This is a genomic window from Xylanibacillus composti, assembly GCF_018403685.1.
Lineage (GTDB): Bacteria > Bacillota > Bacilli > Paenibacillales > K13 > Xylanibacillus > Xylanibacillus composti.
In genome coordinates, this window is sequence record NZ_BOVK01000029.1 from 1 (window position 1) to 57,671 (window position 57,671).

Annotated in this window: 56 protein-coding genes; 40 read left to right on the forward strand and 16 right to left on the reverse strand. The window is 52.4% G+C overall.

What is annotated here, in order from left to right; genetic code table 11:
- The first annotated feature begins 38 nt into the window (after positions 1-38).
- The 13 genes from XYCOK13_RS11555 (at position 39) to mobA (ending at position 18,065) form a co-directional block, all read left to right on the forward strand.
- Positions 39-275: a hypothetical protein gene (locus XYCOK13_RS11555; protein WP_213412311.1), complete on the forward strand. Its 237-nt coding sequence runs from the start codon at positions 39-41 to the stop codon at positions 273-275.
- A gap of 81 nt (positions 276-356) precedes the next feature.
- The gene (locus XYCOK13_RS11560; RefSeq protein ID WP_213412312.1) at positions 357-1,451 is read left to right on the forward strand and encodes a MupA/Atu3671 family FMN-dependent luciferase-like monooxygenase; all 1,095 of its coding nucleotides are present in this window, start codon (positions 357-359) and stop codon (positions 1,449-1,451) included.
- The gene (gene fabD, locus XYCOK13_RS11565; protein WP_213412313.1) at positions 1,448-2,860 is read left to right on the forward strand and encodes an ACP S-malonyltransferase; all 1,413 of its coding nucleotides are present in this window, start codon (positions 1,448-1,450) and stop codon (positions 2,858-2,860) included. The genes XYCOK13_RS11560 and fabD overlap by 4 nt, the downstream gene beginning before the upstream one ends.
- Entirely contained in the window at positions 2,811-6,815 is a 4,005-nt protein-coding gene (locus XYCOK13_RS11570; protein WP_213412314.1) for an SDR family NAD(P)-dependent oxidoreductase, read from the forward strand. The genes fabD and XYCOK13_RS11570 overlap by 50 nt, the downstream gene beginning before the upstream one ends.
- Positions 6,812-10,219: a beta-ketoacyl synthase N-terminal-like domain-containing protein gene (locus tag XYCOK13_RS11575; RefSeq protein ID WP_213412315.1), complete on the forward strand. Its 3,408-nt coding sequence runs from the start codon at positions 6,812-6,814 to the stop codon at positions 10,217-10,219. Before XYCOK13_RS11570 ends, XYCOK13_RS11575 begins: the two co-directional genes overlap by 4 nt.
- A gap of 12 nt (positions 10,220-10,231) precedes the next feature.
- Entirely contained in the window at positions 10,232-10,492 is a 261-nt protein-coding gene (locus XYCOK13_RS11580) for an acyl carrier protein (RefSeq protein ID WP_213412316.1), read from the forward strand.
- Between the two features lie 25 nt (positions 10,493-10,517).
- On the forward strand, positions 10,518-11,660 hold the full coding sequence (locus XYCOK13_RS11585; protein ID WP_213412317.1) for a radical SAM/SPASM domain-containing protein: 1,143 nt from the start codon (positions 10,518-10,520) through the stop codon (positions 11,658-11,660).
- A gap of 18 nt (positions 11,661-11,678) precedes the next feature.
- Entirely contained in the window at positions 11,679-12,527 is an 849-nt protein-coding gene (locus XYCOK13_RS11590) for a sugar phosphate isomerase/epimerase family protein (RefSeq protein ID WP_213412318.1), read from the forward strand.
- Positions 12,528-12,620: 93 nt separating this feature from the next.
- Entirely contained in the window at positions 12,621-14,087 is a 1,467-nt protein-coding gene (locus tag XYCOK13_RS11595) for a BtrH N-terminal domain-containing protein (protein ID WP_213412319.1), read from the forward strand.
- A 124-nt stretch (positions 14,088-14,211) separates the two neighbouring features.
- Positions 14,212-15,564, forward strand: coding sequence for a hypothetical protein (locus XYCOK13_RS11600; protein WP_213412320.1), 1,353 nt, complete (start codon positions 14,212-14,214; stop codon positions 15,562-15,564).
- Between the two features lie 93 nt (positions 15,565-15,657).
- On the forward strand, positions 15,658-15,954 hold the full coding sequence (locus tag XYCOK13_RS11605; RefSeq protein ID WP_213412321.1) for a hypothetical protein: 297 nt from the start codon (positions 15,658-15,660) through the stop codon (positions 15,952-15,954).
- 172 nt (positions 15,955-16,126) lie between these two features.
- Positions 16,127-17,017, forward strand: coding sequence for a TIGR01777 family oxidoreductase (locus tag XYCOK13_RS11610; protein WP_213412322.1), 891 nt, complete (start codon positions 16,127-16,129; stop codon positions 17,015-17,017).
- A gap of 412 nt (positions 17,018-17,429) precedes the next feature.
- The gene (gene mobA / locus XYCOK13_RS11615) at positions 17,430-18,065 is read left to right on the forward strand and encodes a molybdenum cofactor guanylyltransferase (protein ID WP_213412323.1); all 636 of its coding nucleotides are present in this window, start codon (positions 17,430-17,432) and stop codon (positions 18,063-18,065) included.
- Between the two features lie 180 nt (positions 18,066-18,245).
- On the opposite strand, the gene XYCOK13_RS11620 is transcribed toward mobA, so the two are convergent.
- The 3 genes from XYCOK13_RS11620 to XYCOK13_RS11630 all read right to left on the reverse strand — a co-directional run bounded on the left by XYCOK13_RS11620 (position 18,246) and on the right by XYCOK13_RS11630 (position 20,581).
- Complete coding sequence (locus tag XYCOK13_RS11620; protein ID WP_213412324.1) at positions 18,246-19,349, reverse strand: PAS domain-containing sensor histidine kinase; 1,104 nt, start codon at positions 19,347-19,349, stop codon at positions 18,246-18,248.
- Positions 19,339-19,995, reverse strand: coding sequence for a response regulator transcription factor (locus XYCOK13_RS11625; RefSeq protein ID WP_280520895.1), 657 nt, complete (start codon positions 19,993-19,995; stop codon positions 19,339-19,341). Before XYCOK13_RS11625 ends, XYCOK13_RS11620 begins: the two co-directional genes overlap by 11 nt.
- Positions 19,996-20,146: 151 nt before the next feature.
- Positions 20,147-20,581, reverse strand: coding sequence for a GAF domain-containing protein (locus XYCOK13_RS11630; RefSeq protein WP_213412325.1), 435 nt, complete (start codon positions 20,579-20,581; stop codon positions 20,147-20,149).
- A gap of 265 nt (positions 20,582-20,846) precedes the next feature.
- Between XYCOK13_RS11630 and XYCOK13_RS11635 the strand changes: the two genes are divergently transcribed.
- The 5 genes from XYCOK13_RS11635 (at position 20,847) to XYCOK13_RS11655 (ending at position 26,721) form a co-directional block, all read left to right on the forward strand.
- Positions 20,847-21,557 carry a Crp/Fnr family transcriptional regulator gene (locus XYCOK13_RS11635; protein WP_213412326.1) on the forward strand — a complete coding sequence of 237 codons (711 nt, stop codon included), beginning with the start codon at positions 20,847-20,849 and terminating at the stop codon, positions 21,555-21,557.
- Positions 21,558-21,812: 255 nt separating this feature from the next.
- Entirely contained in the window at positions 21,813-23,282 is a 1,470-nt protein-coding gene (locus tag XYCOK13_RS11640; RefSeq protein ID WP_244865126.1) for a spore germination protein, read from the forward strand.
- A 10-nt stretch (positions 23,283-23,292) separates the two neighbouring features.
- Entirely contained in the window at positions 23,293-24,384 is a 1,092-nt protein-coding gene (locus XYCOK13_RS11645) for a GerAB/ArcD/ProY family transporter (RefSeq protein WP_213412328.1), read from the forward strand.
- Positions 24,374-25,495, forward strand: a complete 1,122-nt coding sequence (locus XYCOK13_RS11650) for a Ger(x)C family spore germination protein (RefSeq protein ID WP_213412329.1) — start codon at positions 24,374-24,376, stop codon at positions 25,493-25,495. The genes XYCOK13_RS11645 and XYCOK13_RS11650 overlap by 11 nt, the downstream gene beginning before the upstream one ends.
- 176 nt (positions 25,496-25,671) lie before the next feature.
- A complete protein-coding gene (locus tag XYCOK13_RS11655; RefSeq protein WP_213412330.1) occupies positions 25,672-26,721 on the forward strand; it encodes a glycoside hydrolase family 5 protein in 1,050 nt (349 codons plus the stop codon).
- 75 nt (positions 26,722-26,796) lie between these two features.
- On the opposite strand, the gene XYCOK13_RS11660 is transcribed toward XYCOK13_RS11655, so the two are convergent.
- A complete protein-coding gene (locus tag XYCOK13_RS11660) occupies positions 26,797-27,375 on the reverse strand; it encodes a cupin domain-containing protein (RefSeq protein WP_213412331.1) in 579 nt (192 codons plus the stop codon).
- Between the two features lie 337 nt (positions 27,376-27,712).
- Here XYCOK13_RS11660 and XYCOK13_RS11665 point away from each other — a divergent pair, with 337 nt between their 5' ends.
- From XYCOK13_RS11665 to XYCOK13_RS11720, 13 genes are all read left to right on the forward strand, one after another.
- Positions 27,713-28,537: an alpha/beta hydrolase family protein gene (locus tag XYCOK13_RS11665; protein WP_213412332.1), complete on the forward strand. Its 825-nt coding sequence runs from the start codon at positions 27,713-27,715 to the stop codon at positions 28,535-28,537.
- A gap of 54 nt (positions 28,538-28,591) precedes the next feature.
- A complete protein-coding gene (locus XYCOK13_RS11670) occupies positions 28,592-28,744 on the forward strand; it encodes a YezD family protein (protein ID WP_213412333.1) in 153 nt (50 codons plus the stop codon).
- A 13-nt stretch (positions 28,745-28,757) separates the two neighbouring features.
- Positions 28,758-29,564 carry a sulfate ABC transporter permease subunit CysT gene (cysT, locus tag XYCOK13_RS11675; RefSeq protein ID WP_213412334.1) on the forward strand — a complete coding sequence of 269 codons (807 nt, stop codon included), beginning with the start codon at positions 28,758-28,760 and terminating at the stop codon, positions 29,562-29,564.
- Entirely contained in the window at positions 29,561-30,376 is an 816-nt protein-coding gene (locus XYCOK13_RS11680) for a sulfate ABC transporter permease (RefSeq protein WP_213412335.1), read from the forward strand. Before cysT ends, XYCOK13_RS11680 begins: the two co-directional genes overlap by 4 nt.
- Positions 30,360-31,445, forward strand: coding sequence for a sulfate/molybdate ABC transporter ATP-binding protein (locus XYCOK13_RS11685; RefSeq protein WP_213412336.1), 1,086 nt, complete (start codon positions 30,360-30,362; stop codon positions 31,443-31,445). The genes XYCOK13_RS11680 and XYCOK13_RS11685 overlap by 17 nt, the downstream gene beginning before the upstream one ends.
- Before the next feature lie 26 nt (positions 31,446-31,471).
- On the forward strand, positions 31,472-32,569 hold the full coding sequence (locus XYCOK13_RS11690; protein WP_213412337.1) for a sulfate ABC transporter substrate-binding protein: 1,098 nt from the start codon (positions 31,472-31,474) through the stop codon (positions 32,567-32,569).
- A gap of 140 nt (positions 32,570-32,709) precedes the next feature.
- Positions 32,710-32,979, forward strand: coding sequence for a hypothetical protein (locus XYCOK13_RS22240; RefSeq protein WP_308443023.1), 270 nt, complete (start codon positions 32,710-32,712; stop codon positions 32,977-32,979).
- On the forward strand, positions 32,964-33,692 hold the full coding sequence (locus XYCOK13_RS11695; protein WP_308443024.1) for an aliphatic sulfonate ABC transporter substrate-binding protein: 729 nt from the start codon (positions 32,964-32,966) through the stop codon (positions 33,690-33,692). Before XYCOK13_RS22240 ends, XYCOK13_RS11695 begins: the two co-directional genes overlap by 16 nt.
- A gap of 38 nt (positions 33,693-33,730) precedes the next feature.
- Entirely contained in the window at positions 33,731-34,897 is a 1,167-nt protein-coding gene (gene ssuD / locus XYCOK13_RS11700) for an FMNH2-dependent alkanesulfonate monooxygenase (protein WP_213412338.1), read from the forward strand.
- Positions 34,887-35,669 carry an aliphatic sulfonate ABC transporter permease SsuC gene (gene ssuC, locus XYCOK13_RS11705; protein WP_213412339.1) on the forward strand — a complete coding sequence of 261 codons (783 nt, stop codon included), beginning with the start codon at positions 34,887-34,889 and terminating at the stop codon, positions 35,667-35,669. The genes ssuD and ssuC overlap by 11 nt, the downstream gene beginning before the upstream one ends.
- Positions 35,670-35,688: 19 nt before the next feature.
- The gene (locus tag XYCOK13_RS11710; protein ID WP_213412340.1) at positions 35,689-36,447 is read left to right on the forward strand and encodes an ATP-binding cassette domain-containing protein; all 759 of its coding nucleotides are present in this window, start codon (positions 35,689-35,691) and stop codon (positions 36,445-36,447) included.
- Between the two features lie 81 nt (positions 36,448-36,528).
- Positions 36,529-36,846, forward strand: a complete 318-nt coding sequence (locus XYCOK13_RS11715) for a hypothetical protein (protein WP_213412341.1) — start codon at positions 36,529-36,531, stop codon at positions 36,844-36,846.
- Complete coding sequence (locus XYCOK13_RS11720; RefSeq protein ID WP_213412342.1) at positions 36,833-37,039, forward strand: YezD family protein; 207 nt, start codon at positions 36,833-36,835, stop codon at positions 37,037-37,039. The genes XYCOK13_RS11715 and XYCOK13_RS11720 overlap by 14 nt, the downstream gene beginning before the upstream one ends.
- Positions 37,040-37,148: 109 nt before the next feature.
- Here XYCOK13_RS11720 and XYCOK13_RS11725 read toward each other — a convergent pair whose 3' ends face one another.
- The 3 genes from XYCOK13_RS11725 to XYCOK13_RS11735 form a co-directional block, all read right to left on the reverse strand.
- The gene (locus XYCOK13_RS11725; RefSeq protein ID WP_213412343.1) at positions 37,149-38,195 is read right to left on the reverse strand and encodes an aliphatic sulfonate ABC transporter substrate-binding protein; all 1,047 of its coding nucleotides are present in this window, start codon (positions 38,193-38,195) and stop codon (positions 37,149-37,151) included.
- A 77-nt stretch (positions 38,196-38,272) separates the two neighbouring features.
- Positions 38,273-39,652 (reverse strand): LLM class flavin-dependent oxidoreductase, encoded by a 1,380-nt coding sequence (locus XYCOK13_RS11730; RefSeq protein WP_213412344.1) that lies wholly within the window; start codon positions 39,650-39,652, stop codon positions 38,273-38,275.
- 33 nt (positions 39,653-39,685) lie between these two features.
- A complete protein-coding gene (locus tag XYCOK13_RS11735; RefSeq protein WP_213412345.1) occupies positions 39,686-41,035 on the reverse strand; it encodes an LLM class flavin-dependent oxidoreductase in 1,350 nt (449 codons plus the stop codon).
- Positions 41,036-41,367: 332 nt separating this feature from the next.
- Here XYCOK13_RS11735 and ssuE point away from each other — a divergent pair, with 332 nt between their 5' ends.
- The 3 genes from ssuE to XYCOK13_RS11750 all read left to right on the forward strand — a co-directional run bounded on the left by ssuE (position 41,368) and on the right by XYCOK13_RS11750 (position 43,755).
- Entirely contained in the window at positions 41,368-41,958 is a 591-nt protein-coding gene (gene ssuE / locus XYCOK13_RS11740) for an NADPH-dependent FMN reductase (protein WP_213412346.1), read from the forward strand.
- A 130-nt stretch (positions 41,959-42,088) separates the two neighbouring features.
- Positions 42,089-42,865 (forward strand): ABC transporter ATP-binding protein, encoded by a 777-nt coding sequence (locus tag XYCOK13_RS11745; RefSeq protein ID WP_213412347.1) that lies wholly within the window; start codon positions 42,089-42,091, stop codon positions 42,863-42,865.
- 35 nt (positions 42,866-42,900) lie between these two features.
- Entirely contained in the window at positions 42,901-43,755 is an 855-nt protein-coding gene (locus XYCOK13_RS11750; RefSeq protein WP_213412348.1) for an ABC transporter permease, read from the forward strand.
- Positions 43,756-43,784: 29 nt separating this feature from the next.
- Here XYCOK13_RS11750 and XYCOK13_RS11755 read toward each other — a convergent pair whose 3' ends face one another.
- Positions 43,785-44,333: a GrpB family protein gene (locus XYCOK13_RS11755; RefSeq protein ID WP_213412349.1), complete on the reverse strand. Its 549-nt coding sequence runs from the start codon at positions 44,331-44,333 to the stop codon at positions 43,785-43,787.
- Positions 44,334-44,576: 243 nt separating this feature from the next.
- Between XYCOK13_RS11755 and XYCOK13_RS11760 the strand changes: the two genes are divergently transcribed.
- From XYCOK13_RS11760 to XYCOK13_RS22350, 4 genes are all read left to right on the forward strand, one after another.
- Positions 44,577-45,416, forward strand: a complete 840-nt coding sequence (locus XYCOK13_RS11760) for a S1C family serine protease (RefSeq protein ID WP_213412350.1) — start codon at positions 44,577-44,579, stop codon at positions 45,414-45,416.
- Positions 45,417-45,794: 378 nt separating this feature from the next.
- Positions 45,795-46,838: a hypothetical protein gene (locus XYCOK13_RS11765; protein WP_213412351.1), complete on the forward strand. Its 1,044-nt coding sequence runs from the start codon at positions 45,795-45,797 to the stop codon at positions 46,836-46,838.
- Positions 46,839-47,652: 814 nt separating this feature from the next.
- Positions 47,653-48,042, forward strand: coding sequence for a site-specific integrase (locus XYCOK13_RS22345; RefSeq protein ID WP_373314390.1), 390 nt, complete (start codon positions 47,653-47,655; stop codon positions 48,040-48,042).
- Entirely contained in the window at positions 48,039-48,737 is a 699-nt protein-coding gene (locus XYCOK13_RS22350) for a tyrosine-type recombinase/integrase (protein WP_373314391.1), read from the forward strand. The genes XYCOK13_RS22345 and XYCOK13_RS22350 overlap by 4 nt, the downstream gene beginning before the upstream one ends.
- 40 nt (positions 48,738-48,777) lie before the next feature.
- On the opposite strand, the gene XYCOK13_RS11775 is transcribed toward XYCOK13_RS22350, so the two are convergent.
- From XYCOK13_RS11775 to XYCOK13_RS11790, 4 genes are read right to left on the reverse strand one after another with little or no spacing between them, the layout of a single operon-like run.
- Positions 48,778-49,320: a hypothetical protein gene (locus tag XYCOK13_RS11775; RefSeq protein WP_213412352.1), complete on the reverse strand. Its 543-nt coding sequence runs from the start codon at positions 49,318-49,320 to the stop codon at positions 48,778-48,780.
- Entirely contained in the window at positions 49,307-50,101 is a 795-nt protein-coding gene (locus XYCOK13_RS11780) for a hypothetical protein (RefSeq protein WP_213412353.1), read from the reverse strand. The genes XYCOK13_RS11775 and XYCOK13_RS11780 overlap by 14 nt, the downstream gene beginning before the upstream one ends.
- Before the next feature lie 36 nt (positions 50,102-50,137).
- Positions 50,138-50,800, reverse strand: a complete 663-nt coding sequence (locus tag XYCOK13_RS11785; protein ID WP_213412354.1) for a response regulator — start codon at positions 50,798-50,800, stop codon at positions 50,138-50,140.
- Positions 50,797-51,636: a sensor histidine kinase gene (locus XYCOK13_RS11790; RefSeq protein ID WP_213412363.1), complete on the reverse strand. Its 840-nt coding sequence runs from the start codon at positions 51,634-51,636 to the stop codon at positions 50,797-50,799. Before XYCOK13_RS11790 ends, XYCOK13_RS11785 begins: the two co-directional genes overlap by 4 nt.
- Before the next feature lie 171 nt (positions 51,637-51,807).
- Here XYCOK13_RS11790 and XYCOK13_RS11795 point away from each other — a divergent pair, with 171 nt between their 5' ends.
- Positions 51,808-53,229 carry a PepSY-associated TM helix domain-containing protein gene (locus XYCOK13_RS11795; protein WP_308443026.1) on the forward strand — a complete coding sequence of 474 codons (1,422 nt, stop codon included), beginning with the start codon at positions 51,808-51,810 and terminating at the stop codon, positions 53,227-53,229.
- Between the two features lie 15 nt (positions 53,230-53,244).
- Positions 53,245-53,751 (forward strand): FixH family protein, encoded by a 507-nt coding sequence (locus XYCOK13_RS11800; protein WP_213412355.1) that lies wholly within the window; start codon positions 53,245-53,247, stop codon positions 53,749-53,751.
- 40 nt (positions 53,752-53,791) lie between these two features.
- Here the strand turns inward: XYCOK13_RS11800 and XYCOK13_RS11805 are convergent, their stop codons facing one another.
- Genes XYCOK13_RS11805 through XYCOK13_RS11820 form a run of 4 tightly spaced genes read right to left on the reverse strand, consistent with a single transcriptional unit; the run spans position 53,792 to position 57,264 of the window.
- Positions 53,792-54,535: an ABC transporter ATP-binding protein gene (locus XYCOK13_RS11805; protein WP_213412356.1), complete on the reverse strand. Its 744-nt coding sequence runs from the start codon at positions 54,533-54,535 to the stop codon at positions 53,792-53,794.
- Positions 54,528-55,349 carry an ABC transporter permease gene (locus tag XYCOK13_RS11810; RefSeq protein WP_213412357.1) on the reverse strand — a complete coding sequence of 274 codons (822 nt, stop codon included), beginning with the start codon at positions 55,347-55,349 and terminating at the stop codon, positions 54,528-54,530. The genes XYCOK13_RS11805 and XYCOK13_RS11810 overlap by 8 nt, the downstream gene beginning before the upstream one ends.
- Positions 55,346-55,909 (reverse strand): nitrous oxide reductase accessory protein NosL, encoded by a 564-nt coding sequence (locus tag XYCOK13_RS11815; protein WP_213412358.1) that lies wholly within the window; start codon positions 55,907-55,909, stop codon positions 55,346-55,348. The genes XYCOK13_RS11810 and XYCOK13_RS11815 overlap by 4 nt, the downstream gene beginning before the upstream one ends.
- Complete coding sequence (locus XYCOK13_RS11820) at positions 55,906-57,264, reverse strand: right-handed parallel beta-helix repeat-containing protein (protein WP_213412359.1); 1,359 nt, start codon at positions 57,262-57,264, stop codon at positions 55,906-55,908. The genes XYCOK13_RS11815 and XYCOK13_RS11820 overlap by 4 nt, the downstream gene beginning before the upstream one ends.
- Between the last annotated feature and the right edge of the window lie 407 nt (positions 57,265-57,671).

Here is a 57,671-nt window from a genome sequence, read left to right on the forward strand (position 1 = left end):
AGTTCCGTTAGGCGAGGAGGGGGGAGGTCGGGGGTTCCGTGCGGCAGATGAAAGTCAGCGAAAGGGAGACGCCGCTTCGTCAATTGGAGCGGACTGCGACAGCTAATGGAAGTGAGAGGCCGCTTCGTCAATTGGATCGGGTTGCGACGGCTAACGGAAGTGAGAGGCCGCTTCGTCAATTGAGGCGGGTTGCAACAACTAACGGGAGGGAGACGCCGCTTCGTCAATTGGAGCGGACTGCGACAGCTAACGGAAGGGAAATGCCGCTTCCCTGATTGGAGCGGACTGTGACAGCAAATGGAAGTTGACGCTTGCTTCGCCGAAAAAAGCTGGATTTCATTCAAGAGGAGGTGTGGATGATGGAGTTCCGACAGGCGCCCATGGCATTTAGTTTGTTTTTCTTTTCCTCTGACAGCGAGGCAGCTGGTGGCGGGAGGTATGACCATTTGCTGGAGATTGCGAGGCTGGCTGATGAGGCAGGCTTTCAGGCGATCTGGACGCCGGAACGGCATTTTCACCGATTTGGCGGCATCTTTCCGAATCCGGCGGTAATAAGCGCAGCTATCGCTGCCCAGACCAAGCGTATCCGCATTCGCGCAGGAAGCGTGCTGCTGCCCTTCCATCATCCGATTCGTGCGGCCGAGGATTGGTCGATCGTGGACAATTTATCGGGGGGACGGGTCGACCTGGCGGTCACTTACGGGTGGCACCCGAGAGATTATGTGTTCGCTCCGGACGTATTCGAAACGCGCAAGCAGGTGCTCTTCGATCGTCTGGAGACGATGCAGCGCCTGTGGCGCGGGGAATCGCTGAATTTCCCTTCGGCTACAGGCGAGGATACGCCTGCGCGGATTTATCCGCAGCCGGTTCAAGCAAGGCTTCCCATCTGGATTACGACGTCGCGTACAGTGGAAACGTGGCGGAAAGCGGGGGAGATCGGCGCCAACATTCTCACCGCTCTCTATGCGATTGATCAGCGGACACTGAGCGAGAACATTGCCGTGTACCGGGCAGCCCGGGCTGCAGCCGGTCATGAGGGCGAGGGCACGGTCACTGCGATGCTGCATACATTCATTGGCGAATGCATGGAGGAGGTACGAGAGGTTGTCCGCAAGCCGTTCATCGAATACATCCTCAGGCATACGGAGCTGTACGACGAGGCGGCTGTTGCCAAAGCGCTCGATATTGACCCGAGTCTGATTACGGACAAGCATCGCCGCACGCTGGCCTCTATGTCCTTTGAACGCTATATCAAAAACAGCTCGCTGATTGGCACCCTGGAAACAGCCTCGACGATGGTGGCTTCCATGTCTGCAATAGGCGTAAACGAGATCGCCTGCCTGATCGACTTTGGCGTTCCGCATGAGCAGGTGAAGCAAAGCTTGATTTGGCTTGATCGTCTGCGCATGGCGCACGGAAATCCGGATCAAGGAAAGGAGATAAGAGCATGAACCGATTGGCATGGTTGTTTCCGGGACAGGGCTCGCAATATCCGGGAATGGGCAAGGAGTTGTGCGAGCAGTTTTCATCTGCTCGCGAAGTGTTCGAGGAAGCCGACGATGTGCTCGGCTATGCGCTTGGCAAGCTGTGCTTCGACGGAACTGCCGAGCAGCTGCGACAGACTGCGGTGACACAGCCCGCCATTCTGACTGCAAGCATCGCTGCGCTCCGCGTCTACAGGGAAGAGGTGGGAACGGAGCCGGCATTCGCCGCAGGTCACAGCTTGGGCGAATACAGCGCGCTTGTCAGCGCGGGAGTGCTTTCGTTCGCTGATGCGCTGCGTGTAGTTGAACGGCGAGGCGCCTTAATGCAACAGACGGCTGCTGCCGGAGTTGGCGCCATGTGCGCGGTGATCCACTCCACCCCCGAAGCGATAGAGCAGGTGTGCATGGAGATTTCAAGTCCTGATTGCTGCGTTGTGATATCCAATTACAATGCGCCGGACCAAACGGTCATTTCCGGTCATCGCGCGGCAGTGGAGCAAGCGGCTGAGCGTTTGAGAGAATTGGGCGCGCGGACTGCAGCGTTGCCGGTCAGCGCGCCGTTTCACAGTCCGTTGATGGCTGCCGCGGCCGAGGAGCTGCTGGAAGTGCTGCAAGCCTGCACGGTGCACGACCCGAACTGGCCTGTGCTGGCAAATGTTCACGGCAAGCCTTACGGCTCCAAAGAGGAGATCGTCCCGCTGCTTGCCAAGCAGATGACAGCCCCTGTCCGGTGGGATTTGACAATGGCCTACTTGGCCGATCAAAGCGTGGCGGCAGCGATTGAGTTCGGTCCGCGCACCGTGTTGACCAATCTCATGAAGGCCAATTGTGCGCACATTGTGTGCATGCCGCTGGAACGGGGAGATCAGCTGTCCCCGCTGCGGGAAGCACTGGGGCAGGCTGGCGTGAGCATGACGAACGCAGCGAGCCATACTGCGGCATCTCGGCAAGAGGCGGCATCTGCCCCCGCGAGCTGTGACAATTCTTTGGCGAGTGCAAACGGAGGCACCTCGCTTGTCATACGCTGCCTTGCTGCAGCCGTGACGACCAGAAACCGCAATTGGGATGAGCAGCAATACCGGATCGGTGTCTTGGACCCGTATCGGCGGTTGGAAGAGCTTCAGAATCGACTGGATGAAACGGGCGATCCGCCTGCGCTTGAACAGATGAAGGAAGCGCTCTGTCTGCTGGCGCTCATTATGTTTACAAAACAGGTGCCTGTGTCAGAACAGCAGGAACGCTTGACAGAAATCCTGTCGGCAGCTGGCGAGCATGCGGAATCGCTAAGAGTTGTTTATCGGGAAGCGATCGAACGGAAGGCCGGGGGTGAGGCGATTGACACTGTCATCGATCAAGGTCAATCTCTCGAAATTTGAGGGGCAGGACGGCAAGGCGCGCCCGGGCGCGGTCGATGGGAACAGCATTGCGATCATCGGCATTGGCCTGAAGCTGCCGCAGGCGGACACGCCGCAGCAGCTCGCAAGGCTGCTGCTTGAGGGAAGGGATGCTGTGCGGCCGATTCCGGTCAAGCGCAAGCGAGACATCGACAGCTATTTGCGCAGCATCGGCAAAGATCCCTCCGGGATTCGTTATGAGGAAGCCGCTTATTTGGATGCGATCGACAAGTTTGACTATGCCTTCTTCAAGCTTTCGCCGAAGGAAGCAAGCCTGCTTGATCCGAATCAGCGCTTGTTTCTGCAAGCTGCTTGGCATGCGCTGGAGGATGCCGGTTACGCAGGGGACAGACTTCGCGGCAGCCGCACAGGCGTCTATCTCGGTTACGGCTCGGACGCGGATTACAAGCGCATGATCAGTGAAGTCGATCCAGACTCTGCGCCGCTTTCCATGCCTGGCAACGTCCGGCCGATTATTGCCAGCCGCCTGTCTTACTTGCTCGATTTGAAGGGGCCCAGCTTGGCGGTAGACACGACTTGCTCGTCCTCGCTGGTTGCCGTGCATTTGGCATGCCAGGCGCTTCGCAGCGGCGAGTGCGATACAGCGCTAGCGGGCGGCATTCAGCTTCATCTTGTACCCGTCCGGGAATTTGAGGTAGGGGTGGAGTCGTCTACTTCGCGCACCCGCACGTTCGATTATGACGCGGACGGAACGGGTACTGGCGAAGGGGCTTTGGTCGTCGTGCTGAAGCCGCTGCATAAGGCATTGGAGGAACGCGACGCAATCTATGCGGTCATTAAGGGCAGCGCGATCAACCAAGATGGCAGCTCTGCAGGAATTACCGCACCGAATGCGGCCGCACAAGCGGCTGTTCTGGAGGAAGCGTGGCGAAGGTCCGGCGTTGCGCCGGATACCATTCAATACGTGGAAGCGCATGGAACAGGGACGAAGCTGGGCGACCCGATTGAAATAGAGGGGCTGCAGCTGGCTTTCAGCCGCTATACGGCAAAAAGGCAGTTTTGCGCGGTTGGCTCCATAAAGAGCAACTTCGGCCATTTGGACAACGCCGCCGGCATCGCCGGTCTGGTCAAGGCGGCATTGTCCTTGCAGCACCAAGTGCTGTTCCCGACCCTGCACTTCATTCGTCCGAATCCGAACATTGATTTCGTGGATTCGCCGATTTATGTGAACGACCGGCTAAGCCGCTGGGAGGCGGTCGAAGGACCGCGGCGATGCGGCGTGAGCTCATTCGGCATAAGCGGCACCAATTGCCATGTCGTGCTGGAGGAGGCGCCCGAGACTGCCTCCCAGGCGGCAAGGGAAGCGATTGGCATGCCGGATGCAATATCCGGCATGCCACTGTACTCGCGGCAAGCATCGGCGACTGAACCGGCAAGCAAAGGGGAAGCCGGGGGATTGCCTGATTCAGAGCCGAGAGCCGAACTGATTGCGCTGTCCGCGCAGACGGAGGAAGCGCTGCGCAAGCTGGCGGCTGGCTGCTTGGGCTGGATCAAGCGAAATCGAACGTTCAGTCTGGCAGATCTAGCTTTTACTCTTGGTACAGGTAGAGGACATTATGCCCACCGTTTGGCGTTCGTTGCCGAAGATCGGAACCAGCTGCTCGAGCAGCTGGATAGATGCTTGAAATCGTCTGAACAGCGGATTGTATCTGCATCAACAGCATCAACGGCATCAACAGCATCTTCGTCAGTTCGCTATACGACCTATTCGGAGACTGGCATTCGCGCCGCGGAAGAAGCGAGAGCCAAGGGGGAAGCAGACAAGCAATCTGCGAAGCAGGTTCATCCGTCGGATATTACCAGTGAGGCCATGCGGTTGATGGATGAATTTCTGGCCAGCGGCAAACGCGATGCAAGCGTGCTGCACAGGCTGGCCCGACTTTATGCCGCCGGGGCTTCGCTGCCTTGGGAAAGGCTGTATCATCGCGAGAAGCGCAGCAGGCTGCACCTGCCAGTGTATCCGTTCGCCGAGAACCGCTGTTGGCTGAAGTTCCCGGATGCAGCCGAGAAGGAGCCGTCGATGTTTCACCGTCCGATCTGGATAGAAGCTCCTCTGCCGGAGCAAAAAGGAGATGCGCGTAAGGATCGCTTGCTGCTAATCAAAGGCAAACAAGGCATTGGCGCAGATCTGCTCCATAAGCTTGCGGGCAGCGGGCATGCCGTTCTTGAATGCGAATGGGATGAACTGCTGAATGGCGGCGAAGCGGCACTAGGTCGGTTATGGCGAACGATACGCGAGGAGCGTATAAGCAGGGTCATACATCTCGCCTGTTGGGGGAACGACCTGCAAGGAGAGCCGTCCTGGACGATACAGCTGGAACGCGGGCTGTACGGGCTGCAGCGCTGGTTCAGCGCTATGCCGGAGGAGGAAATTGCTGATTCCGGCAATCGACAGCTGGATTTGTGTCTGGTAGCGGATTGCGCGCAGGCTGTAGGGGAAGGCGGAGCCCAGGTGAATCCGGCGCATGCGGCCATGTTCGGCTTCGCCAAGTCCATCCATTGGGAGCATCCATCGATTCGGGTCAGGACGGTCGACGCAGATTGCGCGACTGATGCGGAGCAGCTCGTTCGCGAGCTTATTGCCGGCAGCGCCGTTTACCATGCGGCGTATCGTGAAGGAGTCCGGTATGAAGCCCGTATCCAATCGTTCGATCCCGATTCGTTCAAGAGCGAGGAATTTACCTGGCGCACGGACGGTGTTTATCTCATTACAGGGGGGCTTGGCGGCATAGGCCTTGCATTGGCCAGGCATATGGCCGGCCAGGCTCCAGTGAAGCTGGCCTTGCTCAACCGGAGCCCGAAAAGCCGGGAGAAGCTGGCGCAAATCGAGGCACTCGAAGCATTAGGCGCACAAATCGTCTGCTGTCAGGCAGATGTAGCGGATTGCGAGCAGATGCAAGCGGTTGTGGCGAAGCTGCGAGAGGAACATGGGCCGATCCGCGGCGTCATTCATGCCGCAGGGATTGCCGCAGGCAATTATCTCAGGAAGCTGGGCAGCGGAGAACTGGAGGCTGTCATGCGCGCCAAAGAACAGGGAACGCTCGTGCTGGAACGGGTGCTGCAGGAGGACAATCCGGACTTCATCGTCCTCTGCTCATCGGCGATTACACTAGTGGGCGGTGTTGGCTCCGGCCCTTATACGGCGGCCAATGCCTTCCTTGATGCATATGCCGCCCGTCGCAGTGCGTCAGGCAAGCGGACAATCGCAATCAATTGGCCTGCTTGGGATCATACGGGCTTATCGGAAGGCGCTGTCATTGAAGAAGAGAAGGAGCTGTTTCGCCTCCTTCCTCCGGATGAGGCGGCCCGATGCTTCGAGGTTGCGCTGCGCAGCGGACTGCCGCAAGTATATGTCGGGGAATGGAACCGCACCAGCGCGCTGTTTCGTCTGGGAGACTTGCTGCCATTCCGGCTGTCCGCCGACTTGCAGCGCTGGATCGAGGACGCCGTCCGCTTGCCATCCCCCCGTGCAGTCAAACGATCGAAGCCACGCGGGATAAACCAGGTTCAGCTTAAGGGGAGCACGAACGCGGACTATAGCGAGATCGAGCTGCAGGTTGCGCAAGCGTGGCGCACTGTGCTTGGCTATGAGGAATTGGATATTCATGCGAACTTTTTTGAGATTGGGGGCGACTCGATCCTTATTACGAATGTACACGCGCAATTGGATAACTTGTACCCAGGCGTACTTAGGGTGCCTGATCTGTTCTCACAACCGACTATCGCCAAGCTCGCAGCTTACTTGCGGGAACAACTTCATGCAGGAGAGCCGGTCCCGTCGGATGAAGACGGGCAGAAGGAACCGCTCGACACGCGCAGGCTGAAGCTTCGCAGCTTGCTGCAGTCTCTGTCGCAGCGGGAGCTGTCGGTGGATGAGGCTGTCGCGCGATATCGGGATATGGAGGTGGGGCTATGACACAATGGGCGCGCTTGATTTTTGAAAAGGTAGCGGCAGGCGACTTGCATGAAGAGACTGCGCTTGCGCTTCTGGAATCATTCGAATCCATGCAAGCCGACTCGCTGCCCGGAAAACGAAAGGATATTGCGATTATCGGCTTGTCCATGCGGATGCCCGGCGCCCATACGCTGGAGCAATTCTGGCACAATTTGAGCCGCAAGCGGGAGTGCATCGGCGAATATCCCATTCATCGCCGCCGGGACAGCGAACCGTTCATTCGGACCCATACAACATTGAAAACCGATGAGATCACGTATAGTATTGGCGGTTATCTGGACGAAGTAGACAAGTTTGACTACGACTTTTTTCAGCTTTCGCCGATGGAAGCAGCCCTTATGGACCCCAATCACCGGATGTTCCTGGAAAGCTGCTGGTCCGCGATTGAAGATGCGGGATACGGCGGCGGCAGGCTTCAGGGCAGCAGGACCGGCGTATATATCGGTCACGCCGATTGGCCGCTGTACGGACAATATATCACGAAGACGCAGCCATCCCGAATCCAGATGGCCGGGGTCGGCAATACGCCATCCATACTGGCCAGCCGGATCTCCTACTTGCTTGATTTGCGCGGGCCTTCCCTGCTGATCGATACGGCGTGCTCCTCCTCGCTCGTTGCGGTCCATACGGCGTGCAAAGCGATTCAGAACGGGGATTGTGACATGGCGCTTACCGGCGGAGTGAAGCTGTGCCTGATGCCGGTTGCGGGCGTATTCGATATCGGGATTGAGTCATCGCGCGCACAGACGAGCGCCTTCGACGAAGGCTCAGACGGCACCGTATGGGGAGAAGGTGCGGCTGCACTTCTCTTGAAACCGCTGGACCAAGCGTTGGCCGACCGGGATCACATTTATGCCGTAATTAAAGGAAGCGGCATGAATCAGGATGGCGCATCTGTAGGCATCACTGCGCCTAATGCGGCTGCGCAGGAGGAGGTGCTTTGCCGAGCGTGGGAGGATGCAGGCGTGCATCCCGAAAGCATTGCGCTGTTTGAGGCGCATGGCACAGGGACACGACTCGGCGATCCGATCGAAGTCGACGGCATCCGGCGTGCCTTCCAACGGTATACAAGAAGAAAGCAGTTTTGCGCCATAGGCTCGGTCAAGACGAACATCGGCCATCTGGACGGCCTGTCCGGAATTGCCGGTTTGCTGAAAGGGATCGCTGCTCTGCGGTTCAAGCAGCTGCCGCCCACCCTGCATTTTACCCGTCCGAATCGCAGCATCCCGTTCGCCGATACTCCGGTCTACGTCCAGGATCGGCTCGCCGATTGGGAATCGCCGGACTATCCGCGGCGCTGCGGCGTCAGCTCCTTTGGATTCAGCGGGACTAACTGCCACGTTGTGCTTGAGGAGGCACCCGATCCGGATGGAGATGCACAGGCGGCGGATTTGCGGGCTGACGACGCTGACAGTCTGCCCTATATGTTTCCGGTATCGGCCAAGTGCGAAGAATCGCTGCAGGCATGGGCAGATGCTTACGCCAATCGCATTCGGGAAGCAGAAGAGCCTCTTGCGGACATTTGTTTCACAGCCAGCACAGGCAGAGGGCATTATGCTTATCGGCTCGTTGTCACGGGAAAAGACAAGCGGGAATTAGCAGACAAGCTCGCGGCTTATGCTCGCAATGTCCACATACCAGATGGCAGCTATATCGGCGCGCACAAGGAAGTTGCCCAAGCGAGAGAAATGCGGGCGCCAGGGGAAGTTACGCCTTCTGAGCGAAGGGAATACAGCCGCAAGGCCAACGAAATCCTTCATCTGCTGCTTGATGCCGAGGACGGGCAGGAACGCATTGCGCTCAGCCGACAGTTGTGCGAGCACTATGTCCGGGGAGCTGATGTCGACTGGGGCTTGCTTTATGGGGAGAGGGCTGGCCGCAAAGTGAGGCTGCCCGCTTATCCGTTCCGGCGCTTGCGATGCTGGATGGACGATGCAAGGGAGCAGACAGGAAGCGCAGCGAAACAGCCCGTGCGGCTTACAGGCAGACCAAGCGGGCAGTATTCTGCAGAGGAACGACTGCTCGGCCAGATATGGGGAGAACTGTTGGGCTTGGAGACGCTGGATATTTACGATGATTTCTTTGAAATAGGCGGCAATTCCATCCAGGCGATCAGGCTGGAAGCGGATTTGGCCAAGCTGGGCGTAAAGCTGAGCGCAGAACAGATTGAAGCCGAACGCTGCATTCAGCGGCTGGCCGCGTACATTTCTGCAGAATGTGCCGCTAACGTGGCGGGAGGCGCCGAGGCAGCTGTCGCATCAGCAAGCGCACCTGCAGCGTCAGCGGCACAACCGTCATCCACTGTGCGAACGACAGATTATGCCCGCGTTGTTGCTATAGAACATACGACCGTTGCCATTTCCGGGATTGAGCCGTTCAATGACGTGTTCTTCAAAAATTGCTTTTACAATTCGCTCTTTCCGGTCGTGCGTCACTACGGCGCATCGATCCTGCCGATCCTGCTGAATGATCTGATCGTGTTCGCGAAGAACGGCACCCGGTACGAAGTGGAGTATGTTTCGCATCGCCCGGACCAGGCTGTGTTCGAGCAGGTCGGATTGCAGCTGGCCGCAAGGCGCGGCAACGAGCAATTCGTTGAAGAAGCGAAGCGCGAGATCGCGGCCGGCCGGCCGGTCATCGTCTGGGTGGACGCCTTTGAATTGTCGATACGCAAGGACGCTTACCGGAAGGAGCATATGGACCACACGCTGCTCATTTACGGGTACGATCCGCCGTCCCGACAATTTCTCGTGATCGAGCACGACCGCCGGGAAAATTTATCGTATCGCCGCCAGCTTGTTTCCTACGAAGATATGGAGCGAGGCTGCCGTGCTTTTGATGAACGGTATTTCCGCAGCGGGGAGCATGCAGCTACGCATTACTTGATTAGTCCAATCGGCACTCGTGAAGGCCGGATGGCGGAACCAGAAGAGCTTCGGGCTAGCTGCGCCCGTTCATTCGCCGTTATGCTGTCTGAAAGCCAGGCGCTACAGGAACAAAGCGAGTCGGTGCTTGCGCAATTTGTGTCCGATTTCCAAGCAGCGGTTGCCGATGAAGCGCATTTGCGTGCATGCGTGGAGGAGTGGGCCGATTTCCTGAATCAGGTGATGAACAGCAAGCAGGTTGAGGTGTATCGGCTGAGACAATTGCTCGGAGAGGATCACGAGCTTGTCCAGTCTGCGGACCGGCTGAGAAAAAGCTGGGACACAGTTCGCAAAGGCGTTGTTCGGTACTTGTACTTGCCGGTCTTCGATGCCGCTGCGCTTCAGAAACTGGCGGACAGATTGCAGGAACTTCCCCGGCAGGAGCAGCAATTCAGGCTGCAGCTGCAGGCAGCCATGAACTCTTATTTACTAACGACCTAAGGAGGAATGGGAATGTCGAATGAGTTGAAGGAACGGGTGTTGATGATTTTGCGGGACAATGTGGATGATCCGGGTGCGCTGGATGCAATCGGCATGGACGATGATTTGTCTGTGCTCGGCATCAATTCGATGACGTTTATCAAGCTTGTGCTGTCTATGGAGATGGAATTTGGCGTATCGTGGGATGACGAGGAACTGGACTTTCAGCATTTTTCCACGATCAACAATATTATTCGATACTTGTCGCAGTCGACGGTGGGGGAAGGCGCATAAATTAACAAGAAAGCAGGGATGGATCATGTGGACGAATGCCGGGGCATTGCGGGATGACGCGCTGGTGGATTACGTGCAGAAGCTGGCTCCTCAGCTGAAGCAAATGACCATTTTTCCTTCGGAGATTTGCAATTATCGCTGCAACTTTTGCCACATCTGGGGCGACACAGGCTGGGCGCTCAAGGAGCCGCAGCGGGTCATTCGGGAGCAGCTCGACATTGCGGTGCTGAAGAGATTTATTGATCAGGTGGCAGCTGTCAATCGCAATGTCGGTGTCATTCTTACAGGCGGCGAAATTATGCTGTATCAGCACTTTGAGGAGCTCGTATCGCATCTGCGCAGCAAGCGCATGAATGTCTACTTGCTGACGAACGGCTCGCTGATCAAGAAGCGGATCAACTTTTTGATAGAGAATGTCGTCATTTGCAATATTTCCATTGACGGGCCGCGGGAATACCACGATGAGATTCGCGGCAAGGGCAGCTTTGATACCATTTGTGATAATATAGAAGCATTGCTGCAAGAGAAGAAGAGGCGGAAGAAAATGTTTCCTTATATCAGCATCAACATGGTGCTTTCGCCTACCAACTACAAGGCGGCCAAGGACTTGATTCCTTCCTTGCGCGAACGCTTCAAGGATTCTACGATTATCCTGCACGACACGAAGAATCCTTGGATGAAAAAACGCGATATTGCGGTCAATTTCTCACCGCTTCTGTACACGACGCCGGAGCGAGGACAAGCCTACGCGAAGCAGATGAAGGAGCATCTGAATGTGGATGTATCTCCGGCCTGGCAGGGCTTCGTGGAAGAAGCGATTGACATCGATACCCAGTACTTGAAAAAAGACTTGCAGGACATTTGGGCGGCAGAAGGCGTTGATTACAGCGATTATGTAGATATCCATGATTATTATACCGATATTCATAATGTATTCGGCCGTTCCAAATGCGTAGCGCCCTGGCATGAGCTGATTATTCGCCGGACAGGCGATGTGTATCCTTGCGTCGATCTGCCGGATTATAAGCTGGGCAACATTTACGAGAATTCCTATGAAGAGATTTGGGAAGGGGAGCGTGCTGCAACGTTCCGCGACTATTTGAAAACCGATAACTTGATGATGTGCAACCGCTGTACGCGCTTGTTCGCTGACGCGGAAACTTTCTAGACGAATGGGAGTGCTTCTATGTTGGACAATCGATTGGCTTTGAGCTCGTGGAGCTTGCACAGGCTGCTTGGACCGCTGCGCTGGACCGTGTGGGATGAGGCAAGCCGCAGCCAGACAACCGCCGTACAGCTGCAGCCGCAGGAGATCGAGCTGCTTGAGCTGCCGAAGGTCGTCAAAGCGAGAGGGTTCCAGTATTTGGAGCTCTGCCACTTTCATTTTCCATCCACAGAGGAGGAGTACTTGTCACAGCTGAAGCAGGCGTTCGCAGATGCAGAGGTGCGCTTCCACACACTGCTCGTCGATTACGGCGATATTTCTTCTCCCGAAGAGGAGCGCAGACGGTCGGATATGGCGTATTTGCGCCAATGGCTGGATATAGCCGCGAAGGCAGGTGCAGATGCGGTGCGCATTGTAGCGGGGGAGCAGGAAGCCGGTGATCTGGAAGCGATGGAGCGGAGCCGCGAGGCGCTGACGGACCTGCGGGCATATGGACAGGCGCGGGGCGTCATGGTGGTGACAGAGAATTTTCGCGAGTTGACGGCAACCGTCGGGAGCTGGCGTGAGCTGCTTGAAAGCATCGAGCCGCGCGTGAGCACAATCGTAGACTTCGGCAATCTTCTGCCCTCGGAGCGGGAAGCCGGGATCGCTTACGGCACGCCGCACGCCCACAGCATTCATGCCAAGCCGCTGTATCGGGAAGACGGATCGATAGACAAGGAAGATTTCGAACGCATGCTGGCGGTAGTAACCGAACTTAACGATTCCGTTCCGATCACGGTCATCTTCGATCAAGAAGGAGATATGTGGGAGGGCATAACCGAAATTCAGGCTTGCATGCAGGCGTTCGGAAAGGGGGATCGCGGATGACGGCATTGGCGCTTCAGCCGATCAAGAGCGGGGGGGGACTGCTTTGATGATGTGGTCGCCACGCTCAATGCCTGGTTTCAGCAAGGCTACGAAATGATGTACGCAGATGCGTTGCTTTTCGATTTTCAGCAGGCCGAAGCAGATCGGACTACGATTGCCTCGCGCATGAAGCTGCTGAATCAGCCGCTGCATATGCTTGAAATTTTTCATGGCTATGCCGTCAATATTCACCAGACGGCTCCGGCAGAAGGGTGGCGGATTATTAAGGATGAGCTGGACAAAGGGTTTCCAGTCGGCTTGAATGTGGACTCCTACTATGTGCCTTGGGATGATAAATACCGCAAGGAGCATTACTATACACACATGATCGTAGTTGTCGGCGTCGATGCGGACGATCAGCTGATTTGCCTGGACCCGTATTTTGAGATGACGGACCAGCTGCTGCCGCGTCAAGAGCTGGAACTGGGGTTCAGGGCTTGCATGACGTTGCGCGAAGGGAAGGGGCGCATCCCGAACAGGGAGAGGCTTGTTGCAACATTTCGTCCGCTGATCGCTCGCCAGCAGGAGCAATTAGTCTCCGCATTTGAGCCGCTGGTTCATGCGCTGGACGGCATCGACTTCGCCGAGGAAACGAAGGGGTGCGAGGATTTCGGCGGGAGTCCGTTATATCACCAGCTGAGCAGTCTGATCTTCTCGCGCTTCAACTTCGCCAAATCGCTGGATTATATGGCGGAACAGTACGGACTCGAGCCGCTTCGCGACTTTGCGGATCAATGCAGACATTACTCCAACAAGTGGTCGACCGTTCGAGCGCTGCTGGCGAAGATGAACTATGCGTCGCAGCTGCCGGGCGCGCCGGATCTGACCGACAATCTCAAGCAGCGCGTGAGACAACTTGTTGCCTCGGAAGCTGATATGCTTGCGCAATTGTTGGCCTGTCTGGATGGCGGGGGAGCAGCTCAGCTTGCAGGAAGCAGGGAAGTCAGCCCGGAACGGCGGCAAGCAGAGCAAACTGGCAAGCCAGCTGAAACAGTTATTCCTGTTGACCTTGCATCCTATTGCAACAATTACGGGATTGCTGGTCCGCGCGCCAATTTCGATGCAGTCGGTTTCTATTATGCGCGCGTGAACATGCCGGATGGGGGGCTGCTGCGCATTGAGGACATGTCGTTTCGCTTTCCTGCATGCGAAGCCGGCGCGCCGGACAACATTGCCTGCGAGGGACAGACAGTAACCTTGCCCACGGAAGAAGTGCGGGGCATGATGCTGCTGGGCAGCGGCGAGCAAGGCAATCATGCGGAAATCGCCAAACTGGTGTTTGCAGACGGGTCTTCGGAGGAAGTGGCGATGGATTTCCCGGATTGGTGGAGCCGTATGGGGCATAGCAGACATGTAATCGCTTGGCAGTCGTGGCCGGAGCATGATGAGAAAGGACGAGCCTCCCATTCTGTCCACTTGTTCGCCAAGAAAATCACGTTTTCAGAGGCTAAGCGGGTACGCGAAATTGTGCTGCCGCTGCTTCCGAATCTGCACCTCTTCGCGTTGTCGCTTTGGAAGTGAGCGCTCTTCCGGAATTGAACACTTCGGGGATGGGCCGATACATGCAGGGTATCGCCAGATTTTACTTCACGTCATGAGTTCTCTACAATAAGACCGTGTAGATTAGAACATAAAGGTGGTACTTATGAACGTGTCGGTCCAAACTCGCGGCGGATTGTTTACGCTATTTCTTGTTATGTACATGACGAGCATCTTCATCCAGCATCGCATCCTTGACGGGCTGCTGGCCGCGACTGCCGTGCTTTCCCTCATTGTCTCCTTCAAGGGAGGCGGTAGGGTATACCAAACCATCAGTATCGTCTTTCTGCTGCTGGGCGGGATATTGGCGCTGCTTGCGGGCGGCGGCATCAGGCAGTTTCTGCATGCCTTCACTACGAATGCGCTGCTTGTCTCGCTCTTGTATGTGCTCCCGTTTATGAATCACATCATGATTGCCGGACGATATGACCGGCAAATCTTAAGCATGCTGAAAGCGAATGTGCGGAATGCGAGGCAGTTGTACGTGCGCACCTCGATTCTCACCTATGCGCTCAGTCTGTTTATATTCCTGTCTGCAATTCCGACAGCATTCCGGACAGTGAAGGATTTACATATTCAACAATCGGCGCAATTTGTGCACCGCTTCGCCAGCCGTGTCATTCTGCGCACATTTTCGGCGGCAACCGTCTGGAGCCCGGTCGAAGTGTTTATTGCGGTAGCGGTCGCCGCGACCAAAGTTTCCTATATCACGTTGTTCCCGTGGCTGATCGGCTTCTCTGTCTTTATGCTGCTGCTGGACTGGATATGGAATCTGCGCCTTGGCAAGACGCCGATATCGTTCGCGCGCAAGCCGACCCGGCAGCTGCAGCTTCGGCCGCTGGCTATTCTGTTTGCCGTGTTGTTTTTGTTTATTTTTTCCGGGTACAGCTTGTCCCGCGTCCTTCACACCGATTTCTTCGATGCGGTCATCCTGCTGATTATCCCGTTTACCTTGATATGGTCGCTGCTGATCGGCCGTTTCAAGCGTTTCGTAGCGTACAACCGCCTGGCCTGGTCGCGCCACTTGGGCTCCATGCAAAATTTCGTTCTGCTCTTTGTCTCGCTCGGTGTATTCAGCGCCATGGTGCAGCAGACAGACTGGATTGTAACGGCGCAGGAAGCGCTGCTCGGAAAGCTGGCAGCGATGCCGCTTGTTTTATTTTTGCTCATGCAAATGGTTTCGCTGACTGCGGCGCTGCTCGGCTTGCATCCGCTCGTTACGCTCAGTTTAATGGGGGTTTTCATCCAGCCGCTGTTGACGGTGCTTAATCCGGTCAGTTTGGCCATTGTGCTGTTAACTGCGAATCTGGCGAACGATTCATCCGGCACCTTCAATACGACCGTGACGCTTATGAGCGAGCAGACGGGAGAGAATCCGTATCGAATTACCGCACGGAATATAGGGTATGCGCTCGTCTATGGTTGGGCCGGAGTGGCGCTGGGATATTTGCTGCTGTAATTGCGCCAAGACATCTTGCGTGGGGTCTATTCCGTCATTGATCGGCATATAGGTATGGAGTAAGTCGAAGGAACTTCATAAGGAGGATACCGTATGCCGGCGATTGTTGATGTGAATTTGGATGTCGATCACATGCGATTAACCATGGACAGCGGTGCAAAAACCCATGATGTGAAGTATAGCAAAATCGATCGGCTCCGATTCGGTCAAACGGCAGTGAAGAAGCTGTTCCGCACAAGCACTGTCAAAATGGTGGAGGTTCATATACGCGGTGTGCCCGAACCCTATACAATTACGAGCGACAAGCTGAAATCGTTCGAGCAAACGGCTGAATACCTGGAGAAATTTGCTGAAAAAAACAATGTCACGATTGAGAAGCAAGGGGTATAGCATGAGTGTCGACAGCCTTCGCGGGTCCTGACCCGGAGGCTGTTGTCTTTTTTTCAGCCCCTAGCCGCATCGCCAGAGGCTCCCCCTGGCTAGTCAGGCAGGTTGCAATCCGATACAATTAGGCTAATGAAACAAGTTTGGGTGAACAGCAGGCAGTCTAGGGAGGGGTAGCATGACGAACAAAGTTGTCATTGCCGGAGGAACAGGATTCATCGGCGATTATTTCCGAGAACAATTTCAGTTGGACGGATATGAGGTTGTCATCATCTCACGACAGTCGCCCCATCTTGCATGGACCGATCAGGCCGCGATTGTAGAAGCGTTGGAGGATGCGGCAGCGCTGATCAACCTTGCCGGAAAATCTGTAAATTGCCGCTATCATGAACGGAATAAAGCGGCAATCATGGCGTCACGCACCGAAACGACAAGGCTGCTGGGCGAAGCGGTATCTGCATGCGCCAATCCGCCGAAGCTGTGGCTCAACTCCAGCACTGCCACCATCTACCGACATGCGGAGGACCGGCCAATGACAGAGATGGACGGTGAAATCGGTTCCGGCTTCTCGGTGGAGGTAGCCAAGGCATGGGAGCGGCAGTTTTTCTCCTTCGGCATGCCTAACACTAGGCAAATTGCGCTGCGAATTGCTATTGTGCTGGGACAGTCAGGCGGGGTTGTCGGTCCGTATCGGCAGTTGGTCAAGTTTGGCCTTGGCGGGGTACAGGGCAAGGGCACGCAAATGTTCAGCTGGATTCATGTAAAGGATCTGTATCGCATTGTCCGATTTGCCATGGAGCACACGGAGCTGGAAGGACCGCTAAACTGTTCGTCGCCCAATCCGGTGCCGAACCATGAACTGATGCGCCAGCTGCGCAGGGCTTTGGGCAGGGGCTTCGGACTGCCAGCCCCCAGGTGGCTGCTGGAATGCGGCGCGGCGCTCATACGCACGGAAACGGAGCTGGTGCTGAAAAGTCGCTGGGTACTTCCGGAAAGACTGCTTCAGGCAGGTTTTACCTTCGCGTATCCAACACTGGAAACCGCTTTGGAAGAGATATTTGCGACATAGGTACGGTATTTCCGATTATTCGCGCGGCTGAGCAAACCGGGTCTGAGGCAGATCGGGCCAAAGCTGCTGCGAAGGTTCACGAGTTCGAAGCCGATCACAGTGCAGTAGGTGAATTACTGCGCGGGAAATGTGGGCGATTACGCGCGATTGCCTGCTGCCGGAAGAAGCCTGCTTCAACCAGCAAGAAAAGCGGATCATCAGCGCACAGTTGTGACTTTTCTCACAGTAAGCCGTTTGTGTGCAGTGATACAGTGAGAGCAAGCCACACAGTAAGCGCACTAAACCGCCAATCAGGGTGAGAAAGGAAGTATATGAAAAGATTGTGAGGGAAGTCATAGCCTGGATTGAACGGGGAGTGTAGCATAGAAACAAAAACTAGCGCAATTCCTAATTAGATCTGGAGGTGTTGACGATGCTGGATACTGCATGCCTGTTGCAAGACGAGGTTGGCAGGCTCACCGGCGTTATCCTGGCCGGAGGCAAGCAAGAGAAGCCGGGTGGCGTGCACAAGGCATTATGGACGTATCAGGGGGAGAGGCTCGTACAGCGTCAAATCCAACTTATGCAGCCGATTTGCTCTGAAATCATCTTGGTGACCAATGAGCCCCGGTTGTTCCTCCCCTTGGTCGACAGCCGCGTTCGGATTATAACGGATTTCTACGATGGCAAGGGGCCGCTAGGCGGCATGCACGCTGCCATGACGCTGGCCAAGCATCCCCATCTCTGGGTAGTCGGCTGCGATATGCCCTTTTTGTCATCCGATGCGGCGTTGCTTTCGTGGAAGCTGATCCGCAAGCTGGATGTGGATGCGGTCTTGCCATTGCTTGATGGGAAACTGCACCCATGGCATGGCGTTTACAATAAACGGTGCGCATCAGTGTTGTCGTTCTTGCTGGACAGGGATAAGGAATCGATCTGGAGCTTTCTTGAGAGAGTGCGCTTTGAGCCTTTGACAGAAGCGAATCTGGAGACGCATGGATTGAACGGGCATTTCATCCGGCAAATTTGCACGGAGGATGAATACACGCACGCCAAGGCGATCGAGTGAGGAAGGGGGCGAAGGTCGGGTCGATACACGATCACGTCGGAACGCATTCACGAACACCAATCGCTGCGGGCTCGGTTGCAAAATTTTGCCGAAGGCAACGCAAAGCGGACACGCCAGCTTATGGATGCTGGATGAGCTGAAAAGCCTGCAATAGCGTGTCCGGAGGCTGCCGGAGAGAGACTACTTGGGTACAAGCAAGGTTACAATTGTGCCGCGATCGGGCTCGGAGTCGATGGTGAGTCGGCCGCCGACGCTGCGGGCCCGTTCCTCCATGCTGAACAATCCGACTCCTTTCGCATCGGCGGCGCGCCTAAAGCCTTTGCCGCGATCTTCAATACAAGCCTTGATACAGGCTTCATCTTCTTGCAGCGTGACTTTGGCTTCTTCCACATCCGCATATCTTCCGATGTTCGTCAACGCTTCTTGAATGACCCGGTAGATGGTCGTCTCTTTGTTGGCATCCAGCCGTTTGCGCATGTTGCAGGTGAAGTCTACCTGAATGCCGTAATGCTCGGTGTAGTTTTCGATATACGAGCGAATGGCCGGCACAACGCCCAGGTCATCCAGCACCGAAGGCCGCAGCTCCCAAGCGAGCCCCCGCACTTCTTCAATAATAGAAGCGACATAGCCGCGAATGCTTTCAAGCTCCTTCAGCTTCGTATCGCCAATCAGGCGGTCCATCTGGATGAGCAGCGAGAAGAGACTTTGCCCGATGCCGTCATGCAGCTCCCGCGAGAAGCGGCGGCGCTCTTCCTCCTGAATATTCATCACATGGGACATCATCTGCTTCAGTTCTTCCTCAACCTTTTTCAATTGGGTTACTTCATTGCGGATCGCAAGATATTGATAAGGGCGGCCTTGTTCATCCAGGAAGGGGACAATCGTCGTATTTACCCAGTAATAACTGCCAGTCTTTGCCTTGTTTTTGATTTCGCCGCGCCACACGTCTCCTGAGGAGATCGTCTGCCACAGGCTCCGCATGAACGCCTTGCTGTGATAACCGGAATTGATAATGCGGTGGTCTTGCCCGATTAACTCGTCGCGGGAATACTGAGAGATTTCGCAAAACTTGTCATTCACATATTGAATCATGCCCCGGTGGTCTGTAATCGCTACAATCGATGAGGTGTCAAGCGCAAACTTGACGTCTGCGAGCTGCTTCAGGGAATGTTTGAGATTGTCGCGAAACGATGGGTCGAGTATGTGGAAATCAATCTGCTCCTGCAACTGGTCCAGGTTGTGGCCGATGACTTCCGGATGCAGCTTGTCACGATCATTCGTCAAAGTGCAGCAGCCCTTTCTTCAATGCGTATTTTACCAAATCCGGCCTGGTCTTCAGTCCAAGTTTGTCCATGACGTTGCTTTTGTGGGATTCTACGGTTTTGACGCTGATGATCAGCTGCTCGGCAATTTCCTTGTTGCTGTAGCCCTTCGCTATCAGCGCCAGTATTTCCTTTTCCCGTTCTGACAATGTCTCATAGGCTGTAGGGGCGTCACCGCGCTTCAGCTTGTCCACGTATTCAGCCATCAGCTTCTTGGTTGCCGTCGGATACAAATAGGCATTGCCTTCGGCAACAGTTTGGATAGCGGTCACCAACTCATCATGCGGCGCGCTTTTCAACACATAGCCGGATGCGCCTGCATGGATGGCCCGAAACAAATACTCGTCATCGTCATGCATCGTCAAGATCAAGACGGCAACATCCGGCAGCAGCTTCTTTAATTCCGCCGTTGCTGTAAGCCCATCCTTGCCCTGCGGCATATTCAAATCCATCAGCACTACATCGGGACGCAAGGCCGCTGCCGCCTCTATCGCTTCATCGCCGTCCGCCGCTTCTCCGACCACTTCCATTTGTTCTTTCCCGTCCAACAACATTTTCAGCCCGGTGCGGACGACCGCGTGATCATCCACCAGCAATATCTTCACCATCTCCGGTTCTCCTTCCTGCGATATAAGGCCGTTTTACCTAACGGAGGAACGCTTCGACGCTTATTCCTGCTGCTTTCGGCGGGACCTCTAAAACAATCCTGCACGTTCTATTATACAAAACAATCCCGGCAATAGAAAAAATTCGGGATGATCACGGTTCTATGAACAAGAGCAGTTGTTTGGATACGTTCTCTATGATTTCGACTTCCTGCACGGTGTAGGGGTGCGGGCTTCGTCTTGCCGCCAGCAGAACAGCCTTGATTCCATGCCCTGTACTAATCGGGACAGCTACTGCGCTGTGAAGCTGCTCGGCTGTAATCAGCGGGCAGTCAGCCCGCAAGCCTGAAAGGGAGGGAGCGCGATCGTCCCATAAGACGGGCTTGCCGATGCGGAATGCGACGCCTGCGGGACCGGAGCCGGGCTTTAGCAGCATTTGCTTGTAACGCTCGCTCCGATTGCCTGCAGCGTAGCGCCAGCGCGCCTTCTGATGAGATTCCAGCAAGGCAAGCCCGGTGAAATCGCTGGCGGCCAATGTACGCAAACGCTCCAATGCTTGCGATATGGGGTGGTTGACGAGCTGCATCATTCGCTTCCTCCTTTTCGATCGTACTTTTGTACTCGTCCTTTTATTGTAATGATTTCGCAGTCATTTGTATGTCGGGGAACACCCTTAATTTGCTTATCGGGGAATTCCCTCATCCCGCAGGCGCGTCAATTGCCGGGTTCGCCCTTTCCCCATGTCGGAATCAGGGGATTCCCCTTGGGAAAAATCAGCATTTCTCCCGATAGGATTGCGCTTCGGATTCTCTTAGGATGGAAGTATGGAGTTCAGATCGAGAGGAGTGACGCATATGGCATTGGCGACGAACAACCTGGGCATTGCACGGTTCTTGTCCGATGACAATATGGAAATGCTGCGCGGGATTATGTATACCAAGCAAGCGGAAAAAGGAACGTACCTGTACTGGGAAGGGGACTCGGCTGACAAGCTGTATTACATCATCAAGGGACGGGTTCGTCTGACCAAGACGATGGATACCGGCAAGTCGTTCACGCTGTATTTGTACCAGGACGGCGATTTGTTCGGCCAGCTCGATCCGTTCCAGGATTCCTTGCACGATTTCAGCGCAGAAGTAATCGAGGACAGCAGGATCGGGATGATCCAGCGCAAGGATTTGGAAGTGCTGCTGTGGCAGCACGGCGATTTGGCCATCCAATTTATGAAATGGATGGGCTTGACCCATCGGGTAACCCAGTCAAAGTTTCGTGATTTGATGATGTTCGGCAAGACCGGTGCGCTCTGCTCGCTGTTGATTCGGCTCAGCAATACGTACGGTGTACCCCAGGAAGGCTCGGAGATCTGGATTGATCTCAAGATCAACAATACGGAAATGGCCGAAATGATCGGCACCGCAAGAGAAAGCGTCAACCGGATATTGACCGATTTGCGAAAAGCCGATGTGATCGACTATGTCGATGGCCATCTCGTGATTAAAGATTTGTCATATTTGCGCGATGTGTGCCATTGCGAGCAATGTCCGATGGAGGTATGCCGCATGTAGGCATCAATCACAGGAGAGGGGGAAAGGCCATGGATCGCGCATTAACATTCAAGCTTGCCAAGATGATGTTTTTGACTGTGTACAACAGTGGATCTGCAGTCGTCCGATTGTGACGGCATTACGCTCCTCTCTCGTCTTTCCGCAATTCGTCGCAAAATGCGGAATAAACCCATCCTGATGCATACTCCTAACCAAACTACGCAATCTATGACATATTACTGGATGAACAGGATGGTTCAGGTGTATCTATTCCGCATGATCAAAAAACTGCTTCTGCGTAAGGAACAACAGCACGAGCTGCAGCAGGGCGACAGTGCGCCGTCTCCGCCGACATTGGCTCATGTCTTGCAGGAATTTGAGCAATGTTCAGATTTGAAGCATCGCTTCTTCCCGGACATTCACATCGATGTGCTTTACTTTGACCATATGGTCAGCGGCGAGGATGTGGGCAGGGAGATCTTGCAGCCATTAAGAAGTTTGTCCGTGCAGGAAGTTTCCGCTTATATGCGTCGTTCCCCCTTTAAAAGAATAGACGAAGCCAAACGACTGATTAAGGGAATCTTGGATGGTCAAACAGCACTGTTCTGGAAGGACCAGGCCTATCTGGCTGATACAAATGGCCCCCAGTTCCGCTCCGTGCAGCAATCCGAAACCGAAACGGTGATTACAGGACCGCATGATTCATTCATTGAAAACATTCAGACGAACCTGTCGCTCATTCGCAGCAGAATCAAAAGCTCGCATTTGAAGGTCATTCCATGCGAAGTGGGCGAGATTACAAAAACAACAGTGTATATTCTGTTTATTCAGGATATCGCCAATCGCGAGCTGGTCCATAAACTCGTCCGTCGCATCGAGTCCGTTGAGATGGACGGACTAACCGATACGAACATGCTGATTCAATACATCGATGAGCATCCGAATTCCGTATTTCCGCAGTTTTTGACAACAGAGCGCCCCGATGCGGCGGTGTCCAGGCTGCTGTCCGGAAGAATTGTGGGGATCGTGGACGGAAGCCCGTCGGCGTTCAGCGCGCCGACTAATTTCTTTGAATTTTTCTCTTCTCCTGACGACTATTATCAGCGCTGGATGCTTGGAACGGCACTCCGGTTTTTGCGGTTCCTGGCGTTCATCATCACTGTGACATTTACAGCTTTCTACGTTTCTGTGACTACGTATCACTATGAGATGATTCCGGCTGCGCTGCTGACCAATTTGGCGGAATCCCGGTATCGGGTGCCCTTCCCGCCAATTTATGAGGCGCTGCTGATGGAAATCACCATTGAGCTCCTGCGCGAGGCGGGAGCCAGGCTGCCTACCAAGATCGGCCAGACAATTGGCATTGTCGGCGGTATTGTCATCGGCCAAGCTGCAGTCCAGGCCGGTTTAACCAGCAATGTCTTAATAATCGCTGTAGCCTCTTCAGCAATTGCTTCCTTCGTCATTCCCAGTTATGTGATGAGTGCTTCGATTCGCCTGATTCGATTTGGCTTAATCGTTCTGGCAGGAATGTGGGGGAATATGGGCTTGATGTTCGGTGTCGCGTACATCGTCATTCACTTAAGCGGTTTAAGCAATTTGGGCGTATCTTACTTAAGTCCTTTGGCGCCCATGAATGTGTCTGATTGGAAGGATGTCTTTATTCGCGCGCCATATTGGCTGATGCGCAAGCGGTCAACGAGCGTCAAGTCGCCCAATCCGACCCGAAATCGAATGAAACAATAAGGAGAACGCTATGGTTCGTGAAAAGCTGCACCCTCTGCATATTGCCATTCTGACATATATGGTACAGTCGGGAGTCATGGTGTTTGTTCTGCCGCGGCTGACGGCCGAAAATTACGGGAGAAACGGGTGGCTGTCGATTGTCATCTTCTCCGCTGCGGCTACGTTGAGCATTTTCCTTATCAGCCTTGTCTTTCGGCTTGGGAAAGAGACTTCCATTCTCCATATCGCCGAGTCGCTCGTTTGGAAGCCGCTCCTGATTCCCGTTTATCTGGTTCTTGTCAGCTTGCTTGCTTTCACAGGCTGTATGGTAGGCAAGGAGTTTATCCTGATCTTTCAAATGATCGCCTTTCCTACGACGAATCCCATGATTTTTAAGGGCGTCTTCGATATTTTGGCCTTGCTGCTGCTCCTGAAAGGCATATACAACATATCGAAGGCAGCCACGGTCTTCTTTTTTCTGACCATTTGGATGATGGCGCTCCTGCTTTTTTACCTTGGAGAGTTCGAATGGGCCAGGCTCACACCGTTCTTGTTCCGCGGGGACACGTCCTACGTTCATGGGGGAGTTGAAATCTTTACGGCATTTCTTGGTTTCGAGATCTGCATGTTTCTCGCCCCCTATGCCGAACGTGTCCGCTCCTTGTTCAAGGCTGTCTATATCGGAAATCTGCTTACTACGGTCGTATATTTGAGCGTCGCCATAGTCGCTTACGGCTTTTTCAGCTTTGGGCAGTTAGTGGAAACGAGATACCCGGTGCTTGATCTGCTTGCTTATATTGAGTTGCCCTTTATCGAACGAATGGAAAACTTCCTGTTCACGTTCTTTCTGCTGCTCATTCTCATATCGTCGGTCATGTACTTTTGGATGGCTGAAGAGATCTTAAATCATCTTGCCCCGCGCATTCAGAGAAAATGGCTGAGCGTGTTTGTAGTTTTCGGAAGCTTCTGCTTTTCGTACTTTCCCAGCTTGATCAGAGAGGTTGAAATGTGGCTGCGATGGCTTGCCTATGCGGAATTGGTGCTTGTATTTATCATTCCGGTTCTGCTCATTGGCTTGCTTCTTATTCGCCGATGGAGAAAGGGGGAGAATTATGCTGCGTAAGCGCATCAGCTGGCTGTTGGGGATAATTGTGCTTGCCGGGTGCAGCACGAGCGACCAGCGCATTTTGGAGGAACTGGGGTTCACGCATACGACCAGCTATGATCTGATCAGTCAGGAAGAGGGAGCAAGCGAGGATGAAAAACTGAAAATTACAATTTCTATCCCGAAGGCTGATCCGGATGCCGAAGACAAACGCGAGGTTCTCACCGCCACTGGAAGAACGAGCAAGGAAGCCCGAATCCAGTTGTCCAAAATGACCAACCGCACTTTGGTCAGCGGTCAGCTGCGGAACATCTTGTATGGATCGGAGTTGGCCCGAGCCGGGATCTGGGAGCATATCGATACGTTGATCCGCGACCCGTCGATTGGCCAGCGCGTCAAGATAACGCTTGTAGATGGGTCTGCGCATGACTTGCTCGCGAAAGAATATCCCGATCACCCGATCACAGGCGTCTATATTGCCCAAATGCTGGATAAAGAAGCGAAATACCAGACCGTACCTGACACCAACCTGTACCATTTTGTCCGGGATTATTTCGATGACGGCATCGATCCGGTCGCCCCTGTTATGAAGGATCATGGGGATCATGTGGACATATCCGGCATCGGCTTGTTTCAAGACGATCGATATGTGACGAAGATTGCGACTCAGCAGACTATGATCTTTGCTTTATTGCGAGGGGGATTCAAGCAAGGGGAAATCAGTATTCAATTAGACGATGGATCGGAAGGCCGTGAGTTTGTCTTCTTCAGTTCGCTAAGCAGCAAGCGCAAAGTTAAAGTGTTGAATCCGAAGCCTCCGTTTTCAGTGGAAATACACGTCACTGCCAGAGCGTCCGTTCTGGAGTATATTGGCGATTTGAAACCGAGCGAAGTGCCGGATCAGGAAAAGCTGGAACGAAAAATCTCGGACTATCTTCAGCAGGAAGCACAGAAAATGGTGGAAATGATGCAGAAGCATCAAGTGGACAGCCTGGGCATCGGGAAGGATATCCGGAATCATATGAGCTTCAAGGAGTGGTCCGAATTGGACTGGCGCGAGGCCTATGCCCAGATGGAAATACGCTGCAATGTGCAAGCCGAGATCAAGGACTACGGCAAGTTTCAATAGTTCTTGATCCCGGTGCCATGTTTCTGCATCGATTTGACCGAACAGTTCCAGCCTCGGGCACACATACCGTGAATTTCTTTTTATGATCAAAAAAGCAGCAGGAAAAATGAAGGGGGCAAGAGAATATTGGACTAGATACCGGCTCAAACAGTAGCAAGTATAAGGGAGGATGAAAGATGGGACAGCATGACTTCAAATCAGGCGTGAATTTGGGCGGTTGGATTTCGCAATACCGGGCATACAGCATGGAGCATTTCGACACGTTCATTACGGAACAAGATGTCGCGCAGATTGCCAAATGGGGAATGGACCATATCCGCTTGCCGGTCGATTATCCCGTAATTATGCATGACGGCGCAGAAGGTGCAGAGGGATGGAACGAGGAAGGTTTGTCCTATATCGACAAGTGCCTGGATTGGGCAACCAAGTACGGACTTGGCGTGGTACTGGATCTGCATAAAGCGCCGGGCTACAGCTTTGGGACACTGGACAAGAATAACCTGTTTACCGATGTTCGCATGCAGGAACGGTTTTGTCAAATCTGGCAGATGTTCGCCAACCGCTATAGATCGGAAGGGGAATACCTGCAGTTCGAGCTGCTCAATGAAGTCGTAGATCAGGACAGCACCAGATGGAATCGTCTCGCTCACCGAGCAATCGCAGCAATCCGGGGAGCCGATCATGGCCGTGCCATTATTTATGGCGGAAACTACTATAACTCTATTGACGAGCTGAAGGAAATCGAACTTGTCCCGAATGATGATCGGATTATTTATACTTTCCATATGTACAAGCCGATTTTGTTCACCCATCAGAAAGCGCCATGGGTTCCTGTATTGCATGCTTACAACCAGACAGTGGAGTACCCGGGAGAGGCCGTGGGCATTCAAGAATTTATAGACAGCAATCCCGATATTCGGGACAATCACATGAAGGAATACATTCCGGAATATATGGACAAGTCGCTGATGGAGAAATATTTGCAGCCGGCCGCAGACTTTATTGCACAAACAGGCAAGCCGCTGTATTGCGGTGAATACGGTGTCATTAACCGAACGCCTGCTGATAGCCGCAACCGTTGGCACAAAGATGTAACCGATCTGTTCAAGCAGATGAACATCGGCAGCGCGGTTTGGTCCTATAAAGAAATGAGCTTCGGACTGGTAGACGCTTCAGGCCAAGTAGTGGACGAGGAACTGGTGCGCATTCTTACCTCCAAGCAATAGGAATTTGCCCCATCTGCATGGGAAAGAGCCCTGTCGATGGGGCTATTTTCTTTTTTTGATACAAGGGCTAGTCGGCTATGCACCCCCTTCCGCGGCCATGGCGATCGCTTTCGTCTCATGAACAGTTCCACGGGGATGCTGGGGAGGCGCATAGATGGAATAAAGCTTCAACGGCGTATGTCCGGTGTTCGTTACATTGTGCCAGGTTCCCGAAGGAACCATAATCGCGTCGTTATCGGAAATAGGTTGTTGGAAATCAAGCCGTACCTTTTCTCTCCCCATTTGCACTAGCCCCCGGCCCGACTCTATACGCAGAAATTGATCGGTCTTGGGGTGAATTTCCAATCCAATGTCTTCTCCGGGATTGATGCTCATCAAGGTCACTTGGAGATGCTTCCCTGTCCATAAGGCTGTACGGAATGTCTGGTTCTTCATCGTTGCTTCCTCGATATTGATCACGAGCGGATGGGGACCGTAATCCTTGAGCTCATGCTCACGGTGTGAAGGAGGGGCGAAGTTCACATTCTCATTCTCCTCAGCGCCCCGGTACCCATAAGGGAAATAGGGGTTCCAATATGGGTAAGCGTGGTAGGGATGCCAATAGTAAGGTCTTGGATAAACATACGGATAAGGATATATATACGGGCTGTACATCTTCATTCTCCTTTCATGGTGCAAATTCCAAGATTTTCTTCATCCTACGCATCTGCCTGGCGGCAAGTGCCTGGACACCAGCGTGCTCATGCCGACAATTCGACTTGGGGGAAGACAGTAAAATGGCCAATGCCTGGGTCGAAAAAAATTTCAAAAAGGCAATTGACAGTTTATAAGCACAGGTGATAAGATCTAAAACATAATCTTATAACTAAGTAATCCAGTCGGAATTATGGGATATGTCGACCGGACCACCGGAGACACTACAAGTCCAGCACAAGCTTTATGGGCGTAGTGTCTCTTTTTGTACCATTTATGAAGGAAGGACAGATGATCGATGGAAAAACAGGTGACGATTCAAAGCGAAATGCATCCATTAGCCGCTACGCTTCACTATCCGACACGTGCCAAGGACAGCGAGTCCTGTTTGCGGTATCCGGCTGTAGTCATCTGTCACGGGTTCGTCGGCAGCCGCATAGGAGTGAATAGATTGTTTGTCAAAACGGCCAGAGCGCTTGCCAGTCGGGGATATTTGGTTGCAAGGTTCGATTACTCCGGATGCGGGGAAAGCGAAGGGGAGTACGGCTCTTCGCGGTTCGAGGACTTTGTCAGCCAAACCCGGCATGTCCTGGACTATGTTTGTGATATGGATTGCGTGGACATTAGACGCATTACCTTGCTTGGACATAGTTTGGGCGGAGCCATTGCCTTGTTCACCGCCGTGCAAGACAGAAGGGTCAGCAAGCTGGCGTTATGGTCAGCTGTCGGCCATCCGTTCCGGGATATTGTTCAAATAACAGGAATAGAGACTTACGATCATGCTGTGAAGGAAGGTGAAGCCGACTATCTTGGCTATTCGTTCCAGGGACGATTTTTTGCTTCCTTGAGCGAGCATCAGCCATTCAAGATCGCCAATCAATTCCAGGGAGATGTTCTGCTTATTCACGGAACAAGCGATGAGGTGATCCCGACAGACTACGCATTTCTTTACCAGAAGCTGTTCTGGATGAGAAACGGCTGGGAATGCGAGAAGGAAATTATTTTTCAAGCGGATCATACTTATTCAACCGGCGAACATGCCATGCAAGCCATTGACAAAACCGCAGATTGGCTGGAGGGAATGGAAAGGAAAAAAGAAGAATGGAACGGGTGGATGATTTAGCAGGCCATTAAACCAAGTATTCAGGTGTGAAAAGTTTGTGTTGGAGGGGTGAACATGGAAAAATCTTCAGAGAAAGAAAAAGAAATCATCCACTATATTCAGCAGAGCTTGTCGGACATTCAATACGGTTCCATTCATATCGTCATTCATGAAGGAAGAATCGTTCAAATTGAACGTACGGAAAAGCTTCGGATGGACAGCAAATGAAAGAGGGGTACCCATGTCATTGTCATTAGTCAAGGTGTTAATGAGAACGATCTTGATCGGTTATTTGCTCGTTCTGATCGTTCTGCCTATTAGCGCGGTCTACATGAAAGGCTTCTCTGAAGGTTGGGGCGCATTCCTGGAAGATGTTCAAGACGGGGTTGCGGTGAAGGCGGTATGGTTGACGATCAAGCTTAGTGCCGTTACCGCCTTAATCCAAGCCGTTGTGGGGACCCTTGTTGCGTATACGTTAGTCCGTTACACATTTCCGGGAAAAAGAATACTGAACAGTCTGGTAGATCTCCCGTTTGCTTTGCCGACGGCTGTCTCTGGCGTCATTCTCTTAACGATGTTTAGTCCGAACAGCGTGCTCGGTTCGGCGCTGGCGGATGTCGGCATTGAGCTGCTTTATAATCACTATGCGATTGTGATCGGCATGACTTTCGTAACATTTCCGTTTGTCGTCCGCGCGATTCAACCGCTGCTGGAGCAATTGGATCAGGCAGAGGAAGAAGCCAGCTCCATTCTGGGAGCCGGACGCTGGATGACGTTCCACAAAGTCGTGTTTCCGGCCATACTTCCGGGCATTCTCTCGGGGAGCATGCTGGCGTTGTCACGGGCCTTGGCGGAATTCGGCGTCATAGCGCTCATTTCCGGAAATTTGCCGGAGCGGACATTGGTAGCCTCCGTGTACATTTTTGCAGAAATTGAAACCTTTAATCCGGTAGGAGCTTCTGTCATATCCATCGTGCTCCTAACGCTTTCCTTCCTGATTTTATGGTGGGCGCATTTCATCCAGAGAAGGAAGGAGCGATACGCATGAGAAAACTTACGATCGGAGCGACTTGGTCGATCTTTGCCGTTCTTATTTTATTGCCGCTCGGCTATGTGATGTTTGCCGCCTTCTCCGAAGGATGGAGCGGTTTTTACGAGGCGATCACGCGGCCCGAGGCGAAGCATGCATTCAAAATTTCATTCATCATCGTAGTCATTTCCACAGTCTTGAACGTCGTAGTGGGAGTCTTCCTGGCTTTGGAGCTCGTCAGAGGAAGGTGGCTGGCAAGATGGCTGAAGCCTGTTATGAACGCCATTGTTGATCTGCCCTTTGCCGTTTCTCCCGTTATAGGCGGTTTGATGATTATTTTGCTGTTTGGCCCGGAAACGATACTGGGCGCTTTTTTCGATAGTCTTGGCTACAAGATTGTGTTCGCGCTTCCCGGGATGGTCATGGCAACGCTATTCGTCACATTTCCGTTCGTCGTTCGGGAGATTGTCCCCGTGCTGCAGGAAATCGGCACCGAGGCTGAGGAAGCATCCGCTATGTTGGGCGCATCTTCGACTCGCACCTTTTGGCGCATCACGTTTCCGGCAATAAAATGGGCGGTAGTTTACGGTGCGGTGTTGACAATTGCCAGATCGTTGGGCGAGTTTGGCGCAGTGCTTGTCGTATCGGGAAATATTATGAATGAAACCCAGACAGCCACTACGTTGGTGTATCAGGATGCAGACAATTTCAATTTGGTTGGCGCCAATGCCATTGCTCTGGTGCTAGGCCTCATCTCAGTCATGATTTTATTGTTCCTGGAATGGCTGAAGCATAGAAGGGAAGTGTTGATTCATGGACATTCAGGTTAGAGGGCTGCATAAGCATTTTGGCAGTTTTCACGCCATTCGGGGGGTCAGCTTTGACATACAGAAGGGAAAGCTAGTTGGCTTTCTTGGACCGAGCGGGGGAGGCAAGACGTCCATTCTTCGCATGATTGCGGGCTTGGAGAATCCCTCTTCGGGCGATATTTATTTGGGCGGACAATTGGCGAATCATGTTCCCGTCCAGAAGAGGAAAATCGGTTTTGTCTTTCAGCATTATGCCTTGTTCAAGCATATGAGCGTTTACGACAATGTCGCTTATGGTCTGAAGGTGCAGAAGAAGAGCAGGGAAGAAATTGATGAGCGCGTCACGTATTTGCTCAAGCTAGTAGGGCTGAGCGGGACGGAGAAGAAGTATCCTCACCAGTTATCCGGCGGGCAGAAGCAGCGTGTTGCATTTGCGAGAGCATTGGCTCCACAGCCGGAGCTGCTTCTGCTTGATGAGCCCTTTGCCGCCATTGACGCCAAGATTCGCAAGGAGCTGCGCAGCTGGCTGCGGGAGCTGATCAATGAAATCGGGATCACAAGCATCTTCGTCACGCATGATCAGGATGAAGCGATAGAGGTTGCCGATGAAATCCTCGTCATTCAACAAGGTCTTCTGGAGCAGCAGGGGACGCCTTACGAAGTATACAGCAAGCCCCAGTCCGCATTTGTCGCCCGCTTTATCGGAGAATCCAATTCTTTGCCGGAGGCGCCGGCATGGAAGCCGTTTCCCGAATTGCAGCATTACGCCGAGCAAGGCCGATGGAAGCGGGGAACGTCCGTGTACATTCGTCCCGAAGCAATCGAAGTGCGTCGCGCGGATACAGAAGCAGTCCGGTCCGCCGGTATTCAGGGCGAGGTGCGCCACGTTCATTTCCGCGGAACCGCTTGGTATTTGGAGGTAGAGGTCGAAGGCGCTAGATTGATGGCTTATCAGGATATCGGGCAGCAGGTGTTTCAGGTAGGCGACAAGGTGAATGTGCTCATCCATCGGCTGCTGGTGTTTGCGCCTGAGGAAAATACGGTATTGGACAATCGCTTGTTGAATGATCCGATGCCTGTTTATATATAAAAGTTTCTATGAAGGAGTGGGTTGGCATGAAGAACAGAAAGCGTATGGCTTGGATAGCCATCATCAGTTTGCTCATTGTCGCGGTGCTGGGAGGATGCTCGAACGCACAACATGCAAGCTCTGGCGGGAATGCAGAGACGAATGCGGGGGCGAATGCAGGCTCCGGAACAAGTCCGAACGATGGCTCGGAGACGGTAACTTTGACGATTGGCGCCTATACGGTTCCGAAGGAAGCGGTGCAAGCGATTATTCCGCTATTCCAGGCCGAATGGAAGGAAAAGACTGGACAGCAAGTGGTGTTCAAGGAGTCCTATGAGGCGTCCGGCGCGCAAGCCCGCGCCATTGTGCAGGGCTTCGAAGCCGATATTGCTCTGCTGTCGTTGGAAGGCGATGTAGATAAGATTGAGGAAGCCGGCTTGATTACGAGTGATTGGCGAAGCAAGCCGCACGGCGGTATGATCACAAGCTCTGTAGTCGCTTTGGGCGTACGCGCAGGAAATCCGAAACAGCTTCATGACTGGACAGATCTGACGAAGGAAGGCATTGAGGTGCTGATCCCGAATCCGAAAACGTCAGGCGGCGCGCAATGGGACGTCAATGCGATATATGGAGCCGGATTGAAAATTTCCGAGGAAGCCGGGGCTGCGAATCCAGCTGAAGCCAAGGAGCTGCTGTCCCAAGTCTATCGAAATGTGAAGGCGTTGGATAAGAGCGGCCGGGCATCGATGACGACGTTCGAAAAAGGCATCGGCGATGTCGTGATCACGTATGAGAATGAATTGCTGCTCCGCAATATGGAGGAAGAAATCTACGACATTATCGTTCCGAATTATACGATCAAAATTGTGAATCCTGTTGCGGTCATCGATCAGAATGCCGAGAAGCACGGCGTGACGGAGGTTGCGCACGCATTCGTTGACTTCTTGTGGACGAAGGAAGCGCAGGAGGAATTTGCGAAGAGAGGCTTCCGTGCCGTGGACCCGGATGTTCACGCACAATATGCCGAACAATACATTACGCCTGACGGCTTGTTCGACATTGATTATTTGGGCGGCTGGAGTCAAGTGCGCGAGGATATTTATGGCGATGGCGGCATTTGGGATCAAGTTGTGAAAGGAAATTAATGTTTGCATCCCCTAATTCTCAGTAAAGCAATAAGTGAATTGGAATAAAGATAAAAAGTCGACCGGACCACTGGAGACTTCTCACTGCATTTAGATGAGAGGTCTCTTTTTTTATATCAAAAGAAGGAGTCTGTTGCTAGATGAATGTGAACAAGCAAATCCCCCCAGGTGTACCTATCTTAACGCTGTTCATAGTGATTGCGCTTCTTGCAGGATGCGCGAACAATGAAGCGGCATCAACCGGAATTGCGGCCGATGCGTCCGGCAAGGTTATTCGCATCGGATACCAGAAGTATGGGACGATGCTGATTCTGAAGTCGCAGGAAACGCTGGAGGAACAATTGAAAGGCAGCGGCTATCGGGTGACATGGATTGAATTTCCGGGCGGACGCAAATGCTGGAAGCGTTGAATGTCGGCAGCATCGACATTGCCCATACGGGGGAAACGCCTCCGATTTTCGCCCAGGCTGCCGGCGCTCCGCTCGTTTATTTGGCTCATGAGCCGCCAAGTCCTGCCGGCGAAGCGATTGTTGTGCGCAAAGAGTCGGACATCGAGACGGTCGCCGCGCTGAAAGGGAAGAAGGTAGCCTTGAACAAGGGCTCCAATGTGCATTATTTGCTGGTCAAAAAACTGGAAGAGGCCGGCTTGCAATATGAAGATATTGAAACGGCCTATTTGCCGCCAGCCGATGCCCGAATCGCTTTCGAAAAAGGCGATGTGGACGCATGGGTTATCTGGGACCCGTATCTTGCCGCGGTGGAGGATGCAATAGATGCCCGAATCTTGGCGGACGGCGAAGGGTCCGTGAAAAATTATGAGTTTTACCTCGCTTCCCGATCATTTGCCGAGCAACACCCGGAAGCTGTTAACATCTTGCTGAAGGAACTGGATAAGGCGGATCAATGGGCTGCCGAGCATCAGGAGGAATTGGTCGAGGTGCTTGCCCGCGAGATCGGTATGGATGCAGCGCCCGTGGCGTTGGCGTCTGGCAGACGCGGATATGGCGTCCAGCTCGTCAACGATCAGGTGATTGCCGAACAACAAGCGATTGCGGACACCTTCTACGACTTGCAGCTCATTCCGGAGAAGATCGACTTGAAGGATGCCGTATTGTCCGAATAAACCTATTGCGCGAGACATGACGAAAGGATGAGATGCTTATGGAAATATTCTGGTTTATTCCCACACATGGGGACGGCAGATACTTAGGGACCGAGCATGCGGCAAGACCAGCCGACTTCGCCTATATGAGGCAAATCGCACAGGCAGCGGATGAACTTGGTTATCAAGGGGTGTTGATCCCTACAGGCAGATCCTGTGAGGATGCCTGGATTGCCGCGTCCTCCTTGATATCGGCAACACAGAAGCTTAAATTTCTGGTAGCCGTGCGGCCAGGGCTAATGTCGCCTGCCGTAGCGGCGAGAATGGCCCTCACCTTCGACCGTATATCGGAAGGCCGGCTACTCATCAATGTGGTTGCCGGAGGTGACCCGGTAGAGTTGGCGGGAGACGGCTTGTTCCTGGATCATGATTCCCGTTACTCGCTCACAGATGAATTTTTGGATGCATGGCGGCTGTTCATGCGTGGCGAGAAGGTCGATTACGCCGGAGATTATATTCGAATTAAGGGAGGGCAATTGGCGTACACGCCCGTTCAGAAGCCCTATCCGCCGCTCTACTTCGGAGGATCGTCGAAGGCCGGTCAGCGAGTGGCCGGCAAGCATGCAGATGTGTATTTGACCTGGGGGGAACCACCGGAGCAAGTGAAGGCCAAGGTGGAGCAGGTTAGAAAGCTTGCCCGCGAACAAGGGCGATCTGTAAGGTTTGGCATCCGGTTGCACATCATTGCAAGGGAAACGGAGCAGGCGGCGTGGCAGGCGGCGGAAGACTTGATTCGCTACGTAGACGAGGAGAGCATCCGGGCAGCCCAGAACATATTCGCGCGCTTTGATTCCGAAGGCCAACGGCGCATGGCAAGTCTTCACCACGGGAAGCGCGATGGCTTGACTGTATCTCCCAACCTTTGGGCGGGGGTCGGACTAGTGCGGGGAGGAGCCGGAACGGCGCTTGTAGGCAATCCGCAGCAGATTGCCGAACGGATCGAAGAATACAAACAAGCGGGGATTGACAGCTTTATTTTGTCAGGCTATCCGCATCTGGAGGAATGCTACCGCGTGGCGGAGCTCTTGTTCCCCTTGCTGCGCGTTTCAACCGGGAAGTCTGGCGGGAAAGCTGCTTATGTCAGTCCGTTCGGCGAGCTGGCAAATCGGAACAATACAGCCGCTCATGCTGAAACTGCAGGGAGTGACAGTCTAGATGGGAAATAGGAGGAAGAACTGGGCGCACGCCTTCATTCCTTGGCTGCTTCCGCTGCTGTTCCTGACAATCTGGCAAGCGGCGGGCAGCCTGGGTTGGATCGATGCACGAACCGTTTCGACTCCATACGCGGTGTTGGCTGCCTTGGTTCGGCTGTCTGCAGAGGGTGATCTGTTCCATTATATAGCAGTCAGCTCTTCACGCGCTTTTCTGGGTTTTCTGATTGGCGCAAGCGCAGGATTTGTGCTTGGGCTCGTGAATGGACTTTTTCCGCTTATCGAGAAAGCAACGGACACTTCGGTGCAGATGATCCGCAATATTCCGCATCTTGCCCTGATCCCGCTGGTCATTCTATGGTTTGGCATCGGGGAGGAAGCCAAGATATTTCTCGTTGCGCTTGGCGTCCTGTTCCCTATATATTTGAACACCTTCCACGGCATTCGCATGGTGGATAAAGGACTGATCGAGATGGCAAGGGTATACGGACTGAACGGATTCGCTTTGTTTCGCAACGTCATTTTGCCAGGCGCCTTGACCAATATTCTGGTCGGCATTCGATTTGCGCTGGGCATTATGTGGATGACCCTGATCGTGGCGGAAACGATATCCGCAGACTCCGGCATCGGCTATATGGCGATGGACGCAAGAGAATTTATGCGAATGGATGTAGTGATCTTAAGCATCCTGCTTTACGCCTTGCTGGGGAAGCTGTCGGATATGCTGGCGAAGCTGCTGGAGCAGAGATGGCTGCGTTGGCATCCGGGATATCACACAAGCAAGTAGAGGGGGGGGGAAGCGACCATTGTCGACTGGTACTGCGTTAGAAATAGAAGGCGTGAGCAAATCATTTCAAGCTTTGCCTGTACTGAAGGAGCTGCGTCTGACTATTCCAGCGGGGCAATTTGTAGCCATCGTCGGGAAAAGCGGCTGCGGCAAGAGCACGCTTCTCCGATTGCTGTCCGGATTGGAACAGCCAAGTTCCGGCACGATACGCAGCAACGGCCATCCCGTATCGGGCTTACAAGCAGAGACGCGACTGATGTTTCAGGATGCCAGACTGCTTCCATGGAATAAAGTCGCGGATAATGTGAGGCTGGGAAGCAGATCCAACGATAGGACGCTTGCGGCTGATGTTCTGGAGCAAGTTGGATTAAGGGACAAGGCAGACGAATGGCCGGCTAATCTGTCGGGCGGGCAACGCCAGAGGGTCGCGCTGGCGCGCGCTCTGATCGGCCAGCCGCGGCTTCTGCTGCTGGATGAACCGCTTGGCGCGCTTGACGCGCTTACGCGTATTGAGATGCAACAGTTGATTGAAGCGATCTGGACGAAGCAGAAATTTACAGCCGTCTTGGTCACTCATGATGTGAGCGAGGCGGTGGCGTTGGCGGATCGGGTCATCTTGCTTGAACAGGGACGCATCGCTTTGGACATCGATGTGCAGTTGGCAAGACCGAGGGTGAGAGACAGCGGATTTATTCACTATGAGAAGCTGATCCTGGATCGCGTAATGGGCAGGCAGGATCCGTTCGCCGCTGAGAAACAGGAAAGCTATGACATTTAAGCCGACCATATGGATGGAGGCTTCTTTCTTGCAAGAGAGAAGCCTTTTTCCTGTATAGGCAGGCTGGAAGGGGAAATGAATGTGAATCGTCTACAGGTTGTCCACTACCCGGACATCGTATTGGCGCAATATTGCCATGATCAATTCGGCTTGAACAAGGGAGTATACAACACGATTGATGAATGGTTGTTCAGCCATGGAGAACAAGATGTAATTTTGCGCAGGACGCAAATGGTTCGTTTTTTGGAAGATTGCAAGAATAGGGCGGGGTATTCGGCTGCTGGTCAACTTACGTTCGGAAGAGGTACGCTGACGGAGAAGCTCGCATTGTTTCAACAGAGGTACGGGCATGACAGTCAGAAGGCAACGGAAGGGAGCGGTTCTCATGCGAGCCTCTAAGAGCGGCGGAGAGGGTTGGGATTGGAAATGGCTGCTGTCGCAATTCGAAGAGATGAAGTTTGGCTCCATACAAATAACCATTCATGACGGCAAGGTTGTCCAGGTTGACCGCACAGAGAAGTTTCGTTCCCCCCAAGCATCAGCGGGCCAATCATTGCCGACTAGACGGAGCATCAACGAACAGAGCAGATAGCTTGAGAACGGTTTGGAGCTGGTAAGTAAGCATGATGATAGCAATTGCGAAATGCGCGAAATGGGTGCGCGACTTCCTTGCGAAGCGCGCACCCATTTTCTAGTTCATCTTATTCGGCTTCCAATTCCTTCAGCGCCTGCTCGACATACTTGCTCTCCAATACGTCGGCGGTATGCAACTGCTTGCCAATTCCGCCGGTTCTGAACAAGAAATCCGCCTGGGCTTGATGAGATGCGGCAAATTCCGGAGTGATCGGAGCAAGAATCGGATCGCTGTTCTCCAGTACGGTTGTGACAATTTCCAATTCCAGCTTTTCTGCATCCGCGATTTCCTCGGCAACCTCGTACAGATGTTCCAGGAAGTAGAGCCGTGTTTGTTCATATGCCTTCAAGAACGCTACCGTTGCCTCGGGCTGTTCGTTAATAAAGTCGGTTCTGGCAATGAGGAAGCTCGGCGCATCGATGCCAAGGTCCTCCCCGGACGCCAAGATGCTGGCGCCAGACTGGAATACGGCTGTTGTCGCATACGGTTCCCATATCGACCACGCATCGATAGCGCCTGAATCCAGTGCGGGCCGGGCTTCGTCTGGCTGGAGCTGAATAATATCGATGTCATTATCCGTCAATCCGGCTTGATCGATGGCCATGTACAGGAAGTTGTATGCGCTGCTTCCTTTGGCGACGCCGATTTTCTTCCCTTTCAGATCCGCTAATTGTTGAATGGAGCTGTTCGGCGGAATTACGATCGCATTCCCTTTCTTGCCATCGCTCACTACGGCAACCGCCTTGAAATCGACATTGCCAACCTGACCGGCTATGACCGGCGTTCCTCCAACGGAGCCGAAGTCGAGTCTTCCTGCCGCCAAAGCTTCGAAGTGCGGGGGACCGCTGGCGAATTCGTGCCATCTGATCTCAATATTTTGTTCCTCCAGCTGCTCAGCGATCATCCCTGTCTGCCGCGCGTAGGGCAATATGCCGGTCTTCCCTTGAACCCCCACATGTATAACCGTTTTGGCTTGAGCATCATCGCCGCTCGCCGTCCCTTGCTTGATCCCTGTTGAAGTTCCGGCCCCGGAGCCGCAAGCGGTAAGCGCACCGGCCAATACTAGCGCGCTTAGCAAGTGGGTCCATCTTTTGCGTTGATTCGTCATCGTCATAGTGTTCATTCCTCCTCAGCATGTATGAATGGCATACGTATCGACACAAGGGATCGCTTGCATCTGCAGTGAACAGATCAATCCAAGCTGCTTACAGGCGCTGCCTGGTGAGAATCGCGCCGCTCCGGTATCGTCGGAACGGATAATCCGAGATGATCGCGGAGTGTTGTGCCTGCATACTCCTTGCGAAACAAGCCGCGCCGCTGCAGCAACGGGATCACATGATCGACAAACAGCTCCAACCCGCCGGGCAAATAAGGCGGCATTATGTTGAAGCCGTCGCATGCCTGATTGTTGAAATAATGCTCCAAGTGTGCGGCGATCTGTTCCGGCGAACCGGCTATCGTCTGATGACCGCGCGCGCCGGTAACGCGCGAGATTAGTTGGCGAATGGTCAGCTTTTCTCTGCGGGCCATATCGACGAGCAGCTGATAGCGGCTCTTGCCATCGTTGATATGATAATCGGCATCCGGCAAGTCCGGCACCGGCCCGTCTAAGGGGTAATCGGCCAAGTCAACGCGAAGCATGCGCGAGACCATGCCGATGCCGACCTCTGGGGCAACCAATTCCTGAAATTGCTGTTCCAGCAGCTTCGCTTCGCTTTCGGTTGAACCGATGAAAGGAAGGACGCCCGGCATAATTTTCAGAGAATCGGGGGATCGGCCGTACTTGGTCATTCTCCCCTTCAAGCTCTTGTAAAAGGCTTGCGCTTCTTCAAGCGTTTGCCAAGCAGTGAACACGGCCTCTGCGGTTTGTGCGGCGAATTCCTGTCCGGCCTCGGATGAACCCGCCTGCACGATGACAGGGCGGCCTTGCGGCGAACGGGGAACGTTCAACGGACCGCGGACTGAAAAGAAACGTCCTTCATGCTCGAGAGGATGAACTTTGGCGGAATCGGCATACAAGCCAGACGCCTTATCGGCAATGACCGCATCCGGCTCCCAACTGTCCCACAAGCCGGTTACAACGTCGACGAACTCTCTCGCTCGCTCATAGCGCACAGCATGGGCGAGATGCTGATCCTTCCCGAAATTGCCGCTTGCTTCGCCAAGGCCCGTAGTCACGACGTTCCAGGCTGCCCTGCCGTTGCTGAGATGATCCAGCGAGGCGAATTTCCGCGCTACATGAAACGGCTCGCTGTAGGTAGTCGAAACCGTGCCGGTTAAGCCAATGCGCTCGGTGACGGATGCTAGCGCAGACAGCAGCGTCAAGGGCTCCGCTCGAACAGGAACCGTACGTTGAACGGCAACTTCCAGCGCCTCGGGCAAGGAAGGGACATCTTCGATGAAAACCATATCCATTTTGCCTCGTTCCGCAGTTTGGGCGAATTGTTTGTAGAAATCCAATGTGAACAATCCGGCTGTGTCGGTTTTCGGATGCCGCCAAGCCGCGATATGATGGCCGACACCGAATATGAAAGCTCCCAGATGAAGCTGGCGGATGGATTTTTCTGACATAGGAAGGCCTCCTTAATAGGGTAGAATAGGCGATTAAACAGTCGAGGCAGCGAATTGGCTGTCCGGGCGTGCAAGTCCGAGATGTCCGCGCAATGTCGAAGAGGTATAAGCTGTTCGGAACAGTCCGCGATTCTGAAGGATCGGGACGACCTGATCGACGAATTCCTCCAAGCCGCCGGGCAGAACGGGCGGCATAATGTTGAAGCCGTCGCATGCGCCGCGGATAAACCAGTCTGTCAAATGATCGGCGATTTGTTCCGGAGTGCCTGCTATAGTCCGGTGCCCCCGGGCTCCGGTCACCCGGTAGATCAACTCGCGGACGGTTAGCTGCTCACGCCTCGCCAGATCGGAAATGAGCTGGAACCGGCTTTTCCCTCCGTTGATCCGACTGGCATCCGGCAATGAAGGCAGCGGCCCATCCCATTTGGCATCGCTCAGGTCAGCGCCGCCCAGTGCGGAGGACAGCATGGATAGTCCCAATTCAGGCAGGACAAGCTCTTGGAGGAGGGCCTCCTTGTCCCTGGCTTCCTGCTCGGTGGAACCTATTATAGGCAAGATGCCCGGCAGCACTTTGACCGCCTCCGGCGATCGTCCATATTCGGGAAGCAGCTGCTTTAAGCTGTTATAGTAATGTTTGGCTTCATCGAAGGTTTGCCAGGCAACAAAGATGACCTCCGCATATTCAGCTGCAAAGCGGCGGCCGCTATCCGATGCGCCGGCTTGAATAAATACGGGCCTTCCTTGAGGGGAACGGGTCAGATTCAGCGGCCCTCTTACGCCGAAATGCTCGCCGCGATGATGGATCGTATGCACGCGGGCCGGATCTGCGAATATCCCTGCCCGGCGATCCGCTATGGTTGCGTCGTCCTCCCAGGAATCCCAAAGCTTAGCGGCAACTTCCGCAAATTCCCTGGCGCGCTCGTAGCGGAGAGAGTGTTCCATATGCGGGGAACTGCCGAAATTGGCGGCTTCTTCATCACGGCTGGAGGTGACGATATTCCAAGCCGCTCGCCCGTGGCTGAGATGGTCCAGCATCGCAAATTCTCTCGCCAAGTTGTACGGCTCCTGGTAAGTTGTCGATACGGTAGCGGCCAGCCCGATGTGCTCGGTTACCCCTGCGAGATAGGAGAGCAGGGTGATCGGTTCAGGTCTGGTTGTAACGGCATGCTTGAAATAATGCGGATTGGCATAATTGGCGAACAACGTGTCAGCGAGAAACAGCATGTCGAACTTGCCTCTTTCGGCAATTTGGGCCAGTTGCCGGTAATAGTCGGCCTCCATCACTCGCTCAGGCTGACTGTCGGGGTGCCGCCATGCCGATACATGATGGCCCGTGTGAAGCAGAAAAGCGCCAAGATGCATCTCTTTTTTTGCCATGTACATTAGCCTCCTTCAAAATAGTGAATAAAAAAAGCCCCCTGACGGAAGGATGCTTCCGTGAACAGGAGGCCTTTGGTGAACCAATCGGCTGTATGGAATTTGTAAACTATCTTAGCACCATAAATCCGATTAATCAAGTAGGTATTGTGGGAATATTTTCTGAGAAGGGTGTTGACAGCATGCTAAGGCGATGATAGGATAACGATAATTCCAACTAAACAAATCGGAATTAGTTGAATTCGACCGGATAACCGGAGATGCTTGCCCAGAAGGGGGGATGTATCTCCGGTTTTTTCCACTTTCCCCAAATCGAAACCATAAAGGAGTGTTGTGAAATGGCCAAAATCGTCATTGTATCGGGTAATCCCGTCAAGCATTCGAGGCTGAACGGATTGACGGAGCATGCGGCCGGAAAGCTTCAGGAATCAGGTTACCGCGTAGCATGGATTCATGTTTCTGACTTGCCGGCGGAGGATTTGATTCATGCCAAATTTGACAGCCCGTCAATCCTGGAGGCGAATGCGCAAATCGAGCAGGCGGATGCGGTTATCCTTGCAAGTCCAGTGTATAAGGCTTCATTCTCGGGGGTGCTGAAAGCTTATCTCGATTTGCTCCCACAGCAGAGCTTGCATCAGAAGCTTATCCTGCCTTTATTTATCGGGGGATCGATTGCGCATTTGCTGGCAGTGGAGTATTCGCTCAAACCGATCGTGTCCGTGCTCGGGGCGAGAAATCAGCTTGCAGGCGTGTATGCTGTAGATAGTTGGGTTACTCGCGAGGAGCAAGGCGGGTTTGCATTATCTGAAGAATTGCTGGCGCGTCTGGACGACTCCATTCGCCAATTGACCGAGGAACTGCGTTGGCTGTCTGTAAGAAGAGAGTGGGAGAGGAACTTGAATTCCGATTCCGTCCATTCGGCCATATAAAACCTGACATCGACCAGTCAACTGGAGGCTCTCGTCCCTTGCCAAGGCAAGGGGAGGAGCTTTTTTTGTTCAAGCGGCAATGTCGGGCAATCGCTGCAGAGATGTTACGAGTGAAGGGAGGAGGCCAAGCATGAGTGATCCAATACTTGCCGTTGAAAAGTTAGACAAGACATTTGTTACGCCTAACGGGCGCGTTCATGCATTGCAGGATATACAATTGACCATCAGGCGCGGCGAGTTCGTAACTGTGATCGGTCCAAGCGGCTGCGGCAAGAGTACGCTGCTGAAGATCATAGCCGGCCTGGACGCGCAATACGAAGGCAACGTCCTTTTGGATGGGGAGAAAATCGTAAAGCCGAGCATTGAGAAAGGATTTATTTTTCAGGAGCATCGGTTGTTTCCATGGTTGACTGTCGAGAAGAACATCGCCGCAGATTTATCCTTGAAACGTCGGGACATTCGTGCCAAGGTAGATGAATTCATCGAAATCGTGCGGCTGAAAGGATTTGAGCAAGCCTATCCGCGGGAGCTGTCCGGGGGCATGTCGCAGCGTGTAGCCATTGCCAGAGCGTTGCTTCGCAACCCCAAGGTGCTGCTGCTGGATGAACCGTTCGGCGCGCTTGATGCCTTCACGAGAAGCCATCTTCAAGAGGTGCTGCTGGACATTTGGCAGCGGAACCGAACGACCATGATTCTCGTCACGCACGATATTGATGAAGCGATATTTCTGGCTAACCGTGTGGTGATCATGAATCCCCGTCCCGGAACGATTAAGAAAGTGATCACAGTAGATTTGCCTTATCCGCGCAAGAAATCCAATACCTCCTTCCAGCAATATCGTCATATGGTACTCAATGAGTTTGAGAAGGTGGACGAATTGGAGCTCGTAGACAGCTCGGGCATATGAGGAGAACACTTCGCACTGATTAGAGGGGGAGCACGATGAGCAGAACAGATGCAATGCCAACAGGTGGAGCCGCCACCATCAGCGGCAAGACAAAGGTCAAATCCGAAGCACCCGGGAAACATAGGCAGGAGAAGCTTCGTGCAGCCGTACAAGGATTGATTTTGCCTGCAAGCATTCTGGCAAGCTGGCAACTCGCAGGCACGCTTGAATGGATATCTCCTATTATGCTGCCTGCTCCTTCAGCCATATTTATGGCATTTGTTGATTTGACGGCAAGCGGCGAGCTGTTTAGCCATTTGCAAATCAGCGTATATCGGGCTGCCCTGGGCTTTGCGCTGGGTGGAGGGCTGGGATTGCTCCTTGGCATGATAAGCGGGTTGTTTCGGCGAGCGGAACAAACCGTCGATCCAACGTTGCAAATGCTGCGCATGATCCCGCATTTGGCCATAACGCCCTTATTTATCCTTTGGTTCGGCTTTGGCGAACTATCCAAAATTCTGCTTATCGCAAAAGGAGCATTCTTCCCTTTATATGTGAATACTTTTTTGGGTATACGGAATGCGGACGCCAAGCTGTTTGACGTGGCAAGAGTATTGGAATTCAATCGCTGGAAGCAAATCACCAGACTGGTGCTGCCTTCGGCCATGCCTAATATATTGCTGGGCTTGCGCTTATCGCTGGGAATTGCGTGGTTGGGACTGGTCGTGGCAGAGCTGATGGGATCAAGCGAAGGCGTCGGGTACCTGATTATGGATGCACGGCAATTTTCCCAAACAGCTATTGTGTTCGTCGGCATTATTATATTTGCTGTAGTAGGGAAGCTGACAGATTCAGTCGTGCGTTATCTGGAGAAACGCTTGCTGCGCTGGCGGGACAGCTTTACTGGATAAGCGCTGAGCGCTGGCTCTGCCGCCTATTGCTAATCCCAGACTTTTTCAAGAGGGAGTCCGCGTTCTGTTCGCGCCCAATCCACAACGCGTTGGATAAAGGAAGTTTTTGCGCGTGTGTAGCTCTCCGGGTCTGAACCGTGTTGTTCAGCCAGCATGCGTTTGAGCTCGCCATATTGTTTGACCAAATCAGGGTGGGCGCGGAGGTAGTCGCGGAACAGCAATTCATTTCTTTCGTACAGTCCCTCCAACGGCAAGATATGCAAATGATGCGTCCGCGTTCCTGCGAGTTCTTTTGCAAATAAATGTCGGCCGATCATACCCGTTTCCACATAGCGATAGCCTGAATGGTCTAGCAGCTCCGCATAAACCGTGTACACAAGAAATGGATGAACGGCAGCAAATATATCAATGATGGGTTTGGCTTCTTGCTGGGGGATGGAAGTGCTGCCGATATGTTCCATGACAGCGATATGCGGAGCCATTATTTCCATCAGCAGCTTTTTCTCTTTATCAAATTCTAGGGACCAGTCAGAGCTGTACGGAACGATTCTGACAGCATAGCGATTATGGTCAGACATGGCTTCAAATCCTCCCTGTTTGCCGGTACCCGTTGCCATATGAACCCGGACCAAGGCCACCTTACGGTGGCTTTTTTCATCCTTTTGGCAGACACGCAACTGTACCAGGCTGAACTCACGGCAATTAAATCATTTATAAAACAGAGGATGGGAAAATGTCAACTCATGGGGAAGCGGCCGTTGCAATCTATCAACGAAAACGATATTGTAAAGGATATACATGGGGGAAGGGAGGCAGCCGGCATGTCCGATCACGATAAAAACAGCTCGAATGCAAGCGATTCAATTCCTGCCGATTCGCATTTAGATGAAGAGAACGGCAGGGAATTTACAGAGGAAGAGTTGGAGGAAATGTTCAAAGCCGCGGAAGAGGAAGAAATGCCAGAGCCTTTCTGGCATTCGCCGCGATTCCGCAAAATCGTAGTAGGCGTAATGGTTTTTGCGTTTTGCGCGCAATTGCTGGCCTTTCTGCCCAGAATCTACTCTTTGGCGGCTATTCAATTTTTGGCCACCTCCGCTGCGCTTTCCCAGATGGAGTCCATTCAACAATATAAAGAGGCTGTTGTAGTCATTCAATCCGAAGATTCCAAAGGTACCGGATTCATGATTTCGGAAGATGGTCTTGTAGTGACGAACAGACATGTAATAGATAAGGATACACGCCCATTCGTCCATTTGCCGGGCGGCGGTTCCTATATGGCGACGGTGGTCGCTATTGATCAAGACGTGGATCTGGCTTTGCTGCGCATCGATGCAGAGGATCTGCCATTTTTGCCGCTTGCTGAAAACTATGGAGGGGAAGCAGGCAAGCCCATCTACGTGATCGGCAATCCTCTCTTTTTCACCAATATAGCGAATGAGGGGGAGACGCTGGGTTTGACTTATGATGGACGAGCCCATCTGATGGTGCTGGACGCGCCGATTTACAAAGGCAATAGCGGCAGTCCCGTCATCGCGCACGATGGAGTTGTCATCGGTGTCGTCTTTGCAACCAGCTCTATGGAGCAAGATGGCAAAAAACGCAGAATTGGGCTGGCTGTGCCCGTGGATTGGGTGTGGAGGCTACAAGAGGGCGCCTCCTAATCGTAAACCGGTTGATGTGTGGCCCCAAATTATCGCTTCATTCTCAGCTTGGTTTTCGGAGCATGTAGAGAGGCAAACGGGGTTCCGTTAACCTGAAGGATTGTTTTGAAATGACGAATCGCAGCAGCCGCCAGGGGAGGAGAAAGGAAAATGATTTCGGATTCACGATTACAAGAACTTGCTGCCTGGATGAAACAGAAAATTGGACTGAACGCCTATCATCTATTTTCGACATATATTCATCTGGAGCATACGTTTCAAGGATCAAGGCCCATCCTTGCGATGGAATGGTTCCCCGAGGAGTGTGCAGCTCGTTCGGAGGAAGACTTGAATCCGCCAGGGACAGCTGTCGTAAATGTGGATGTCAGGGACAGACGTTTGCGAAGCGTTATTTTCACCGGCGGCCAAACGCACGCAGATTGGATAACTTTTAAGAAAAATGATTTGAATGAGATCATTCGATGGGCAGAACTCGAAACAGGGCTTATCCATGGCGACAATTTTCGCTTGAACACATACACAGAAACCGAATACGTATTTCAGGCTAGTTATGAAGGGATTCCGCTATCACCATCAGGCGAAATATCGATCAAACTGGATGACGCCGGGCGTCTCGTCTTTTTTGCGATGTATGGACAATTCCCTGCAGGAAGCATGATTCGGGGAGAAGCATATGCTCTTTCCCTAGATCGGGACATGGAAAAGCTGGCCTATGAACAAATCAAGCTTGTCCAATTCCCGATAGTAGAAGAGAAGAGATGGCTAGCTGTCTATGCTTTGGAGGAAATCTATATAACGAATGACAAGCAAACATTGATTCCCTTCACCATGGATGCAAGGATGGATAGACAAGTGAATCAAGTGATGGAATGGGACACGCCGCTAGATGGAAAATTTGAAGAACAACCCTTGTGCTTTCAAAGAAAAGATTTGACACTAGAGCAAGCTTTATCATTATGCGACGAACCCAATCGTCCATTCTGGTCCGACCAGGATCAAGCTATCATATTAAAGAATGTGCTGGACTTTTTACGCAAGGAATTTCCGGAAGACAGCGGGAAGTGGCTGCTTAAGAGAATCTTCCGGGAGGAACCCTATATCCTGGCAGAATTGGACCCATTCCCCGAAGAAAACCGTGTTCCTCAGCGTAAACTAAGGGTTTTTCTGGAGGAGTCAAGTTTTGAGGTGGTCCATTATATGGACAAAGCTCCGTTTCTACAAATGTTTGAAAACTACGCCTCGCCGGATCAGGCCGTTGTGACCAAAGAGCAAGCTTTCGAACAGTTGAAGGGAAAACTAGAACTCACGCCGGCCTATGTGTACGATGGAGCACAACAAGCGTATAGATTATGCGGGAAGTTGGACTGTCGGTACGGCGTATTGGTGAACGGTGATGGTGTTGTGGCTTTAAGTGAACTATAGATGATGCAGATGATGATGCGTTCAGTCGGTCATCCATGACCGTTAGCGTGAAAATATCGTTCGTTCGATTTTCTAACGGTCGCCGATGTCCATTAGAAGCCCCGAAACGTCGTTTTGACCCGTCATTTCAGCTCTAATGGTCATTTGCGTCCGTTACAATGTCAATAAACGCTCAAAACGCCATGTAACGGTCATCAATGTCCGTCAAGTTACATTTCGCTATAACGTCCGATAATATATATTATGTAAACTTATTGCGGGTGGACAGATCATACTAGCTGTTAGTCCTCGCGACATCAATAAAATGTTGCGACAACTTTTTGATTAGATTCGGCTATCGTTCCTTTTACATATTACACGACTTTGAAGGCATTTACTCTTGAATAATGGCGACGTGATCTCTAAATCCATCCTTGTTTCTGATGATTCATGCTCGGGATTCACAGCCTCAATCACTATAAAAAGATCCTTATACTAGGACTCAACTTGTTAGATTTCAAAATAAACATGCATGACAAGCTCGAGTGTGTTCCGATTCAAGTGGCGGCCATCACAGATGCGCTTCCACATTGGCGTCAACCAATCCCCATTCACCATCCCCACCCTATATCATGAGGCAAACAAATGGCATCGTTAAATGCAATCTTGTTCACAAAATACGTCTTTTGTGATGAATCAACTGTTGAGACTGCGTAAAGCGCAACATTCCATGCTCTTAACATGCAAAATTATAGCAGATCCTATTTACAAGAACACACGTTTCCCTTTATTATATAATTAATAACATTAAATATTAATGAGAGGAATGATTCTGTTGAATATAATCAAAGCCGCTGATTATAAGCTGCTTAAGGAAAAGCTCCCTGCTCTCCCCTGGTATATGCAACAATATATTGAGCATAAGCTGCCCGATCTCTCCCCCTCTACTCTGCTGGAATATACGCGAGATTATATGCGCTTCTTGCATTGGCTCATGGCCGAAGGTCTTACCCTTGCCTCCTCCCCTTCTCTTGTTAGCCTTCTGGACTTGGAACGATTAACAATGGCGAACATCGATTCGTACAAACTCTTCCTCCAGCTTCAATTGAACAATGGACTCTCCACGAGAGAACGAAAACTGGCTTCGCTGAAGTCGCTATTTCATTATTTGAGCCAAGTCGCTGAAGATGAGGAGCAATATCCCCTATTGAAACGCAACTATTGAAACGCAACGTCATGGCCAAGCTGCGCACGCACCGCCTCCTGAATTCCTCTATCATTGTATCCAGGCTGCAAGGAAGGATCCTGGAGGATGATGAGGAAATTGACAGCTTCCTTCATTATGTGGAGCATGGCTACTTGCACGATATCGCACATAACAAACAAGCACTGTTCTACTATCAGCACAATCGGATTCGGGATTTGGCCATTATCCATCTCATCCTATCTTCCGGACTGCGGGTATCTGAAGTGGTGAATCTGAACACAGAGGATCTTGATTTGAGTAAAGGTGTGGCCTCCGTCTACCGCAAAGGCATGCAGGACCAGACAGTTCGTCAAGGGGTATATTTCGCGGAAAGGGCCAAGCTTCCGCTTCAAGCATACTTGGATATTCGCGAATCCCAATACAAACCCTACAGAGACAACTCGCTCTTCATGGCCATACCACGCGGGCAAGATCATGGCAAGCGCATGTCCAAGCGAGCTATGCAGCAAATGGTCACGAAATATGCCAAAGCATTCGGCAAGCCTCATCTCACTATTCATAAGCTTCGTCATTCCTTCGCAACCAGTTACTACATGAAGAATGACATCTATAAAACCCAACGGCAGCTAGGCCACGCCAGCACAGAAACAACGCAAATCTATGCAGCATTAACCGATCGGACGATGTCGCAGGCGATCCATCGCATGAACTAGCATTTCCAGCGGAGCGCAGATGGAACTTATACGGTTCTGATCAGCCCGCTGATTTCGCCATATCCAACAATCGGGTTACGATTTTGTCTTGCAGCACTTGGTTATCCGTGAATAGAGCCAGGTTTTCTCCCCAAAAATCTATAGCAGCTTCTTCATCCTCGTCATGAAAAATAGATCCGTCCGCAACAAAGTTTGTACTGGCTTCAAAGGCGTAGTATTTGAGCCACCAATACTGAACAGATAGACTCTCGTCTTTTAAGCTGCATACGCCAGCAATGATGCAAGGGTCCAACGCTTCCCGGTTGAAATGATAGAATTGGATATTGACGCACAATACGGTGCTCGATGCTTTGCCTTGCTCTGCGGTATAGTATCTTGACATGTATTGGGGAAAAAAAGTACCTGCTTGTTCGGCCGACTGATTCATATTTTTGCTGGTTTCGCTGCCGATCGTATTGCCGTGAAGCGGATAATACCCTGATTGGGAAAGCAGTAAATCCGTATCCCGAAGCAGCTGAATGCTGTTGCTGATCAGATTACGGACATTTTCAATGGAAACGCGCATAATCTCAATTTGTTCCATGATTGGCCTCCTTATACTTCCATGTCAACGATGGCACTATTTGTAAGGGTCTCTTCCTATTCTTTGTGTAACACCAATTAAGAATTCCAACCGGTTTCATACTAAAACCTGAAAATGTTCGGATGCTTTTCTTATTCAAGTAGCTTCTAAGATCGGTTAAAATCATGGAATCTGTTGCCGATGGATTTGTACACTTTAGGTTGTCGTAAAATGTCTTCCATGAAAGCCAGTACAGATGCTTGGATGGAAACTGGCATGCTGAATGAGCCTTTAATGACTCAAGCGATGCCTGCAGCTCGTCATGTGGAATATACGATTCCATAGTAAGGTAAATAAGCCGGATCGAAAGAATAGAAGACTCTTCTACACCGATCATGGGATAATTCGCAGAATCATGTAAATCCTCGATCTCCCTGGCCAGTTGGTCGCGTTGCTTGTTATCCCTATCCTGAATTGAAGCTAGCAGATCTTCTTCACTCGATTTTCCGGACAAATACTTTGCTTCGACACCAATGATGTGGACCCCGCTCTTTGCATGAAGAATCAGGACGAGATCCGGTTCGCTGTTTTGCAATCGAGGCCAGAATGTATAACTTATTCTCTCGATGTGAGTCTCGAACACCAATGGTTCATAATCCAAATTATAAGCGCCCTGCAAAATCGTTAGCAGCACTTCAGGTGTACTTAGGTATTTCAGCAATCCGAATATATTGGAAGTTAAAACATCTTCACTCCAGGTTAATTCTGAAGCAGCTTTTCCGTACAACTGAGCCTGAATCATCTCTCATCTTCCTTTTGTTTGAATGTCAGCAACCTGTTATCCCCCCTTGCCTCCAATCCATCCATGTTCATATGCATATCGCGCCAATTGCACCCGGTTTTCCAAATGGAGCTTGTGCAAAATATTCTTCAGATGATTCTTAACAGTGTGCTCGGATATTTGCAGCTCGGTCGAGATGTCCCGATTGGAGAGTCCCTTGGCCACAAAGTTTAGAATATCATGTTCTCTAGCTGTCAGCGGGCTGGAGATTGAGGCACTGTTCTTGTCAACAGACGAGAATTCCTTGAGGATGCGGAAGGCCAGCTCTCTCGTCATAGGCGCTTCATCATCACAGATGGCCTGGAGATACTCGTGCCAGGATTCGGGCTGCAGATTTTTCAACAGGTATCCTTGCGCCCCTTTCTTCAAGGCATCGAATAAATGGGTAATATCATCGGACGCGGTCACCATGACTACTTTGACATACGGATAGTTTTCCTTCACCAGCTTTGTGGCTTCCAATCCCCCTATGCCCGGCAGCCGGATGTCCATTAATATCAGGTCAGGCATCCATTGCTCGGTCAGAGCCAGCACCTCTTCCCCTGACGCTCCTTCCGCCACTACCTCGAATGCCGGGTTGCTGCCAAGAATCATGCGAATGGCTTCTCTCGCTTGTTCACTGTCATCGATGACCAGTACGCGATAATGCTGTTTGCTCATCCTTTCTTCTCCTTTCTGATCAGCACCACGGTTTGCTGTTGGACCCGCTCAATATGAAAGGACCAGTTCATCATCTTGGCACGGTCTTCCATCATCCGAATCCCATATCGATTCTGATCGAACCTTCGTCCGGTATCGAAGCCCTTGCCGTCATCCGCAATGGTGACCTCCCAACCGCCGTTGCCTAGCTCGTTGGATTCAATGCGCACATGCCGGGCTTCTGCGTGCTTGTGAATATTCAACAGCGCTTCGCGTGTGGAGGCCAGCAGCTCTACCTTCTCCTTCGCCGACAAACAGCTCTCCTCAATCCGCCAGTTCATCGTGATTTCAAGCTCGGATTCTCTCTGCAGTTCATCGATAAGGCTCTGAATGCTCTGCATCCAGGGAATGGATACCGGATCGGCGGGATATCGCAGATTGGCAATGGCTTGTCTGACATACGTATTCGTCCGATGAACATTCTCTTTCAACTGTCGCAGCGATTCATCCGTCGGTTCTGCAGCTTGCTGCAACTTGTCGATGCGATCGATCTGGGCATTTAGAAGAAACAGCGATTGGGCGATGCCGTCATGCAGTTCTCTGGCGATGCGTTCTCGCTCCATCATCGCCGTTTGTACCGCCTTCGCTTCGTTCAATGCCGCTTGATTGTGCTCGATAAGCCGAAATAACTGGTTCAAAAATAAGACCGATACCAGAAACACGATAAGCGGCGCAAGCCAATTGCCCATTTCCATGGAGATGTACGGCAGCAGAAATTCATGGCGCACGTATTCCCAGATTCCGATCGTCAATGTAGGAATGATGAGGATTAACCATTTGATTTGCTTATAAGACATGTTCACCTTCTTGTAGGCCTCCTGTCAAGAACTAGCGTTATATGTTTGCTAGATACACACAAATTTGTCATGGATCAGAAAGAATTGACTATTTCGGGCTATAGGATCTGATTGGGGTTTCTAAGTATAATGAGCACGCGCAATCCTATTCCGAACAAGGAGATGGAAATAATGATACACGATATGCCGAATGAACAACCATCGAGCAGCACTCGCCACGAACCAAGCAAGCAGGCGGCGAATCGCATGCTTCCAGCGTTATACCAAGCCGTGTGGCGATGGCATTTCTATGCCGGGGTGATCTTTGCTCCTTTCTTGATCATTCTCGCCTTCAGCGGTGCAGTCTATTTGTTCAAGCCGCAAATTGAAGGCATGCTGTACAAGGATATGTTAACCGTAACTTCGGTTGGCGTCCAACCGATTGGTGCAGATGAGCTGATTGCCAAGACGGAACGAGCCTACCCGGGCACGACGATTTCCTCTATTACCTTCTCGGATGCTCCGGATCAAACCGTCAAGATGACGGCGATTCGGAATGGTGCCGCAACGACGATGTATGCAGACCCTTATACCGGCCAGATCAAGGGAATGATGAACAGCGATGAGACGTTCTCCGCATTTTTCAAGAAGATGCACAGTGAGCTCGTCATAGGCGGAACCTGGGCGAATCGATTAGTAGAACTTGCAGCATGCTGGGGGGGCATACTAGTGATCACCGGACTTTATTTATGGTGGCCGCGCAATAGAGCTGCCATAATGGGGACGATCCTGCCCCGCTTGAGCAAGCCTGGCAGCCGCATCTTCTGGCGAGATTTGCATGCAGTGCCTGCATTCTGGCTTTCCCTGGGCATCTTGATTCTGATTGCGACCGGTCTTCCGTGGTCAGGTGTAATGGGTGGACAAATTGATCGGATAGCGAATGCGACTCATACGAGCTATCCGCCCTACGCTCAAAGCTTCTTGGCTAAGCCGGAATCAGTTACGCTGACCAAGGACGTAGCGGAGGATGTGCCTTGGGCCGCCGAGAACATCCCTGTCCCGCAATCGATGAGCGGGGATTATGTGCGTCTGCCTGTTCAAGACATAGTCGGGATTGCGGATCAACGTGAGGTGAACAAGCCGTACACGATCTCCATGCCGCAAGGGCAGAGAGGCGTTTATACGATCTCCACAGCCCATGACAAGCCTGGCCGCGATGCCACCTTGCACGTCGATTCATACAGCGGGGCTGTCTTGACGGACGTCCGTTTTGCAGATTATGGCGTGATGGCCAAAGCGATAACGCTGGGAATTGCGTTGCATGAAGGACGATTGTTCGGATTGGCCAATCAGCTTCTTGGTCTCATGACGTGCATGGGATTGATTGTGATCGCGGTCAGTTCCTATGTGATGTGGCGGAAGCGAAAGCCGCAAGGTGCATTGGGTGCTCCCGGCAAACCCAAAAATCGCAAAGCATCGATTGGCGTTGTAGTCATTATGCTATTGTTCGGCGCGATTATGCCATTGGTCGGGTTGTCCATACTCATCATCCTATGCCTGGATTTGCTGTTGCTTAGAAGAATACGACGATTACAAAGCTGGTTTTCAGCGTAGGAGGCGAATAAACAGATGACAGCAAGCCTAAGAAAACATTCCACATTCGCACTATGCATGCTGCTTTCGGCCTGCTTGCTCCTGTCCGGTTGCACAGCAAATGTAAGTTCTACGGATGAGAACGGGCTATTGCCGCATCTTACAGTAGATTTGCAGGTGCCTGAGCTCATTGAGGCCGGTCAGAACGCCATGTTTACGATTCTCGTTCAGGAAAATGGCCAACCGTACGAGGATGCAGAGCATGTGGAATTCGAGATTTGGCCTGTTGACCATCGGCAGGATGGTGTGACAGTGACAGGTGAACAGGTAGCTCCCGGCACTTACACAGCCAGCTCCATTATTGCAGAGGAAGGCCTGTACATGATCCAGTGCCGCATAATCTCGGAGGAATATGCAGTGATGCCCGCCAAGCATTTCGCCATCGGCGAAGCGGCTGTACATCAGCTGCTGGAGTTGCAAGAACAAGCCAAGGCAGGTGTCTCTGTCGGCAATAGTTCCGGCTCAGGCGGACATCATCATTAATCATGAAGGAGAGGCGCTTGGGCAAGCGCCTCTCCGCTTTTCAAGGACTTTCTTTTTTTCCTGTACGGGAAATCCCGTACATCGCGGCAACAGCATCCTGCAAACCTCCCGCGCCCAGCATATCCCGAATTTGCTGGGCGCTCCCGTCCAGAGCGATAGCGCCATTCCGGAGAAAGACAACGCGGTCAGCAAGCAATTCCGCAACCTGCAGCTGATGTGTGGAGAACAGGATCGTCTGCCCAGTTGAAGCGGCTTGCCGTACTATTCTCACGAAGCTTTCCATCCAATAAGGATCAAGGCCATTGGTCGGTTCGTCCATCAGGACAACGGGCGGATGGGCCAACAGAGCCTGCGCGAACAAAATCCGCTGACGCATCCCCTTCGAGAAGGAGGAGACCGGCTTGTTCCCCGTATGCTCCAAGCCTACCTGGACCAGCGCTTCACTCACATGCTCCTTGGAAAGTCCCTTTAGCTTGGCCCAGAATAGCAGCGTCTCCCTTGCTGTAAGCCCCGGACTGAACCGGAAGTCATCGGGCATATATCCGATCTGTTCCGCGTACGCCCGCCGGTTCATGTTCCATTGCCTTCCGCCTATGGTGATCTCTCCCCGATTCGGATGCAGAATCCCGGCCAGCATGCGCAGGATGGTGCTCTTGCCCGCACCGTTGCCGCCAAGCAGCGCAACAACCTGGCTTTTCTCCACAGCAAGATGCAAGTCCTGAATAATCGCCTGACGCTTGATGACCTTCTGCACGCGCTTCATCACGATCATCGAATCAGCCACGTCTTCTCCCCCTCTCCCACAGCCAATTTGCCGCACCGGCAGTTACAAAAAGCCACATTAGAGCAAATACTATAAATCCAAAGGTGCCGGAAGGCTGATGAATCCAGGTTACCCATTCATAATACTCCGGGCCGAGCACTGCTCCGCCGCCCAGCTTGATGACGGCAAATATGCGGGCCAATTCAGCCGGATTCAACACGGTAAGGACCGAGATGGCCGGCTTGATCCAGCCATAAGGCATCAGGCCGAGCAAAGCGATCAATAGCGCTGGCCAAGCGATCACCAGGAAGAACCAGCCGGCAACAGCCGTCGTCAAGGCCTGCCAACGATTGCGCGCCAAAGTACCGATGAGAAAGGAGACAGCGAGAAAAAGCAGCACGAGCGTCGCCGAGAAAGTAAGCAGCAGCACATACGTATCATAAGCGAAAGCAATTCCCGCAAGCGCCCCGACGATACCGGACAAACCAAATCCGAAGGCTACAATGCTAAGCAAGACGATGGATAGTCCGGCATACTTCCCGGCAATATAAGCCGTGCTTGCAAGCGGATAAGTCGATAATAGTTCCCAGCTCCCGTCTTCTTTATCCCCTGTCAGAGAAAAAGAGCCAAGCATCATGGTCATAAGCGGAAGCAGATATAGAATTAAATTGAGCATCGTTGCAGTAATTCCGGAATACCCTTGTACATAGCCTTGAGCGTTGAGCAGCAGCAAGATAAGCATAAATAGAGAAAATAGGCCTAGGAAGGAATAGGCCCATGGATTGCGAAACCCCAATCTGATTTCTCTGCTTGCTACGGTCGCTAGATGGCTCATGAATGCTGCTCCGCCTCATCATCATGACCGTGATCATCCTCTATCTCCTTCATATGTCCGTCGGCATCGTGCGAGTGGCCCGGCATGTGCATCATGTCCCGGTTCACTTCCCACGAATGGTTCGCCAAATCCTCGGCGGTCATAAGCTTGCCGACGCCATGCTCGTCGATGTACGCTTGTGCGTCAGACTCTTGCTCGAAAGACAGAATTCCATATGCCATCGGTGTCTTGATCGATGCGTCATACACATAATACGCTTGTTCGTAAAGAATCCATTCCAAACTGTGGTAATCCCGAACGAACTGGGCGCCAATCATGTCGGTGCCATGCTCGGTCTTCCACTCGTTCATACAGCCAATATCATCGAATTTCAGCGATTGCCTATCTTTCGTGACGATCTGTGTGGCATACTGATCATCCTTCACGGCCATGTTGCAGATCACACAAATATCTGTTTCTTCGTTAATGGCTTGCGGCTCATACTGCTCCTGGCCGCATGCAGCAAGCACACTCAATCCTAGCAACACGGCAATAAATTTTCCTAATCCTCTCTTATTCATGCCTTTTTCCTCCTAAACCGAAATAGTAGCAAGCAAGAACAACCAAGCAGCAGCATGCCCGTTATGCCGGTTCTTCGATCCGCTTTATCATGATTGGACCTGATCGACTCTGGCGGCTCCATAAGCGGGGACGGATCGGTCGTCCATTCGTTGCGCTCCGTCTCCACGAAGCTTTCCAAGAAGCGAATGCCGGGAGACTGGAAGAACAGTTGAAATACAGGCCTTTGCTGGGTCAAGCTTACAAAGAACGGATGAATGGCATAGCTAGTATCGCTTAATCCATCTCCATCGATGTCGATGCCTTGGAAGGTATCCCAGTAATTGCCCGCAAGCTTATTTTCCGTGCTGTTCTTGGCCTGTGCGTCTGACACATTTCCTATGAAAGCATTGCCGCGAATGACGTTGTTCTCTGTCTTCATTAGTTGAAGTCCAATAAAGTTGTAGGACAATCGGTTGTCCAAAATCTCATTATGGGTGGCCTGCTCCACATAGAGTCCGACACGATTGCCTTCAACTGTGTTGTCCCGTACAACCGATTCGTGAACATCATAGAGCAGGATGCCCTGGGCATGAACATTTTGATCCTGCTTGGCGAACACGTTGCCAGTCACTTGCACATCGCGGGCGGCCATCACCATAGCCCCTGTAACATTCTGCGCGCCGGTGTTCTCGCGGATTACCGTGCCATGCGTGTACATACTGTGGATACCGTAACGCGAACCTTCAATCCGGTTCCCGCTGATCTTAACGTTGTCGCTGTTCTCCAAGTAGATGCCGTCACGCATTCCTACGATGGTATTGTCGGATAGCAAAATGTCATGCGCTTGATAGAGATCGACGCCATTTCTTCTGGCGAAAGGCATGGTATCGGCTGCGCCGTTCCATTCAATTGAACTGCGCATTATTTCAACTTCCCGCGAATCCTGAATCAGAATTGCGGTAGAAGCCGTACGCACAACCAGATCATCCAGAAGAATCTCATTCCCCAGCACCTGGATTGCGGGAGCCTCCTTGTGTCCCTCATCCACAATTTGCAGTCCGGCTATCTTCACGTGCTCAGCCTCGATTCGAAGCGTCGGCTGATCCCCAGTGTGGTGCAGCGTAACTGTCCCTCCTTGCTCACCCCTTAGCTCAATCGGCTTCGTAATGACCAGCGGTCCTTCATAGCTGCCAGGCGGAACCAGCAACATGCTCCCAGGCGGACTTTGATCTACTTGTGCTTGCAGGGAGAGATTCGGAACTGCTGCGACCGCAACAGGCGACATTCCCGCGAAACGCAACACTTTGTTCCATTGCGCATTCCCGGCAGCAGCCAAGCTGACGATCAGTAGAGTACAGGCCCATGTCAATTGCAAAATTCGAATTGCGCTCCCTCCTCTACTATGAATTCATAGGCATTATAGCAACAGGAGAATGGTCGTTCCTATGACTATAAAGTGCTATTTCGGCGATTGATCGTCCGAATATATGACAAAGCAGCAACAATTGTCTTACGGTAGGTATTTCTTCAGCAGCTGTGCAGCGTAAACAGAGACACAAATAAACAGGCATCGTCTTTTTAACGAATGCCTGTTTTAATATTCGTGCCCCTATTACAGCAATTATTGCTGCAAATGATGGCAGTTGGCTTTTCTTTTATTTGATTTTCTCCGCTAACTCTAAAATAATTCCTTCTGGCCCGCGAACATTTACTGTGGCGTCCTTCTCCCTTCCTATATTGTCTTTGAGATTATCACATGCAATCGCTTGAGACTTCTTCTGG

Coding starts and splice junctions, on each gene's coding strand:
- XYCOK13_RS11560 (WP_213412312.1), top strand. CDS start 357: ATGATGGAGTTCCGACAGGCGCCCATGGCATTTAGTTTGTTTTTCTTT.
- fabD (WP_213412313.1), top strand. CDS start 1,448: ATGAACCGATTGGCATGGTTGTTTCCGGGACAGGGCTCGCAATATCCG.
- XYCOK13_RS11575 (WP_213412315.1), top strand. CDS start 6,812: ATGACACAATGGGCGCGCTTGATTTTTGAAAAGGTAGCGGCAGGCGAC.
- XYCOK13_RS11580 (WP_213412316.1), top strand. CDS start 10,232: ATGTCGAATGAGTTGAAGGAACGGGTGTTGATGATTTTGCGGGACAAT.
- XYCOK13_RS11585 (WP_213412317.1), top strand. CDS start 10,518: ATGTGGACGAATGCCGGGGCATTGCGGGATGACGCGCTGGTGGATTAC.
- XYCOK13_RS11590 (WP_213412318.1), top strand. CDS start 11,679: ATGTTGGACAATCGATTGGCTTTGAGCTCGTGGAGCTTGCACAGGCTG.
- XYCOK13_RS11595 (WP_213412319.1), top strand. CDS start 12,621: ATGATGTACGCAGATGCGTTGCTTTTCGATTTTCAGCAGGCCGAAGCA.
- XYCOK13_RS11600 (WP_213412320.1), top strand. CDS start 14,212: ATGAACGTGTCGGTCCAAACTCGCGGCGGATTGTTTACGCTATTTCTT.
- XYCOK13_RS11605 (WP_213412321.1), top strand. CDS start 15,658: ATGCCGGCGATTGTTGATGTGAATTTGGATGTCGATCACATGCGATTA.
- XYCOK13_RS11610 (WP_213412322.1), top strand. CDS start 16,127: ATGACGAACAAAGTTGTCATTGCCGGAGGAACAGGATTCATCGGCGAT.
- mobA (WP_213412323.1), top strand. CDS start 17,430: ATGCTGGATACTGCATGCCTGTTGCAAGACGAGGTTGGCAGGCTCACC.
- XYCOK13_RS11625 (WP_280520895.1), bottom strand. CDS start 19,995: ATGGTGAAGATATTGCTGGTGGATGATCACGCGGTCGTCCGCACCGGG.
- XYCOK13_RS11630 (WP_213412325.1), bottom strand. CDS start 20,581: ATGATGCAGCTCGTCAACCACCCCATATCGCAAGCATTGGAGCGTTTG.
- XYCOK13_RS11635 (WP_213412326.1), top strand. CDS start 20,847: ATGGCATTGGCGACGAACAACCTGGGCATTGCACGGTTCTTGTCCGAT.
- XYCOK13_RS11640 (WP_244865126.1), top strand. CDS start 21,813: ATGATCAAAAAACTGCTTCTGCGTAAGGAACAACAGCACGAGCTGCAG.
- XYCOK13_RS11645 (WP_213412328.1), top strand. CDS start 23,293: ATGGTTCGTGAAAAGCTGCACCCTCTGCATATTGCCATTCTGACATAT.
- XYCOK13_RS11650 (WP_213412329.1), top strand. CDS start 24,374: ATGCTGCGTAAGCGCATCAGCTGGCTGTTGGGGATAATTGTGCTTGCC.
- XYCOK13_RS11655 (WP_213412330.1), top strand. CDS start 25,672: ATGGGACAGCATGACTTCAAATCAGGCGTGAATTTGGGCGGTTGGATT.
- XYCOK13_RS11660 (WP_213412331.1), bottom strand. CDS start 27,375: ATGTACAGCCCGTATATATATCCTTATCCGTATGTTTATCCAAGACCT.
- XYCOK13_RS11665 (WP_213412332.1), top strand. CDS start 27,713: ATGGAAAAACAGGTGACGATTCAAAGCGAAATGCATCCATTAGCCGCT.
- XYCOK13_RS11670 (WP_213412333.1), top strand. CDS start 28,592: ATGGAAAAATCTTCAGAGAAAGAAAAAGAAATCATCCACTATATTCAG.
- cysT (WP_213412334.1), top strand. CDS start 28,758: ATGTCATTGTCATTAGTCAAGGTGTTAATGAGAACGATCTTGATCGGT.
- XYCOK13_RS11680 (WP_213412335.1), top strand. CDS start 29,561: ATGAGAAAACTTACGATCGGAGCGACTTGGTCGATCTTTGCCGTTCTT.
- XYCOK13_RS11685 (WP_213412336.1), top strand. CDS start 30,360: ATGGACATTCAGGTTAGAGGGCTGCATAAGCATTTTGGCAGTTTTCAC.
- XYCOK13_RS11690 (WP_213412337.1), top strand. CDS start 31,472: ATGAAGAACAGAAAGCGTATGGCTTGGATAGCCATCATCAGTTTGCTC.
- XYCOK13_RS22240 (WP_308443023.1), top strand. CDS start 32,710: ATGAATGTGAACAAGCAAATCCCCCCAGGTGTACCTATCTTAACGCTG.
- XYCOK13_RS11695 (WP_308443024.1), top strand. CDS start 32,964: ATGCTGGAAGCGTTGAATGTCGGCAGCATCGACATTGCCCATACGGGG.
- ssuD (WP_213412338.1), top strand. CDS start 33,731: ATGGAAATATTCTGGTTTATTCCCACACATGGGGACGGCAGATACTTA.
- ssuC (WP_213412339.1), top strand. CDS start 34,887: ATGGGAAATAGGAGGAAGAACTGGGCGCACGCCTTCATTCCTTGGCTG.
- XYCOK13_RS11720 (WP_213412342.1), top strand. CDS start 36,833: ATGCGAGCCTCTAAGAGCGGCGGAGAGGGTTGGGATTGGAAATGGCTG.
- XYCOK13_RS11725 (WP_213412343.1), bottom strand. CDS start 38,195: ATGACGATGACGAATCAACGCAAAAGATGGACCCACTTGCTAAGCGCG.
- XYCOK13_RS11730 (WP_213412344.1), bottom strand. CDS start 39,652: ATGTCAGAAAAATCCATCCGCCAGCTTCATCTGGGAGCTTTCATATTC.
- XYCOK13_RS11735 (WP_213412345.1), bottom strand. CDS start 41,035: ATGTACATGGCAAAAAAAGAGATGCATCTTGGCGCTTTTCTGCTTCAC.
- ssuE (WP_213412346.1), top strand. CDS start 41,368: ATGGCCAAAATCGTCATTGTATCGGGTAATCCCGTCAAGCATTCGAGG.
- XYCOK13_RS11745 (WP_213412347.1), top strand. CDS start 42,089: ATGAGTGATCCAATACTTGCCGTTGAAAAGTTAGACAAGACATTTGTT.
- XYCOK13_RS11750 (WP_213412348.1), top strand. CDS start 42,901: ATGAGCAGAACAGATGCAATGCCAACAGGTGGAGCCGCCACCATCAGC.
- XYCOK13_RS11755 (WP_213412349.1), bottom strand. CDS start 44,333: ATGTCTGACCATAATCGCTATGCTGTCAGAATCGTTCCGTACAGCTCT.
- XYCOK13_RS11760 (WP_213412350.1), top strand. CDS start 44,577: ATGTCCGATCACGATAAAAACAGCTCGAATGCAAGCGATTCAATTCCT.
- XYCOK13_RS11775 (WP_213412352.1), bottom strand. CDS start 49,320: ATGGAACAAATTGAGATTATGCGCGTTTCCATTGAAAATGTCCGTAAT.
- XYCOK13_RS11780 (WP_213412353.1), bottom strand. CDS start 50,101: ATGATTCAGGCTCAGTTGTACGGAAAAGCTGCTTCAGAATTAACCTGG.
- XYCOK13_RS11785 (WP_213412354.1), bottom strand. CDS start 50,800: ATGAGCAAACAGCATTATCGCGTACTGGTCATCGATGACAGTGAACAA.
- XYCOK13_RS11790 (WP_213412363.1), bottom strand. CDS start 51,636: ATGTCTTATAAGCAAATCAAATGGTTAATCCTCATCATTCCTACATTG.
- XYCOK13_RS11795 (WP_308443026.1), top strand. CDS start 51,808: ATGATACACGATATGCCGAATGAACAACCATCGAGCAGCACTCGCCAC.
- XYCOK13_RS11800 (WP_213412355.1), top strand. CDS start 53,245: ATGACAGCAAGCCTAAGAAAACATTCCACATTCGCACTATGCATGCTG.
- XYCOK13_RS11810 (WP_213412357.1), bottom strand. CDS start 55,349: ATGAGCCATCTAGCGACCGTAGCAAGCAGAGAAATCAGATTGGGGTTT.
- XYCOK13_RS11815 (WP_213412358.1), bottom strand. CDS start 55,909: ATGAATAAGAGAGGATTAGGAAAATTTATTGCCGTGTTGCTAGGATTG.